At 73.3% G+C, this 54,856-nt stretch carries 61 protein-coding genes (2 of these 61 running past the window's edge); 18 read left to right on the forward strand and 43 right to left on the reverse strand.

The features are described 5' to 3' along the window. The 6 genes from BLQ67_RS02885 to BLQ67_RS02910 form a co-directional block, all read left to right on the forward strand. Positions 1-135: the end of a phosphoenolpyruvate carboxykinase (GTP) gene (locus tag BLQ67_RS02885; protein ID WP_092502277.1), read on the forward strand. Its footprint begins 1,752 nt before the window's first position; the window shows 135 of its 1,887 coding nt (coding positions 1,753-1,887); its start codon lies beyond the left edge, outside the window; the stop codon is at positions 133-135. 248 nt (positions 136-383) lie between these two features. Continuing rightward, positions 384-1,133, forward strand: a complete 750-nt coding sequence (locus BLQ67_RS02890; protein ID WP_092502279.1) for an FMN-binding negative transcriptional regulator — start codon at positions 384-386, stop codon at positions 1,131-1,133. Between the two features lie 11 nt (positions 1,134-1,144). Continuing rightward, a complete protein-coding gene (locus BLQ67_RS02895; protein WP_092502281.1) occupies positions 1,145-1,654 on the forward strand; it encodes a sigma-70 family RNA polymerase sigma factor in 510 nt (169 codons plus the stop codon). Next, positions 1,651-2,409 (forward strand): hypothetical protein, encoded by a 759-nt coding sequence (locus BLQ67_RS02900; protein WP_092502283.1) that lies wholly within the window; start codon positions 1,651-1,653, stop codon positions 2,407-2,409. The genes BLQ67_RS02895 and BLQ67_RS02900 overlap by 4 nt, the downstream gene beginning before the upstream one ends. 101 nt (positions 2,410-2,510) lie before the next feature. Then, on the forward strand, positions 2,511-4,601 hold the full coding sequence (locus BLQ67_RS16940; RefSeq protein WP_092502285.1) for a TPM domain-containing protein: 2,091 nt from the start codon (positions 2,511-2,513) through the stop codon (positions 4,599-4,601). A gap of 68 nt (positions 4,602-4,669) precedes the next feature. Next, the gene (locus BLQ67_RS02910; RefSeq protein ID WP_092502287.1) at positions 4,670-5,455 is read left to right on the forward strand and encodes a PspA/IM30 family protein; all 786 of its coding nucleotides are present in this window, start codon (positions 4,670-4,672) and stop codon (positions 5,453-5,455) included. Between the two features lie 224 nt (positions 5,456-5,679). Here the strand turns inward: BLQ67_RS02910 and BLQ67_RS02915 are convergent, their stop codons facing one another. Then, positions 5,680-6,870 (reverse strand): glycosyltransferase, encoded by a 1,191-nt coding sequence (locus tag BLQ67_RS02915; protein WP_092502289.1) that lies wholly within the window; start codon positions 6,868-6,870, stop codon positions 5,680-5,682. A gap of 80 nt (positions 6,871-6,950) precedes the next feature. Between BLQ67_RS02915 and BLQ67_RS02920 the strand changes: the two genes are divergently transcribed. Continuing rightward, a complete protein-coding gene (locus tag BLQ67_RS02920) occupies positions 6,951-7,409 on the forward strand; it encodes a hypothetical protein (protein WP_092502291.1) in 459 nt (152 codons plus the stop codon). Here BLQ67_RS02920 and BLQ67_RS02925 read toward each other — a convergent pair. The 4 genes from BLQ67_RS02925 to BLQ67_RS02940 form a co-directional block, all read right to left on the reverse strand. Next, positions 7,406-7,795: a VOC family protein gene (locus BLQ67_RS02925; RefSeq protein WP_092502293.1), complete on the reverse strand. Its 390-nt coding sequence runs from the start codon at positions 7,793-7,795 to the stop codon at positions 7,406-7,408. The two genes, BLQ67_RS02920 and BLQ67_RS02925, sit on opposite strands and share 4 nt — an antisense overlap. Next, the gene (locus tag BLQ67_RS02930; RefSeq protein ID WP_092502295.1) at positions 7,792-8,091 is read right to left on the reverse strand and encodes an ArsR/SmtB family transcription factor; all 300 of its coding nucleotides are present in this window, start codon (positions 8,089-8,091) and stop codon (positions 7,792-7,794) included. Before BLQ67_RS02930 ends, BLQ67_RS02925 begins: the two co-directional genes overlap by 4 nt. 70 nt (positions 8,092-8,161) lie before the next feature. After that, a complete protein-coding gene (locus BLQ67_RS02935; RefSeq protein ID WP_092502297.1) occupies positions 8,162-9,586 on the reverse strand; it encodes an amidase in 1,425 nt (474 codons plus the stop codon). A 202-nt stretch (positions 9,587-9,788) separates the two neighbouring features. Continuing rightward, a complete protein-coding gene (locus tag BLQ67_RS02940) occupies positions 9,789-10,187 on the reverse strand; it encodes a hypothetical protein (RefSeq protein WP_092502299.1) in 399 nt (132 codons plus the stop codon). A 153-nt stretch (positions 10,188-10,340) separates the two neighbouring features. Here BLQ67_RS02940 and BLQ67_RS02945 point away from each other — a divergent pair, with 153 nt between their 5' ends. Genes BLQ67_RS02945 through BLQ67_RS02960 form a run of 4 tightly spaced genes read left to right on the forward strand, consistent with a single transcriptional unit; the run spans position 10,341 to position 14,015 of the window. Then, positions 10,341-11,252, forward strand: a complete 912-nt coding sequence (locus BLQ67_RS02945) for an ATP-binding cassette domain-containing protein (protein ID WP_092502301.1) — start codon at positions 10,341-10,343, stop codon at positions 11,250-11,252. Further along, complete coding sequence (locus BLQ67_RS02950; RefSeq protein ID WP_092502303.1) at positions 11,249-12,103, forward strand: ABC transporter permease; 855 nt, start codon at positions 11,249-11,251, stop codon at positions 12,101-12,103. The genes BLQ67_RS02945 and BLQ67_RS02950 overlap by 4 nt, the downstream gene beginning before the upstream one ends. Before the next feature lie 11 nt (positions 12,104-12,114). Further along, on the forward strand, positions 12,115-13,368 hold the full coding sequence (locus tag BLQ67_RS02955; protein ID WP_092502304.1) for a sensor histidine kinase: 1,254 nt from the start codon (positions 12,115-12,117) through the stop codon (positions 13,366-13,368). Beyond that, a complete protein-coding gene (locus tag BLQ67_RS02960; RefSeq protein ID WP_092502306.1) occupies positions 13,365-14,015 on the forward strand; it encodes a response regulator in 651 nt (216 codons plus the stop codon). The genes BLQ67_RS02955 and BLQ67_RS02960 overlap by 4 nt, the downstream gene beginning before the upstream one ends. 96 nt (positions 14,016-14,111) lie before the next feature. Here BLQ67_RS02960 and BLQ67_RS02965 read toward each other — a convergent pair whose 3' ends face one another. The 14 genes from BLQ67_RS02965 to BLQ67_RS03030 all read right to left on the reverse strand — a co-directional run bounded on the left by BLQ67_RS02965 (position 14,112) and on the right by BLQ67_RS03030 (position 26,799). Next, a complete protein-coding gene (locus BLQ67_RS02965) occupies positions 14,112-14,474 on the reverse strand; it encodes a GntR family transcriptional regulator (RefSeq protein WP_092502308.1) in 363 nt (120 codons plus the stop codon). Further along, entirely contained in the window at positions 14,474-15,424 is a 951-nt protein-coding gene (locus BLQ67_RS02970; protein ID WP_092502310.1) for a hypothetical protein, read from the reverse strand. Before BLQ67_RS02970 ends, BLQ67_RS02965 begins: the two co-directional genes overlap by 1 nt. After that, entirely contained in the window at positions 15,421-16,332 is a 912-nt protein-coding gene (locus BLQ67_RS02975; RefSeq protein ID WP_157674636.1) for a hypothetical protein, read from the reverse strand. Before BLQ67_RS02975 ends, BLQ67_RS02970 begins: the two co-directional genes overlap by 4 nt. A 151-nt stretch (positions 16,333-16,483) precedes the next feature. After that, entirely contained in the window at positions 16,484-17,071 is a 588-nt protein-coding gene (locus BLQ67_RS02980; protein WP_092502314.1) for a GNAT family N-acetyltransferase, read from the reverse strand. Positions 17,072-17,073: 2 nt separating this feature from the next. Then, complete coding sequence (locus BLQ67_RS02985) at positions 17,074-17,748, reverse strand: uracil-DNA glycosylase (RefSeq protein WP_092502316.1); 675 nt, start codon at positions 17,746-17,748, stop codon at positions 17,074-17,076. Continuing rightward, the gene (locus BLQ67_RS02990) at positions 17,745-18,449 is read right to left on the reverse strand and encodes a Type 1 glutamine amidotransferase-like domain-containing protein (protein ID WP_157674637.1); all 705 of its coding nucleotides are present in this window, start codon (positions 18,447-18,449) and stop codon (positions 17,745-17,747) included. Before BLQ67_RS02990 ends, BLQ67_RS02985 begins: the two co-directional genes overlap by 4 nt. Before the next feature lie 2 nt (positions 18,450-18,451). Then, positions 18,452-19,798 carry an aspartate aminotransferase family protein gene (locus BLQ67_RS02995; protein ID WP_092502320.1) on the reverse strand — a complete coding sequence of 449 codons (1,347 nt, stop codon included), beginning with the start codon at positions 19,796-19,798 and terminating at the stop codon, positions 18,452-18,454. 95 nt (positions 19,799-19,893) lie between these two features. Beyond that, entirely contained in the window at positions 19,894-21,039 is a 1,146-nt protein-coding gene (locus BLQ67_RS03000) for an ABC transporter substrate-binding protein (RefSeq protein ID WP_092502322.1), read from the reverse strand. 15 nt (positions 21,040-21,054) lie between these two features. Next, positions 21,055-21,810, reverse strand: coding sequence for an ABC transporter permease (locus tag BLQ67_RS03005; protein ID WP_092502324.1), 756 nt, complete (start codon positions 21,808-21,810; stop codon positions 21,055-21,057). Beyond that, the gene (locus BLQ67_RS03010) at positions 21,807-22,613 is read right to left on the reverse strand and encodes an ABC transporter ATP-binding protein (RefSeq protein ID WP_092502326.1); all 807 of its coding nucleotides are present in this window, start codon (positions 22,611-22,613) and stop codon (positions 21,807-21,809) included. Before BLQ67_RS03010 ends, BLQ67_RS03005 begins: the two co-directional genes overlap by 4 nt. Then, a complete protein-coding gene (locus tag BLQ67_RS03015) occupies positions 22,610-23,473 on the reverse strand; it encodes an ABC transporter permease (RefSeq protein WP_231945141.1) in 864 nt (287 codons plus the stop codon). The genes BLQ67_RS03010 and BLQ67_RS03015 overlap by 4 nt, the downstream gene beginning before the upstream one ends. Then, positions 23,470-24,486, reverse strand: a complete 1,017-nt coding sequence (locus BLQ67_RS03020) for a TIGR03842 family LLM class F420-dependent oxidoreductase (protein WP_092502328.1) — start codon at positions 24,484-24,486, stop codon at positions 23,470-23,472. The genes BLQ67_RS03015 and BLQ67_RS03020 overlap by 4 nt, the downstream gene beginning before the upstream one ends. Before the next feature lie 13 nt (positions 24,487-24,499). Next, positions 24,500-25,936, reverse strand: a complete 1,437-nt coding sequence (hydA, locus tag BLQ67_RS03025; protein WP_092502330.1) for a dihydropyrimidinase — start codon at positions 25,934-25,936, stop codon at positions 24,500-24,502. Between the two features lie 14 nt (positions 25,937-25,950). After that, entirely contained in the window at positions 25,951-26,799 is an 849-nt protein-coding gene (locus BLQ67_RS03030) for a nitrilase-related carbon-nitrogen hydrolase (protein ID WP_092502332.1), read from the reverse strand. 426 nt (positions 26,800-27,225) lie between these two features. Between BLQ67_RS03030 and BLQ67_RS03035 the strand changes: the two genes are divergently transcribed. From BLQ67_RS03035 to BLQ67_RS03045, 3 genes are read left to right on the forward strand one after another with little or no spacing between them, the layout of a single operon-like run. Then, positions 27,226-28,200, forward strand: coding sequence for an ABC transporter substrate-binding protein (locus tag BLQ67_RS03035; RefSeq protein ID WP_231945142.1), 975 nt, complete (start codon positions 27,226-27,228; stop codon positions 28,198-28,200). 35 nt (positions 28,201-28,235) lie between these two features. Then, positions 28,236-29,252, forward strand: coding sequence for a putative F420-0 ABC transporter permease subunit (locus tag BLQ67_RS03040; RefSeq protein ID WP_092502336.1), 1,017 nt, complete (start codon positions 28,236-28,238; stop codon positions 29,250-29,252). Next, on the forward strand, positions 29,249-30,025 hold the full coding sequence (locus BLQ67_RS03045; RefSeq protein WP_092502338.1) for an ABC transporter ATP-binding protein: 777 nt from the start codon (positions 29,249-29,251) through the stop codon (positions 30,023-30,025). Before BLQ67_RS03040 ends, BLQ67_RS03045 begins: the two co-directional genes overlap by 4 nt. Before the next feature lie 196 nt (positions 30,026-30,221). On the opposite strand, the gene BLQ67_RS03050 is transcribed toward BLQ67_RS03045, so the two are convergent. The 6 genes from BLQ67_RS03050 to BLQ67_RS03075 form a co-directional block, all read right to left on the reverse strand. Continuing rightward, on the reverse strand, positions 30,222-32,504 hold the full coding sequence (locus BLQ67_RS03050; protein ID WP_092502339.1) for a DUF4129 domain-containing transglutaminase family protein: 2,283 nt from the start codon (positions 32,502-32,504) through the stop codon (positions 30,222-30,224). Continuing rightward, on the reverse strand, positions 32,501-33,571 hold the full coding sequence (locus BLQ67_RS03055; protein WP_197674627.1) for a DUF58 domain-containing protein: 1,071 nt from the start codon (positions 33,569-33,571) through the stop codon (positions 32,501-32,503). The genes BLQ67_RS03050 and BLQ67_RS03055 overlap by 4 nt, the downstream gene beginning before the upstream one ends. After that, positions 33,571-34,500, reverse strand: a complete 930-nt coding sequence (locus BLQ67_RS03060; protein WP_092502341.1) for an AAA family ATPase — start codon at positions 34,498-34,500, stop codon at positions 33,571-33,573. The genes BLQ67_RS03055 and BLQ67_RS03060 overlap by 1 nt, the downstream gene beginning before the upstream one ends. A gap of 37 nt (positions 34,501-34,537) precedes the next feature. Beyond that, positions 34,538-35,380, reverse strand: a complete 843-nt coding sequence (gene cofE, locus BLQ67_RS03065) for a coenzyme F420-0:L-glutamate ligase (protein ID WP_092502343.1) — start codon at positions 35,378-35,380, stop codon at positions 34,538-34,540. Positions 35,381-35,390: 10 nt separating this feature from the next. Next, positions 35,391-35,873, reverse strand: a complete 483-nt coding sequence (gene coaD, locus BLQ67_RS03070; RefSeq protein ID WP_092502345.1) for a pantetheine-phosphate adenylyltransferase — start codon at positions 35,871-35,873, stop codon at positions 35,391-35,393. Between the two features lie 562 nt (positions 35,874-36,435). Further along, positions 36,436-38,637 (reverse strand): ATP-dependent DNA helicase RecG, encoded by a 2,202-nt coding sequence (locus BLQ67_RS03075; protein ID WP_331711986.1) that lies wholly within the window; start codon positions 38,635-38,637, stop codon positions 36,436-36,438. A 141-nt stretch (positions 38,638-38,778) separates the two neighbouring features. Here BLQ67_RS03075 and rsmD point away from each other — a divergent pair, with 141 nt between their 5' ends. Further along, complete coding sequence (gene rsmD / locus BLQ67_RS03080) at positions 38,779-39,345, forward strand: 16S rRNA (guanine(966)-N(2))-methyltransferase RsmD (protein WP_092502349.1); 567 nt, start codon at positions 38,779-38,781, stop codon at positions 39,343-39,345. A 30-nt stretch (positions 39,346-39,375) separates the two neighbouring features. On the opposite strand, the gene BLQ67_RS03085 is transcribed toward rsmD, so the two are convergent. Together BLQ67_RS03085 and thiL are read right to left on the reverse strand one after the other, a co-directional pair. Next, positions 39,376-40,032 (reverse strand): hypothetical protein, encoded by a 657-nt coding sequence (locus BLQ67_RS03085; RefSeq protein WP_092502351.1) that lies wholly within the window; start codon positions 40,030-40,032, stop codon positions 39,376-39,378. Between the two features lie 70 nt (positions 40,033-40,102). After that, positions 40,103-41,095, reverse strand: coding sequence for a thiamine-phosphate kinase (thiL, locus tag BLQ67_RS03090; RefSeq protein WP_092502353.1), 993 nt, complete (start codon positions 41,093-41,095; stop codon positions 40,103-40,105). Positions 41,096-41,118: 23 nt separating this feature from the next. Between thiL and BLQ67_RS03095 the strand changes: the two genes are divergently transcribed. The 3 genes from BLQ67_RS03095 (at position 41,119) to rmuC (ending at position 43,937) form a co-directional block, all read left to right on the forward strand. Continuing rightward, positions 41,119-41,604 carry a DUF3515 domain-containing protein gene (locus tag BLQ67_RS03095; RefSeq protein ID WP_092502355.1) on the forward strand — a complete coding sequence of 162 codons (486 nt, stop codon included), beginning with the start codon at positions 41,119-41,121 and terminating at the stop codon, positions 41,602-41,604. A gap of 69 nt (positions 41,605-41,673) precedes the next feature. Next, positions 41,674-42,294: an exonuclease domain-containing protein gene (locus BLQ67_RS03100; protein WP_092502357.1), complete on the forward strand. Its 621-nt coding sequence runs from the start codon at positions 41,674-41,676 to the stop codon at positions 42,292-42,294. 80 nt (positions 42,295-42,374) lie between these two features. Continuing rightward, positions 42,375-43,937: a DNA recombination protein RmuC gene (gene rmuC, locus BLQ67_RS03105; protein ID WP_092502360.1), complete on the forward strand. Its 1,563-nt coding sequence runs from the start codon at positions 42,375-42,377 to the stop codon at positions 43,935-43,937. A gap of 73 nt (positions 43,938-44,010) precedes the next feature. Here rmuC and BLQ67_RS03110 read toward each other — a convergent pair whose 3' ends face one another. The 16 genes from BLQ67_RS03110 to BLQ67_RS03185 form a co-directional block, all read right to left on the reverse strand. After that, positions 44,011-44,238 (reverse strand): lipoyl domain-containing protein, encoded by a 228-nt coding sequence (locus tag BLQ67_RS03110; protein WP_092502362.1) that lies wholly within the window; start codon positions 44,236-44,238, stop codon positions 44,011-44,013. A gap of 74 nt (positions 44,239-44,312) precedes the next feature. Then, positions 44,313-45,416, reverse strand: coding sequence for an alpha/beta fold hydrolase (locus BLQ67_RS03115; RefSeq protein WP_407922481.1), 1,104 nt, complete (start codon positions 45,414-45,416; stop codon positions 44,313-44,315). After that, positions 45,413-46,042, reverse strand: a complete 630-nt coding sequence (locus BLQ67_RS03120) for a CoA transferase subunit B (RefSeq protein ID WP_172802239.1) — start codon at positions 46,040-46,042, stop codon at positions 45,413-45,415. The genes BLQ67_RS03115 and BLQ67_RS03120 overlap by 4 nt, the downstream gene beginning before the upstream one ends. 2 nt (positions 46,043-46,044) lie before the next feature. Next, the gene (locus BLQ67_RS03125; protein ID WP_092502364.1) at positions 46,045-46,815 is read right to left on the reverse strand and encodes a CoA transferase subunit A; all 771 of its coding nucleotides are present in this window, start codon (positions 46,813-46,815) and stop codon (positions 46,045-46,047) included. Further along, positions 46,812-47,720 carry an alpha/beta fold hydrolase gene (locus tag BLQ67_RS03130; RefSeq protein WP_092502365.1) on the reverse strand — a complete coding sequence of 303 codons (909 nt, stop codon included), beginning with the start codon at positions 47,718-47,720 and terminating at the stop codon, positions 46,812-46,814. The genes BLQ67_RS03125 and BLQ67_RS03130 overlap by 4 nt, the downstream gene beginning before the upstream one ends. Further along, positions 47,705-48,451: a 3-hydroxybutyrate dehydrogenase gene (locus BLQ67_RS03135; protein ID WP_092502367.1), complete on the reverse strand. Its 747-nt coding sequence runs from the start codon at positions 48,449-48,451 to the stop codon at positions 47,705-47,707. The genes BLQ67_RS03130 and BLQ67_RS03135 overlap by 16 nt, the downstream gene beginning before the upstream one ends. Continuing rightward, positions 48,448-49,077, reverse strand: coding sequence for a TetR/AcrR family transcriptional regulator (locus tag BLQ67_RS03140; RefSeq protein ID WP_172802240.1), 630 nt, complete (start codon positions 49,075-49,077; stop codon positions 48,448-48,450). The genes BLQ67_RS03135 and BLQ67_RS03140 overlap by 4 nt, the downstream gene beginning before the upstream one ends. A 134-nt stretch (positions 49,078-49,211) precedes the next feature. Further along, positions 49,212-49,583: a fibronectin type III domain-containing protein gene (locus BLQ67_RS03145; RefSeq protein ID WP_157674638.1), complete on the reverse strand. Its 372-nt coding sequence runs from the start codon at positions 49,581-49,583 to the stop codon at positions 49,212-49,214. A gap of 104 nt (positions 49,584-49,687) precedes the next feature. Next, the gene (locus BLQ67_RS03150) at positions 49,688-50,158 is read right to left on the reverse strand and encodes a hypothetical protein (protein ID WP_092502371.1); all 471 of its coding nucleotides are present in this window, start codon (positions 50,156-50,158) and stop codon (positions 49,688-49,690) included. Continuing rightward, positions 50,155-50,802, reverse strand: coding sequence for an LPXTG cell wall anchor domain-containing protein (locus BLQ67_RS03155; RefSeq protein WP_092502373.1), 648 nt, complete (start codon positions 50,800-50,802; stop codon positions 50,155-50,157). Before BLQ67_RS03155 ends, BLQ67_RS03150 begins: the two co-directional genes overlap by 4 nt. Further along, positions 50,772-51,410, reverse strand: coding sequence for a SipW-dependent-type signal peptide-containing protein (locus BLQ67_RS03160; RefSeq protein WP_092502375.1), 639 nt, complete (start codon positions 51,408-51,410; stop codon positions 50,772-50,774). The genes BLQ67_RS03155 and BLQ67_RS03160 overlap by 31 nt, the downstream gene beginning before the upstream one ends. Before the next feature lie 22 nt (positions 51,411-51,432). Continuing rightward, positions 51,433-52,113, reverse strand: coding sequence for a SipW-dependent-type signal peptide-containing protein (locus BLQ67_RS03165; protein WP_092502377.1), 681 nt, complete (start codon positions 52,111-52,113; stop codon positions 51,433-51,435). 179 nt (positions 52,114-52,292) lie between these two features. Further along, positions 52,293-53,186 (reverse strand): signal peptidase I, encoded by an 894-nt coding sequence (locus tag BLQ67_RS16790; RefSeq protein ID WP_231945143.1) that lies wholly within the window; start codon positions 53,184-53,186, stop codon positions 52,293-52,295. 42 nt (positions 53,187-53,228) lie between these two features. Next, positions 53,229-53,693 (reverse strand): fibronectin type III domain-containing protein, encoded by a 465-nt coding sequence (locus BLQ67_RS03175; protein WP_092502379.1) that lies wholly within the window; start codon positions 53,691-53,693, stop codon positions 53,229-53,231. Next, positions 53,690-54,331 (reverse strand): hypothetical protein, encoded by a 642-nt coding sequence (locus BLQ67_RS03180; protein WP_157674639.1) that lies wholly within the window; start codon positions 54,329-54,331, stop codon positions 53,690-53,692. Before BLQ67_RS03180 ends, BLQ67_RS03175 begins: the two co-directional genes overlap by 4 nt. Next, a protein-coding gene (locus tag BLQ67_RS03185; RefSeq protein ID WP_092502382.1) for a SipW-dependent-type signal peptide-containing protein crosses the window boundary here: on the reverse strand, positions 54,301-54,856 show its 3' portion. 89 nt of this gene lie beyond the right edge of the window; the window shows 556 of its 645 coding nt (coding positions 90-645); the start codon falls outside the window, past its right edge — the gene reads right to left on this strand; its stop codon occupies positions 54,301-54,303. Before BLQ67_RS03185 ends, BLQ67_RS03180 begins: the two co-directional genes overlap by 31 nt.

The raw sequence follows: 54,856 nt of genomic DNA on the forward strand, positions 1-54,856 counted from the left end.
CTGGTCGACGTGGATGCGTTCTTCAGCCAGTTCGAGCGCCTGCCGTTCGGCCTGCGCCGCCAGCTGAACCACGTGCGCTGGCGCCTCGAGCAGCAGACGGCCGCCGAGCCCGACGCCGCGCTCGCCGCCGCGTAGGCGCGAGCGCCCACCAGACCCGGAGCCCCGACCGCGCGACACGGTCGGGGCTCCGTGGTGTGCGGGGCGCATCGCCTGCGCCGCGGCGCGGATCTGTCTTCACCCACCCTCGCTCCTCGCCCTCCCAACCGCTCCTCGAGGTGCGAACGGAGTGAGCCTCGAAAGGAGCACCACCGACGTCCTTCGCCGGGCTCGCTTCGAGGCTCGCTGCGCTCGCACCTCAACGAGCGGTCTTGGATCGTGCAGCCGTGACCGCGACCAGCGACGCCGCGGCGGACCGCCGCCGGTCGGACTTCGGATGCGAGGATCGACGCATGCAGCCGAACCCGCAGTACCGCGTCGACGACCCCGCGTTCGTGCGCACGCTCGTGGGCACGCATCCGTGGGCGACGGTCGTGAGCCACGTCGGCGACGCTCCCGTCGCATCGCACACGCCCCTGCTGCTCGACGAGACGCCCGGCGCGAACGACGGCGACGCCCTCGCGTTCGTGACGCACCTCGGCCGCGCCGACGCGCGACTGCACGGCCTCGTCGGCGGTGCCGCCACCGGCCGCGGCACGATGCTCGTCGTCATCCAGGGCGACCACGACTACGTCTCGCCCTCGTGGTACCTCGGCGCCGACGACGGCCAGGTGCCGACATGGAACTTCGAGGCCGTGCACGCCGTGTGCGACGTCGAGGTCGTGTCGCACGACGAGAACGTCGCGACGCTCGAGCGCCTCGTCGCCCACTTCGAGGGCGACCGCCCCGGCGCGAAGCGGCTCGACGTCGACGACGAGACGAACCTCGGCCTCTCGATGGGCACGACGGGCCTGCGCCTCACCGTGCGGTCGTGGTCGGCGAAGTCGAAGATGTCGCAGAACAAGTCGCCCGAGACGCGCGCGAACGTGATCGCGCACCTGCGCGGCATCCATCCCGGCCTCGCCGACCGCATGCAAGCGTCCCTCGACGCCGATCTCGCGGCGACCCCAACCGATCCGGTCACCTCTGCGTCGTAGGGGGTAGAGGGATGGCTGCGCACTGGGAGACCGTCGTGACCCGACTGGTCGCGGAGCGCGGTGCTGCCCTCACCCGATACGCCGCGCTGCTGTGCGGCGACGACGAGGAGGCGAGGGACCTGGTGCAGGATGCGCTGGCCGCGACGTTCGGTCGACTGCGGAACGGCTTCGAGGTCGAGCAGGCGGAGGCGTACGTGCGGCGTGCGATCGCGAACCGCTTCCTCGACCGCGCGCGCAGGCGGCAGCGGTGGCAGCGCATCCGCCCGCTCGTCGTGCCGCACGAGCGCATCGACTCGGGCTCGACGCTCACGGGCGCGCACCTCGACATGGCGGCGCGGCTCGAGCGGCTGAGCCCGCGCGAGCGCGCCTGCGTCGTGCTGCGCTACTACGAGGACCGGTCGGTCGACGAGACGGCGAAGGAGCTCGGCATCGCGGCGGGCTCGGTGAAGCGGTACGTGAGCGACGCGATGGCGAAGCTGCGCGAGCAGATCGCGACCGAGGACGCGGAGGGGGCGCGGTGAACGACGACGAGCTGCGGCAGCGGCTGCAGGCGATGCCCGAGCCGACGACGACGATCGACGTCGACGCCGTCGTGGCGGATGCGCGCCGGCGCCGCCGCCCGAAGGTGATCGGCACCGGCGTCGCCGTGGGTGCCGCGTGCCTCGCGTTCCTCGCGCCCGTCGTCGTGCCGGGGCTGCTCGGTCCGGACCCCGTGACCGCGACGCTGCAGGAGCAGGGCGTGGCGGAGCAGGGCGACTCGGGCGCGCAGCCCGAGGCGCCCGCGCCCGCGGCGACCGACGAGTCGGCGCCGACCGCGGGCGACGAGCCCGACGCGACGACGTTCACCGACGGCGATGCCGCCGAGAGCGCCGGCGCCGCCGCAGGCGCGTGCGCTGCCGTGCCTGCGGCGCAGGTCGCCGACGGCCTCTCGCTCACGTTCCTCGCGCAGCCCGTCGACGGCGAGGCCACGCTGCTCGTCGCGAACGCGAGCGACGAGACCCTCGTCGTGCGCATCGGCGACGTCGGCATCGCCGCCATCGAGGGCGACGGCGTGCTCGCCTCGGCCGCGATCGACCCCGCCTCCGCGCTCGCGGGATTCCGGGCGCAGCTCGCGCCCGGCGACGTCGAGCGCGTCATCGTCGACGTCGCGACCGACCTCGCGCCGTGCGCGGCGGGCGACTCGGTCGACGGCACGCTCGTGCCCGTCGTCGCGGTCGCGATCGGCGCGAGCGCCGAGGTGCGCGGGCCCGCGCTCGGCGACCCCACCGCATCCTGAGCGTCGTTCGCTCAGAGCACCCCCGCATCCCCGCATTCCCAAGGTTCCCGCGTAGACCCGCCGGGTAGGCTCGCGCCGAAGCGACCACCCGAGGGGGATGGATGCCCACCAGCATCGTCAGAGGCATCGTGGCGGCCGGCATCGCGGCCGCTGCGGGGCTCGGCCTGAGCGCGGGGGCGCTCGTCACCGAGAATCCCGTCGACCTCGGCGGCGAGGTGTTCGTCGACGAGACCGGCCAGTTCGACGTCGCCGAGGTCACGGCGGCGCTGGAGGCGGCGAACGCGGAGTCCGACGTGCAGGTGTACGCCGTCGTCGTGTCGTCGTTCGACGGCCTCGCCCAGGGCGACTGGTCGAACCAGGCTGCCACCGCATCCGGGCTCGGCGCGGACTCGGTGCTGCTGTCGATCGCGATCGACGACGGCCAGTACGGCACGTCGACCGGATCGGGCGTCGACCGCTCGGCCGAGCAGATCGACGACGCCGCCACGAACTTCCTCGCGCCCGCGCTGAACGACGGCGACCTCGAGGGCGGCATCGCCGCGTTCGCCGACCGCATCGCCGAGGATGCACCGCCGCCGAGCCAGGTCGCGCTGCAGACCGGCGGCGCCGTCGTGGGCGGCATCGCCGTGCTCGGCGTCGGCGCGGGAGCGACGGCGCTGCTCGTGCGCCGCAGCCGCAAGAGGAAGGCGGCGCGGGCCGAGGTCGAGCAGCAGCAGCTGAGCCTCGACCAGCTGAAGCAGCGCGCCGACATCGCACTCGTGCAGCTCGACGACACCGTGCAGCAGTCCGAGCAGGAGCTGCAGTTCGCCGAGGCGCAGTTCGGCGACGAGCCCGTCGCGCAGTACGCGCAGGCCGTCGAGCGCGCGAAGGGCGGGCTGCGCGAGGCGTTCCAGCTGCAGCAGCAGCTCGACGACGCCTTCCCCGACACCGACCAGGAGCGGCACGACTGGTCGAGCCGCATCCTGCAGATCGCCGAGGGTGCCACTGCCGAGCTCGGCAGCCAGGCGAAGGGCTTCGAGGAGCTGCGCGACCTCGAGCGCACCGCGCCGCAGGCGCTGGAGGCCGCCGCGAAGGCGCGCACCGAGCTCGACGCACGCATCGCGAACGCCAAGCAGATCCTCGACCGCCTCGACGACCGCTACACGGGCCACTCCATCGCGCCCGTGCAGCAGAACATCGCCGGCGCCGAGCGGCTGCTGCCCGCGATCGACGAGGCCGTCGCGAACGGCCGCGGCGCGCAGGCGGGCCAGGCGGCCGTCGCCGTGCACGCCGCCGAGGCGGCGCTCGCGCAGGCGCGCTCGCTGCTCGCGGGCGTCGAGCGCGCGGGCGACGACCTCGCCGCGACCGAGCAGCAGGTGCGGGCGCTCGTCGACGACACCGTGAACGACGTCGCGGTCGCGAGGTCGCTGCCGCGCGGCGCGACCGACCTCGCCCCGATCATCCAGCTCGCCGAGCAGGCCATCGCCGACGCGCGTCGCACGCCCGTCGACGTCGCCGAGGTGCTGCCGCGCCTGCAGCGCGCCAACGACACCCTCGAGCAGGCCACGGGGCAGTCGCGCGAGGAGTCCGACCGGCACGGCCGGGCAGCCTCGTCGCTGCAGGGCTGGCTCACGTCGGCGCGGCAGAACATCGACGCCGCCGAGCAGTTCCTCTCCACCCGCCGCCTCGCGGTCGGCTCGCACGCGCGCCAGATGCTCGCGCTCGCGCAGGAGGACCTCGCGCAGGCGCTGCGCATGCAGGCGACCGACGTCGCCGCCGCGACCGACGCCGCCCGCCGCGCCTCCGAGCGCGCCGAGCAGGCGATGCGCGACGCCGACGACGACGTGCGCGGCTACGGAGGCGGCGGCATGGCCGGCGGCTTCGGCTCGCGCAACCCCTACTACCGCGGGCGTCGCGGCGACCGCGGCGGCTTCGACGGCGGCGACATCGGCGGCGGCCTCGGCAACGTCGGCGGCGCCGTCATGGGCGGCGTCCTCGGCTCGGTGCTCGGCAACATCCTCATGGGCGGCTCCCACCACGGCGGTGGCGGCGACTGGGGCGCCTCGGCATCGGGCGGCGACGGCGGCGGCTTCTTCGGAGGCTTCGGCGGCGGCGACGGCGGCGGCTTCACGGGCGGCGGGGGCGACTTCGGCGGCTTCTTCGGAGGCGGCGGCGACTTCGGCGGCTTCGACGGCGGCGGCGGCGACTTCTGAGTCGGCGCGCGCCCCGACCCACCTCATCCATCCAGCATCCAGACCACACGGCACTCGAAAGGGAGACCATGTCCAAGCAGTCCATCTTCGGTCGCATCGCCCAGCTCACCCGCGCGAACATCAACGCGCTCCTCGACCAGGCCGAGGACCCCGCGAAGATGCTCGACCAGCTCGTGCGCGACTACACGAACTCCATCGCCGAGGCCGAGCAGGCCATCGCACAGACCATCGGCAACCTGCGCATGCAGGAGCAGGACTACCAGGAGGACGTGCGCGCCTCGCAGGACTGGGGTCGCAAGGCGCTCGCCGCGAGCCAGAAGGCCGACGACCTGCGCCAGCAGGGCTCGCCCGACGCCGACAAGTTCGACAACCTCGCCAAGGTGGCGCTGTCGAAGCAGATGCAGTCGGAGTCGGAGGCGCGCTCGGCCGAGCCGTCGATCCGCCAGCAGACCGAGGTCGTCGACAAGCTGAAGAGCGGCCTCGACACCATGAAGCAGAAGCTCGACGAGCTGAAGTCGAAGCGCTCCGAGCTCATCGCCCGTCAGAAGACCGCGCAGGCGCAGGCGCAGGTGCACGACGCGATCACGTCGATCGACATCATGGACCCGACGAGCGAGATCGGCCGCTTCGAGGAGAAGATCCGCCGCGAGGAGGCGAAGGTGCTCGGCCAGCAGGAGCTCGCCGCCTCGAGCCTCGACGCGCAGTTCGAGGCGCTCGAGAACCACGACCGCGACATCGAGATCGAGGCGCGCCTCGCCGAGCTGAAGGCCGGTCGCCAGCAGGCCGTCACGTCGGGCCAGCAGCAGTCGGCCGTGACCGACGGCACGGTCGACGCGGAGGTCGTCGACCGCTGATCCGCGGCACGGATGCGAGGGGGCGCGCCTGCGGGTGCGCCCCTTCGTCGCCTCCTGGACGCTGCTCCGCGAGACCCTTTCGAGGCTCGCTTCGCTCGCACCTCAAGGGCCGGTGGGGAGGGCGCGCCGCGACGAGGCGTCACCAATGACCGCTCCTTGAGGTGCGAACGGAGTGAGCCTCGAATGGTGCCCACCGATGACTTCGGCGGATGAGCCCCGAGCCCTCAGTCGGCGCCCAGCGCCCGGTAGACCTCGTCGAGCCGCTCCGCCGACGCCTGCCACGTCCTGCGCTCGACCTCGATGCGCGCGGACGCCGACAGCTCCGACAGCGCGACGGGGTCGTCGATGAGCCGCCGGCACGCCGCCGCCCACGCCGCCGGGTCGCGCCCCTCGACGAGCACGCCCGTCGACCCGTGCGCGACCGACTCGGGCAGCCCGCCGACGTCGGCGGCGACGACGGGCGTGCCGCACGCGGCGGCCTCGAGCGCGACGATGCCGAACGTCTCGGCTCGGCTCGGCACGACCACGAGGCTCGCGGCCCCGAGCAGGCGCGCGAGGTCGGGGCGATCGAGCGAGCCGATGCGGCGCACGCGATCCTCGACGCCCAGCTCGACCGCGATCGCCACGAGCTCGTCGACGAACGACTCGTCGCCCGGCGGCGCCTCGCCCGCGATCGCGAGCACGGCGTCGTCGAGGTGCTCGAGCATTCGCACCGCGAGGTCCTGCCCCTTCGTCGACTGCACGCGACCCGCGACGACGACGAGCGCCTCGTGGTCGCGCACGCCGAGCCGCGAGCGCACGTCGTCGCGCACGTCGAACCCGGGCGGCGTGAACGCCTCGACGTCGACGCCGGGCCGCACGAGCCAGATGCGCGACGCGTCGACGTGCAGGCCGTCGATGAGCGTGTCGGCCTCGGCGTTCGACACCGCGACGACCGCATCCGCCTCGAGCCCGAGGTAGCGCTCGGTGAGGCGACGACGCTCGGGCTCCACAGCGCCTCCGGCCGTCTTCTGCACCGCGAGCGTGTGGAACGTCTGCACGAGCGGCACGCCCAGCGCGAGGCTCACGGGCAGCGCCGCGAGGCCCGAGAGCCAGTAGTGGGCGTGGATGACGTCGTACGGCTCGTCGGCGTCGACCGCGACGCGCTGCAGCTGCTCGCCGAACTCGTCGGCGAGGTTCGGCAGGTCGTGCTTGCGCACCGCGCCCCCGCCGGTCTCGAGCGCGAACAGCGTGACGCCGGCCGTGAGCCGCTTCGTCCACCGCGTGCCGGCCGCGCGTGTGAACAGGTCGACGCGATGCCCGCGAGCCGCGAGCGCCTTCGCCGTCTCGAGCACGTACACGTTCATGCCACCGGCGTCACCCGACCCCGGCCGGTCTGCGGGCGACGTGTGCATCGACACCATCGCGATCCGCATGGGCGTCAGCGTAGCCCGTGCTGCACGCGACCCGCACGGATGCTGGGCGCAGCAGCGTGCATCCGAGTACCGTCGCAGCCATGGGACTGCGCTCCATCGGTCATGCCACGGGTCGCGCCGCGCACACGGCGCTCCAGCCGGTGCAGCGCGCGCTGTTCTCGCGCCCCGTCGCCGTGCCCGGGTACCACCTGGCGACGCAGGCGGCGCTCGCGTGGGGTCGCCTGCTCGGTGGCGAGGTGCGGCGCGAGGGCGAGCTGCACGTCGTCTCGGGGCTGCCGACGTGGGCGTTCGGCCGCGGCGGCACGACCGTGGGCGCGACGTTCCTCACGCATGCGAACGTGTCGGCCGACGTGCTCGCGCACGAGGAGGTGCACCGGCAGCAGTGGCTGCGGTACGGCCTCGCGTTCATCCCCATGTACTACGCCGCCGGCATCGACGCGCTCACGAACCGGTACGAGATCGAGGCGGGCCTCGAGCTCGGCGGCTACCTGCCGAAGCAGCGCGCGCCGCGTCCGCGCCGCAAGCCCACCGCCTCCTAGGCCTTCGGCTGCTGCAGCTGCACGAGGTTGCCGCACGTGTCGTCGAAGACGGCGATGAGCGCCATGCCGACGTCGGTCGGCGGCTGCGTGAAGACGACGCCCGCGGCCTCGAGGCGCGCGTGCTCGGCGGCGAGGTCGTCGACCTGCAGCACGAGCAGCGGGATGCCGTCCTCGCGCAGCGCGTCGCGGTACGGCGCGACCGCGGGGTGGCCGCTGGGCTCGAGCAGCAGCTCGATGCCGCCCTCGTCGCCCGGCTCGACGAGCGTGAGCCACGCGTCGGCGCCCAGCGGCACGTCGTGCTTCACGGCGAAGCCGAGCGTCTCGGTGTAGAACGTGCGGGCGGCGGCCTGGTCGTCGACGAAGACGCTCGTCAGTCGGATCCTCATGGTGCGGTCCTCTCGGAGTCGGTGGATGCGGGGATGCGCCACCGCTCGACGATCTCGGCGAGCGGAGCGGGGTCGAACGTGTGCACCTTCGTGCGGCCGCGACGCTCGGCGCGCACGAGGCCGGCCTCCTCGAGCACAGCGAGGTGCTGCGAGATCGCCTGCCGCGACGACGTGAGGCCGTGCCGCATCGCGAGCGCGCCGCACAGCTCGAAGAGCGTCTGCTCGTCGCGCTCGCTCAGCAGGTCGAGCAGCAGACGCCGGGTCTCGTCGTCGATCGCGCGGTAGACGTCGGGCACGGGATCGACGATATGCAAGCGTTGGGTTGCATGTCAAGGGCAAGCGACGAGTTGCATGTCTTCGACGCTCCTACGCCGCGAAGCGCCTCCGGCCGACGTGCTCCCATGGGATGCGGCGCTCGAGCTGGCGGCCGATGGCGAGCAGCGTCGCCTCCTCGCCAGGGCGCCCGATGAGGTGCGCGCCCATCGGCAGCCCCTCGGCGGTCTCGTGCACCGGCAGCGTGATGGCCGGCAGGCCCGAGACGTTCACGAACGACGTGTGCGGCGTGTGGCGCACCTGCTGGCGGAACGACTCCTCGGGGTCGTCGCCGTACCAGTCGAGCGGGCGGGCGGGCAGCGCCGTCGTGGGCGTGAGCACGGCGTCGTACGGCGCGAACGCCGTGACGACGGTGCGCTCGTAGGCGGTGAACAGGGCCACGCCCTGCGTGACCTGTCCGGGCGTGAGCGCGCGCCCCGCATCCGCGAGCCACGCCGTGAGCGGCTCGACCCGCTCGCGCTGCGCGTCGGTGAACGGGATGCCGGCGGCGCCGAACTGCCAGAGCGTGCGGAACGTGTCGGCGTAGCCGGGCAAGGCCGGCATCGCGAGGTCGTCGACGTCGTGGCCGAGCGCCGAGAGCTCGCGCACGGCGACGGCGACGGCGTCGCGCGCGTCCTGCGAGATCGCGACGTCGACGGCGTCGTCCCACGGCGTGCCCTCGAGCACGGCGATGCGGAACCGGCCCTCGCCGCGCGTCGCGGCCGCGAGCAGCGAGCCGCCGTCGAGCTCGGGCGAGCGCAGCGTCGTGCGGTGCGGCACGACGCCGTTGACGCGGCCGAGCATGGCCTCCATCAGCAGCGCGGCGTCGCGCACCGTGCGCGCGATGGGGCCGGCGACCGACAGGCCGCCGATCTGCCCGAGGCCCGAGTGGGCCGGCACGCGACCGCGCGACGGCTTGAGGCCCACGAGGCCGCAGACGGAGGCGGGGATGCGGATGGAGCCGCCGCCGTCGCTGCCGGGCGCAAACGGCAGCAGACCCGCGGCGACTGCGGCGGCCGCACCGCCCGACGAGCCGCCCGCACCGAGGTCGGGGCGGCCGGGCAGCGTCGTGTGGCCCGTGAGGGCGCTCGACGTGTGCCCCGAGAAGCCGAACTCCGGCGTCGCCGTCTTGCCGAGGCTCACGCCGCCCGCGGCGTCGAGCACGTCGACGATCGGATCGGAGACCGAGGGCACGAAGCCCTCGCGTGCGCGCGAGCCGAACTGCGTCGGCACGCCGGCGCGCTGCACGAGGTCCTTGTCGGCGAACGGCAGGCCGAGGATGACGGGCGTGCGGTCGTCGGCGGCGTCGATCGCATCGGCGCGGGCGAGCGCGGCATCGACGGTGACCGTGACGAAGGCGTTGGACGCGTCGCGCTCGATGCGGGCGAGGTAGTGCTCGGCGACCTCTCGGGCGGAGACGCGCCTGCGATGCAGGGCGTCCCAGAGGTCGAGGGCCGTGAGCTCGTGCAGCGCCGTCACCGTTCGAGCCTAACGACCCGTCGGCGACGCTCCCCCACCAGCTGGTCGAGGAGCGCGCGAGCGCAGCGAGCACGCGTCACGAGACCACGCGACGTGCGCGCTCGACGCGACCATGCGCATGGCTGGCCAGGAGCCGCGGTCGCGTGGTCTCGTGACGCGTGCTCGCCCAGGGGCTCGCGCGCTCCTCGACCAGCTGCGGGACCTACGAGTACCGACCCGCCCTGCGCTGCTGCCGCATCCGCTCGGTGCGCTCGCGCATCTGGTCGCGGGAGACGTAGTTCGTGAGCTCCTTGAAGGGGTCGCGGCCGACGAAGCGCGGCACCTCCGCGCGCAGCGCGGCGACGGCCTTCGCGAGCTCGAAGTACTCGCCGATGCGCGTGCCGTGGCCCGGGTCGATGTGCCGCAGCCGCGCCTCGAATCGCTCGGTGCCCTGCACGACGATGCGCCGCACGGTGCCGCGACTCACGCCCGCGACCGACACGAGCCACAAGCCCTCGCCGAGCGCCGTCACGATGGCCTGCGTGCCCGCCGCCTGCGCAGCCGCGACGGCCTTCGCCTCGGCCTCGATGCGGGCCGCCTTCCACTCGTCGTACGTCGCCATGGCGCGAGCATGGCACCGAGCACCGACACGACCCGCGCCTCCCCCGGGATGCCCCGGTACCGGCGCGCGTCCACCCGGGGTACCACGGCATCCGCGGCAGGTTCCTCCCCTGCGACGACGCGGCGACCCGCCCCGCACGGGCACGGTGGATGCATGATCGTTGCAGAGCACCTCACCAAGCGCTACGGCGCGAAGGTCGCGGTCGACGACGTCGGCTTCGAGGTCCGCCCGGGCCTCGTCACCGGCTTCCTCGGCCCCAACGGTGCGGGCAAGTCCACCACGATGCGCATGATCGTCGGACTCGACCGCCCCGACGCCGGATCCGTCACCGTCTCCGGCGTGCCCTACCGCGAGCTGCGCTCGCCGCTCACCGAGGTCGGCGCGCTGCTCGACGCCAAGGCGTGGCACCCCGGCCGCACCGCGGAGCGGCACCTGCTGGGCCTCGCCGCCACGCACGGCATCGGCAAGGACCGCGTGCGGGAGGTGCTCGAGATCACCGGTCTCGAGTCCGTCGCCCGCAAGCGCGTCGGCGGCTTCTCGCTCGGCATGGGCCAGCGGCTCGGCATCGCGTCGGCGCTGCTCGGCGACCCGCACACGCTCATCCTCGACGAGCCCGTCAACGGCCTCGACCCCGAGGGCGTCGCCTGGGTGCGCCGCCTGCTGCGCGGCCTCGCCGCCGAGGGTCGGGCCGTGCTGCTGTCGTCGCACCTCATGAGCGAGATGGCGCAGGTCGCCGACCGCGTCGTCGTGCTCGGCAAGGGCCGCGTGCTCGCCGACCAGTCGATCGACGAGATGCTCGGCGTGCAGGGCGGGCCCGTCGTGCTCGTGCGCGGCACCGGCGTCGACCGCCTGGCGCACCTGCTCGCATCCGACGACGTCACCACGACGCAGATCGCCCCCGACGCCGTCGAGGTGTCGGGCGTGCCCGCGCCGCGCATCGCCGAGGTCGCAGTGGGCGCCGGCATCGGCATCGAGGAGCTCGCGCCCCGCAAGGCGACGCTCGAGGAGCGCTACATGGCGCTCACGAGCGACGCCGTCGAGTACAGGACGGAGGCGGTCCGATGAGCACCGCAGCAGCCACGACCGACGCGCCCGACGTGCGTCGCGCCACCTACCGCGAGACCCCGCACCACGTGTCGTTCGGCGGCGTGCTGCGCTCGGAGTGGATCAAGCTCACGAGCGTGCGCTCCATCGGATGGGCGATCGCGATCGCCGTCGTCATCACCGCGGGCCTCGGCGCCCTCGCGACGCTCGCGACCCTCGCGACGGCGCCCGAGGACATGCCGCTCGAGGCGCTGTTCGCGCAGGTGCCCATCGCATCCCTCGGATCGTCGGGCCTGCTGGTGTCGCAGCTCGTGTTCGCGATCATCGGCGTCATCGCCATCACGGGCGAGTACGGCTCGGGCCAGATCCGCTCGTCGTTCACGGCCGTGCCGTCGCGCCTGCCCGTGCTGGGCGCGAAGGCGCTCGTGCTGGGCCTCATCGCGTTCGTCGCGAGCGGCCTCGCCCTCGCCGTCGGCATGGCCTCGACGATCGGTGTCGCCGCATCCTTCGGCGTCGCGATCGATGACATGGGCATCGACGCGTCCGTCGGCTACGCCGTGCTCGGCGGCGCCGTGTACCTCGCGCTGCTCACGGTGTTCTCCCTCGCGGTCGGCGCCCTCGTGCGCTCGGGCGCCGGCGGCATCGCGATCGCGCTCGGCGTGCTGCTCGTGCTGCCCGTCGTCATGGGTCTCATCCCGTTCGAGTGGGTGCAGGATGCGTCGCCGTACCTGCTGTCGAACGGCGGCATGCAGCTGTCGCTGCCGGGCCTCGAGCCCACGAGCGACTTCTGGCGCGGGCTCGCCGTGACGGCCGCGTGGCCGGCCGTCGCGCTCGTCGGCGCAGCGGCCGCACTCGTCAGGCGCGACGCGTAGGGTCGAGCCTCGTGACGACCGCGCACGGCACCCCCGACGTCCGCGTCGGGGGTGCCGTCGCGCTGCCGCGTCCGCCCGGCGTGCTGCGCCGGTTCACGGCCAGGCATCCTCGGCTCGTCGACTGGACGCTCGCGATCGGCACGCAGCTGCCGGTGCTCGTCATCGGCGTCATCCTCGCCGCGTTCGACGCGACGCAGCGCGTCGACGGCCTGCTCATGGCCGGCGTCGCGCTCGTCGCGGGCGCCGCGCTGCTGTGGCGTCGGCGCTGGCCGCTGCTGCCGACGCTCGTCTGCGCGGCGCTGCTCACCATCCCATCCGAGCTCGCCGCCGGCGGCTGGCTCGCGATCTACGTCGCCCTCTACTCGGTCGGCGCGTACGGCAAGCCGCTGCACGTGTGGATCGGCGTCGCCGCGGCCACGGCGGGCTCGCTCGTCGGCACCCTCGTCGTCCCCTCGCTCGAGCCGCTGTCGATCGGCCCGGTCGTCTCGATCAACCTCGTCGGGCTCGCCTCCTACGTCGTCGCCGTGCTGCTCGGCACGTCGGTGCGCGGCCGGCGCGCGTACGTCGCGGCGCTCATCGCCCGCGCCGACGACCTCGCCCGCGAGCGCGAGAAGCAGGCGCAGCTCGCCGTTGCCGCCGAGCGCTCCCGCATCGCGCGCGAGATGCACGACGTCGTGAGCCACGGCCTCACCGTCATGGTCACGCTCGCCGAGGGCTCCGCGGCGCAGGCGGCGCGCGACCCCGAGCGCGCCGCCGACACCATGCGCCGCGTCGCCGACACCGGCCGCGACTCCCTCGCCGAGATGCGCAGGCTGCTCGGCGTGCTGCGCGAGCCCGGCGACGCCGCCGACCGCGCGCCGCAGCCCGCCGCCGGCGACCTGCACGCGCTCGTCGCCTCGTTCCGCGACGTCGGGATGCCCGTGCGGCTCACGACGTCGGGCGCGGCGATCGCCGACCAGACCCTCGCGCTCACGGTGCACCGCATCGTGCAGGAGGCGCTGACGAACGCGATGCGGCACGCGTCGGATGCCGCGCGCGTCGAGGTCGACGTGCGGCACGGCTCGGGCGTCGTGCGCGTGGAGGTCGTCGACGACGGCACCGGGGCGCCCGCCGCCACGACGGGCGCGGGCCGCGGCCTCGTGGGCATGCGCGAGCGCGTCGCCCTCTTCGCCGGCGACGTCGTCGCCGGCCCGCGCGAGCCGACGGGTTGGCGCGTCGTCGCCACCCTCCACGAGACCCCCACCGCCGAGCAGGAGCCCGCATGACCATCCGCATCGCCCTCGTCGACGACCAGGAGCTCGTGCGCCTCGGCTTCCGCATGGTGCTCGAGGCCGAGCCCGACGTCGAGGTCGTCGGCGAGGCCGGCGACGGCGCCGCCGGAGCCGCGCTCGCGGCGCGCGGCGACGTCGACGTCGTGCTCATGGACGTGCGCATGCCCGGCGTCGACGGCATCGCCGCGACCGAGCGCATCACGGCCGCCGCGACGCATCCGAAGGTGCTCGTGCTCACGACGTTCGACCTCGACGAGTACGCCTACGCCGCCCTGCGCGCCGGGGCGAGCGGCTTCCTGCTGAAGGATGCGCGCCCCGCCGAGCTCGTCGCCGCCATCCGCGCCGTGCACGCGGGCGATGCCGCGCTCGCGCCCACGGTCACGCGGCGCATGCTGGACCACTTCGCGACGTCCGCGCCCGTCGAGACCGACGCATCCGCCCTCGAGGTGCTCACGCCGCGCGAGCGCGAGTTCCTCGTGGCGATCGCGGAGGGCCTCACGAACGACGAGCTCGCGCGCCGCTTCGTGCTGTCGGAGTCGACCGTGAAGACCCACGTCGGCCGCCTGCTGCGCAAGCTCGACGCCCGCGACCGCGTGCAGCTCGTGATCCTCGCCTACGACCTCGGTCTCGTGGGCCGCTGACGCCCTGGGGTCGCTTGCGTGTTGCAGGCGATTCCGCCTTTCGAGGGAAGATTCCCCTCAAGACCCGGAATCGCCTGCGAAACGCGACCAGGGGCGTCAGGGGCGCGGCGGCTCGGCGCCCGCGACCATGCGGGCGAGGTCGGCGCGCGAGACGCCGAGGCGCGCACCCTCGGCGCGCAGCTCGTCCACGAGCTCGTGCAGGCGCACGCCCACGGGGCGGGCGTCGGTGCGGATGCGCGCACCGGCCCCGCGGCGCAGCTCGACGAGGCCGAGGTCGCGCAGCGACTGGTAGCCGCGCAGCACCGTGTGCATGTTGACGTCGAGCGCGTCGGCGAGCTCGCGCGCGGGCGGCAGTCGCTCCCCCTGCCGCAGCTCGCCGGCCTCGAACGCCGCACGCACCTGCCGGGCGATCTGCTCGTGCAGCGGCTCCGCGCGCGCGGGGTCGACGACGAAGCGCATCAGCCGCGCGGGCGCTGCGCGCGCAGCGACTCGAGCACGGCCGCCGCGAGGTCGGGCCGGTCGGCGGTGACGACGACCATCGACCCGTCGGTGCGCGTGACGATGAGCGCCGCGCCCGAGCGGTGGATGATCGTCGTGAGCTCGCGGTCGGCCGTGCTGCCGACCTGGCCCCACTCCGTCTCGTCGATGAGCGCGGCGGTCGCCGAGGCGATGCGGTCGAGCGGCACGGTGACGAGCGGGATGCCGAGGATGCGCGAGCGGATGCGCAGCCCGCGACGGTCGGCGGTGATGCGGACGGTGAACGACATCGCTGAGAGCAGCGCGAGCGCCGCGAGCGGGAGCAGCCACACCCAGACGCCCGACTCGAAGCCCACCGCGACGAAGAAGATCGCCGCGAGGCCGCTCAGCACGAGCAGCAGCACGGTGTAGGTGGTGTGCGTGACCGTCTCGCTCCACGCGCTGCGCGTCGTCGGCGACGCGGCGGGCGGCGCCGGGCGCACGAGCGGCCACACGACGCCGAAGCGCAGACCACCGACCCACCACGCGAGCCAGAGCCCCGTGAACGTCGCCACGACGATCACGACGATCGCGGCGGACGACCATGCCACTGCGTCGCGATCCATCGTGGACACGGCGGCGCCGACCGCCCAGGCCGCGGCGCAGAGCGTCGAGGCCGCGTGGCGACTCCAGCGCGCGATCGGCGGGAACGCACGCACGGCGAGGAGCATCCACACGACGAGGGTGAGCGACCAGCTCGGCAGCACGCTGACGCTGACGTCGACGCCGACGCCGACGCGCAGCGGCGCGACGAGCACGACGACGAACGCCACGACCGCAGGCAGCATGGCGACGAGGATGAGGAAGACGCGGCGCCGCCAGGACGTCGCCCCGTGCACGTGCACGGTCGGCAGCGCCAGCGTCGGCGCAGCGGTCGGGTTCGGCACGGTCACGACGCGACTCCGCTCGCGCGCAGCGCCGCGAACGTCGCGACCGCCTCGTCGGGGCGGTCGACGTTCACGACGACCTGCGTGCCGTCGCGTCGGGTCACGAGCACCGCACCGCCCTCGGCGCGCAGCACCGACGTGACGCCGCCGTCGACGACGCATCCCGTGCCGCCCCACTTCCTCGGGCGCACGGTGCCGGCCTCGACGTCGTCGATGTCGGCGAGCGGCACGCGCACGAGCGCACCGGGCAGCAGCAGCGTGCGCACCGCGAGGCCCGTGCGGTCGAGCGTGACGCGCAGCATCCACGGCACCGCGCCGGTGAACCACACGGCGGCGGCGAGCAGGTACCACCAGCCCATGGGCCCGGTCGTCACGGCCGTGAAGGCTCCGATCGCGGCGAAGCCGACGCAGCCCAGGGCGATGAGCACGGCCCTCGTGGGATCGGCGGAGGTCTCCGAGAACGCGACGGCACCCGCGACGTCGAGGTCGCGCTCGACGCGGTCGCGCGGGGCGACGGTGCGGCGCACGGGTCGACGCAGCGCGAGCACGACGGCACCGGCGAGCGCTGCGAGCACGAGCGCCGGCAGCGGCAGCTGCAGCCCGAGCACGAGCATCGCCCACGCGAGCGCCGCGGCGACGGCCTCGAGCCGGGCGGCGATGCGCGCGAGCGGCAGGATGGCGCGGGCGAGCAGCGTGAGCCAGATCGCGCACATCGCGGCACCCGTCCATCCCGAGAGCGACCCGGGCTCGCGGCCGGGGTCGACGACGCCCGCGAGGTCGGCGACGAGCAGCACGAGCGCAGGTGCCCCGATGAGCAGGGCGACGAGGATGCGCCGCCACCACGGTGCGAGCGCCGACGGCACGAGCTCGAGCGGTCGGTCATCCGCTGCGGACTCCGGGCGGGACACATGCACCTCCAGCACTTGTTCTAGTCGACGCTAGAACAACTGCAGCGCATCCGCCACCCCCGCATCCGCCCCGGATGCGTTTCGCAGGCGATTCCGCCTCTCGAGGGAGCATTCCCCTCAAGACCCGGAATCGCCTGCAAAACGCAATCCCCAGGTGTCAGCGGCGGCGCTTCTTCAGTCGCCTCGTCATCGTGATCGTGCCGAGCCAGCGGTCGAACTTGAAGCCGACCTTGCCCATCCGGCCCGTCTCGCGGAAGCCGAGGCGCTCGTGCAGCGCGACCGACGCCTCCGCCTTCTCGTCGGCGATGACGGCGATCATCTCCTTGCAGCCGGCGTCGGTCGCGGCGTCGACGAGCGCGACGAGCAGCGCCTTGCCGAGGCCTCGGCCGGTGGATGCGGGCGCGAGGAAGATCGAGTGCTCCACGATCGTGCGGTACGCGCTGCGCGGCTTCCACGGCTCGGCGAGCGCGTAGCCGAGCACCGTCTTCGTGCCCGACTCGGCGACGAGGAACGGCAGCCGCAGCCGCTCGAGCCCGTCGAACGTGCGCCGCCACTCCAGCAGCGTCTTGGGCCGATCCTCGAGCGTCACCGACGAGTTGAGCACGTAGTGCGCGTGGATCGCGCGCACGGCGGCGATGTCGCGCACGGTCGCGGGGCGGATGACGAAGGAGAACTCGGGCTCGGCCCGCACGGGCCGCAGGTGGCGCGGCAGCGAGCGACGCTTGTCGTACTCCTCGGGCAGCATGCCTACTCCAGTCGCCAGTCGATCGGTGGGGCGCCCTGCTGCTGCAGCAGCTCGTTCACGCGCGAGAAGGGGCGCGAGCCGAAGAAGCCGCGGGATGCGGACAGCGGCGACGGATGCGGGCTCGCGACGATGGGCGTGCCGGCGAGCAGCGGCGTGAGCTGCTGCGCCTTCGCACCCCACAGCACGGCGACGAGCGGCTCGGGTCGACGCGCGAGGGCTGTGATCGCGGCCTCGGTCACGTCCTCCCAGCCCCAGCCCTTGTGGGCGTCGCTCGTGCCAGCAGCGGTCGTGAGCACGCGGTTGAGCAGCAGCACGCCCTGGTCGGCCCAGCGGCTGAGGTCGCCGTGGGATGCGGGTGCGATGCCGAGGTCGGCCTCGAGCTCCTTGTACATGTTCTGCAGCGATCGCGGCACGGGCCGCACGGCGGGGTCGACCGAGAACGACAGGCCGACGGCGTGGCCGGGCGTCGGGTACGGGTCCTGGCCGACGATGAGCACGCGCACGTCGGCGATGGGCCGCTCGAACGCGCGCAGCACGCGCGCGCCCTCGGGCACGTAGCGGCGCCCCTCGGCGATCTCGCCACGCAGCCGCTCCCCCAGCTGGCGGATCGTCGGCTCCACCGGCGCGAGCGCTTCGGCCCATCCGGGGTCGACGAGCTGCGCCAGCGCCGCGGTCATCGGCCGCCCAGCACCGCGACCTGCACGTGGGGGCCGTCCTTCGTGCACACGAACACGTTGCCCTGGCCCGCGGCGGCGAGGCCCTGCTCGCCGACGACGAGCGACGTGCGCTCGTCGATGGCGACGGTGCGCTCGACGAGGTCGGCGTCGACGATCGCGATGGCGCGCGGCAGGGTGCCGTACTGGGTGGCGTGCACGTCGACGACGACGTCGACGAGGCCGACGCCCTCGGCGAGCGTCACGTCGTCGAGCCCCTCGGAGGCCTCCTCGCGCGTCACCTCGACGCCGCCGATGCGCCAGCCGCCGAGCAGGGCGACGTCGCCGGCGATCATCGCGCCTGCCGAGAACCCGGCGTAGGGCGTGCCGTCGGCGACGAGCTCGCGGATGGCCTGCGCCGCCGGCATGACGGCCGCGTGGTAGCCGGGCGTGAGCCCGCCGCCCACGAAGATGCCGTCGGCGCCGGCGAGGTCGGAGGCGTCGAGCTGCCGGTCGGCGGCGAGCTGCACGAACCGCACCTCGCAGTCGTGCTTGCCGAGGTCGTCGCGGTAGTCGGCGTGCCACGCCTCGCCCTCTGCGACGGTCGGCGCCCACAGCACGACGGCGATGGTCGGGCGGCCGTCGGCGCGCTCGCGCGCCTCGTCGACGAAGCGGCCGGTCCAGGCCGACTCGTCCTCCGCCCATCCGCCGCCGATGAGGTGCACGCTCACAGGCTCGCTCCGACCTCGGCGAACGCCTCGTCGTAGATCGCGAGCGCCTGCTGCGCCTCGTCGTCGGTGACGACGCACGGAGGCACGACGTGGATGCGGTTGTCGGCCGCGAACGGCAGCAGACCGCGCTGCAGCAGCGCACCCTTGAGCGCGCCGATCACGGGGGCGCCGACCGGCTCCCGCGTGCCGGGATCGGTCACGAGGTCGAGCGCCCAGAAGACGCCGACGCCGCGCACCTCGCCGATCAGCGGGTGCTTGGCGGCGAGCTCGGCGAGCCCGGGGCCGAGCACGTCGGCGCCGATGCGGCGCGCGTTGTCGACGATGCCCTCCGACGCCATGGCGTCGAGCGTCGCGACGACCGAGGCGGCCGCGAGCGGGTGACCCGAGTAGGTGAGGCCGCCGGGGAACACGCGGCCCGAGAACGTCTCGTGGATCTCGGGGCTCACGATGACGCCGCCGATGGGCACGTAGCCCGAGTTCACGCCCTTCGCGAAGGTGATGAGGTCGGCGCGCACGTCGTGGTCGTCGTGCGCGAACCAGGCGCCGGTGCGGCCGAAGCCGGCCATGACCTCGTCGAGGATGAGCATGCAGCCGAAGCGGTCGGCGAGCTCGCGCAGGCCCGCGAGGTAGCCGGGCGGCGGCACGATGACGCCTGCGGTGCCGGGGATCGACTCGACGAGGATCGCGGCGACCGACTCCGGCCCCTCGGCCTCGATGACGCGCCGCATGTGCTGCAGGGCGCGCTCGCACTCCTGCTCCACCGACTGCGACCAGAACTCGCTGCGGTACGGGAAGGGTCCGAACGCGTGCACGTGGCCGCGCGCGTACTCGTTGGGCACGCGGCGCCAGTCGCCCGTCGCGACCACGGCCGCGCCGGTGTTGCCGTGGTAGGAGCGGTAGTGCGAGACGACCTTGTCGCGGCCCGTGTGCAGGCGTGCCATGCGGATGGCGTTCTCGTTGGCATCGGCGCCACCGTTCGTGAAGAACACGCTCTGGAAGCCGGGCGCGTGCGCCAGGATGGCCGCGGCGGCCTCGCCGCGCACGAGGTTCGTCGTGGCGGGCGCGACGGTCGTGAGGATGTCGGCCTGGGCCTTGATGCCGGCGACGACCTTCGGATGCTGATGCCCGATGTTCGTGTTCACGAGCTGGCTCGAGAAGTCGAGGTACTCGCGCCCGTCGTGGTCCCAGACCGTCGTGCCGAGGCCTCCCGCGATCGCGAAGGGATTCGTCTGCCCCTGCACCGACCACGAGTGGAAGACGTGGGCGTCGAGCGCGCGGGCGCGGTCGCCTGCGGCGGGGTCGGATGCGTGCTCGACGTGGTCGTTCAGCACGGTCTCGCTCATGGGAGGCTCCTTCGGCAGTGCAGGAGAGGCGGAGCGAAGTGCTCCGCCTCTCCCACGCTAGGGCACCGCAGGGCGCGGTGCGGGTGCGATGCGGCCTACTGGCCGCCCTCCGTCAGCTCGACCTCGATCGGCGCGTAGTCGGTGCCGTGCACGTCGACGCCCGCCTCCTCGAGGTTCGCGAGCGCCTGCTCGACGTACGTCATGTCGTAGGCGGTGTCCGGCGGATCCTGCGTGATGACCGTCGAGCCGTCCTGGTTGGGCGTCGACAGCGAGATCTCGACCGTCTGGTCCCACGCATCCTGGTCGATCATGCCGATGCCGTCGGGCGACGGCCAGATGAGCGCGTTGACCTCGTTCACCATCCACAGCTGGTGGCTCGCGCCGAGCTGGCTGCCGGCGTCGACGACGATCTGCGCCGCCTCCTCGGGGTTGTCGCGCGCGAACGCCCAGCCCTGCAGCGACGCCTCGAGGAACGCGACGGTCGTCTCCTGGAACGACTCGTCCTGCAGCGCCTCCGTGTTGGCCCAGATCGCGTCCTGCAGCATGGCGACGCCGACCTCGTTCCAGTCGATGACCGTGAAGTCGTCGGCCGTGTACAGCTCGCCCGTCTCGGGGTCCACCGTCTCGAGCAGCTGCGCGTACTCGTTGTACGACATGGCCTGCGCCGCGTCGATGTCGCCGGCGAGCAGGCCCGACATGTCGAACGCCTGCTGCACGAGCGTCACGTCGCTCATGGGGTCGAGGCCCGCCTCGCCCATGCCTGCGAAGAGCTCGAACTCGTTGCCGAAGCCCCACGAGCCCACGTTCTCGCCCGCGAGGTCCGCGGGTCCCTCGATGCCGGAGTCGGCGAACGACACCTGGAGCGTGCCGGAGCGCTGGAAGATCTGGCCCACGTTCGTGATGCCCGCGCCTGCCTCGATCGAGGCGAGCGCCTTCGGCACCCACGCGATCGCGAAGTCGGCCTGGCCGTCGGCGAGCACCGTCTGCGGCACGATGTCGGCGCCGCCCTCGACGATCGTCACGTCGAGGCCGGCGTCCTCGTAGAACCCCTGCTCGACGGCGGCGTAGTAGCCGGCGAACTGGCCCTGCGCGAACCACTGCAGCTGCAGGGTCACGGGCGTGAGCCCGTCCGCGCCCTCCTCGGGAGCGTCGCCGCCCCCTGCCGAGCAGGCGCCGAGCGCGAGGGCCGCCGCGGATGCGGCGGCCAGGACGCCGAGCGCCCTCCTGTGTGTGCGGTGCATCGTGAATCCCCTCTCTCAGGTGCTGGACGCTCGAGCTCGGGAGCGCTCGAGCGCCAAGGTGGCGACGTAGAAGATCAGGCCGAGCACGACGGCGGCGAGCACGTAGCTCCACGCGCGGGCGTACCCGGATTGGGCGGCGGCGGATGCGATGCGCGAGCCGAGGCCGTTCTGCAGGCCGCCGAAGTACTCGGCGACGACGGCCGAGATGACGGCGAGCGACGAGGCGACGTTGAGGCCCGTGAACACGTACGGCAGCGCGCCGGGCAGCGTGAGGTGCCACGTGACCTGCCACCCGGAGGCCCCGTTGGCGCGCATGAGGTCGCGGTGCACGGGGTCGGCGCTGCGCAGGCCGCGCAGCGCGTTCACGAACACGGGCACGAACGCGGCGATGCCGACGACGACCTGCCTGGGCGTCTCGCTCGCAGCGCCGAACATCGTGCCGAGCACGGGCGCGAGCGCCACGATGGGCACGACGGCGATCGCGGCGACGAGCGGCTCGACGATCGACTGCAGCCAGCGGATGCGCGACGCGAGCGCCGCCAAGACGATCGCGAGGATCGCGCCGCCGACGAGGCCGACGAGCGCGTTCGTGCCGGTCGCGAGCGCCGCGGCGACGAGGCCGGGCAGGATGATCGCCACCTGCGCGCCGATCGCCGACGGGGCGGGCAGCAGGTACGGCGGGATGTCGAGCAGCGCGACGGCCGCCTCCCACACGACGAGCAGCAGGACTCCCAACGCGATCGGCGCCAGCACCCGTGCTGCCGTGCTCATCGCGTCTCCACCCCGCGGGCGGACGATCCATCCGGAGCCGAGTCGCCGTGGAGCGCCTCGCGCACGGCCGTGACGGAGGCGAAGAACGCGTCGGCCTCGCGGATGTCGGTCTCGGCATCCATCCCGTGCCGCTGCACGTCGACGATCTGCGTGATGCGGCCCGGCCTGGGCGACATCACGACGACGCGGTCGGAGAGGTAGACGGCCTCGGGGATCGAGTGCGTCACGAACACGACGGCGGCGCCGGTCTCGGCGACGATGCGGCGCAGCTCGCCCTGCAGGCGCTCGCGCGTCATCTCGTCGAGGGCGCCGAACGGCTCGTCCATGAGCAGCAGGCGCGGATGCTCGGCGAGCGAGCGCGCGATGGCGACGCGCTGCTGCATGCCGCCGGAGAGCTGGTCGGGATGCTGGTCGGCGAAGTCGGCGAGCCCCACGAGGTCGAGCAGCTCGGTCGAGCGGGCACGGCGGGCAGCGGCGGCGACGCCGTGCAGCTGCAGCGGCAGCTCGACGTTCTGCCGCACGGTGCGCCACGGCAGCAGGCCCGCCTGCTGGAAGGCGATGCCGTACGCGTGGTCGAGCCGAGCGGCCCTCGCCGTCTGCCCGAAGACCGACACGTCGCCGGCCGTGGGCTCGTCGAGGTCGGCGATGAGCCGCAGCAGCGTCGACTTGCCGCAGCCCGACGGGCCGATGAGCGACACGAACTCGCCGTCGGCGACCTCGAGGTCGACGGCGTCGAGCGCGCGCAGCTCGCCCTTCCTCGTCGCGAACACCTTGGTGGCGCCGCGCACCTCGACCGCGGTCATGCTGCCTCCAGCCGTCGGTAGCGCGAGAGCGCGAGCCCCGCGAGGGCGACGAGGCCCGCGACCGCGAGCCCCATGATCACGGCGCCGAAGATCGGCGACCAGCCGCGCGCCGGATCCGACGAGCCCGCCTGCGCGTACTCGACGATGAGGCGGCCGATGCCGCCGCGCGAGCCGGTCGACACCTCGGCGACGACGGCGCCGACGATCGCGGCGGCTGCCCCGAGCCGAAGCGCGTTGAGCGCGTACGGCACCGCAGCCGGCAGCCGCAGGAAGCGGATGGTCGACCACCACGAGGCGCCCTGCGACCGCAGCAGGTCGACCTGCGCCGCCGTCGGCGACTGCAGGCCGCGCAGCGCGCCCACGGCCACGGGGAAGAACGCGAGGTACGACGCGATCACGGCGACGCTCATCCACCGCTCCCACCCGTCGATGCGGCCGCCCCACGACACGACGATGGGCGCGAGCGCGATGAGCGGCACGGTCTGGCTGAGGATGAGCCACGGCAGCATCGCCGCCTGCGCGATCGGCAGCGCCTGCATGAGCAGCGCGAGGCCGAAGCCGACGAGCGCGCCCACGAGCAGGCCGACGAGCGCTGTCGCGGCCGTCGTGAGGCACGCCGCGAGCACCGCCTGCACGACCAGCTCGTCGGAGCCGTTGCGCACGGGCGCGAACGCCCGGCCGAGCATGTCCCACACGTGCGGCATCGCGAGGTCGGTCGTGCGCGGCAGCACCGACACGTCGCCCACGCGCCACCCCTCGGCGGGACCGAGCGCCTTGTACGCCTCCCACAGCACCGCGAGCGCCAGCGCGCCGACGAGCCCCAGCAGCAGGGAGCGGGCGAACCGGCGCGCGCGGATCACGACTTGGCCGTCACGTGCTCGGTGAGGGCGGGGATGATGCGCTCGCCGTAGAGGCGCAGCGTCTCCTCCTTGTCGTCGTGCATGACGTACGCCGCGAACTGGTCGACGCCGATGTCCGACAGCGCCTTGAGCTTCGCGATGTGGTCGTCGACGGTGCCGAGGATGCAGAAGCGGTCGACGATCTCGTCGGGCACGAAGTCGACGTGGTCGTTCTCGGCGCGGCCGTGGCTGTTGTAGTCGTAGCCCGTGCGGCCCGCGATGTAGTCGGTGAGCGCCTGCGGCACGGCGCCGGAGTCGCCGTAGCGGGCCACGATGTCGGCCACGTGATTGCCGACCATGCCGCCGAACCATCGCGACTGGTCGCGCTGGTCCACCAGGTCGTCGCCGACGAACGCCGGGGCCGCGACGCAGATCGTGATGTCGTCGGGGTTCCGGCCCACGTTCACGGCGGCATCTCGCACGGCCTGGATCATCCACCTCGCGATGTCGACGTCGGCGAGCTGCAGGATGAACCCGTCGGCCACCTCGCCCGTGAGCTGCAGCGCCTTCGGCCCGTACGCCGCGACCCACACCTCGAGCTCCGAGCCCTTCGACCACGGGAACTGCAGGCGCGAGCCGTTGTACTCGACGGCGCGCGACGAGCCGAGCTCGCGGATGACGTGCACGGCATCGCGCAACGTGGCGAGGGTCGTCGGGGCGCCGTTCGTGACGCGCACCGCCGAGTCGCCACGGCCGATGCCGACGACCGTGCGGTTGCCGTACATCTCGTTGAGGGTCGCGAACACGCTCGCCGTCACGGTCCAGTCGCGCGTCGCGGGATTCGTGACGAACGGTCCGACCGTGACCTTGCGGGTCGCGCCGAGGATGGCGGAGTGGATGACGTACGGCTCCTGCCACAGCAGGTGGCTGTCGAACGTCCACACGTGGCTGAACCCGTGCGCCTCGGCGAGCTGCGACAGCTGCACGACGCGCGCCGAGGGCGGGTTGGTCTGGAAGACGGCTCCGAAGTCCATGGCTCCCCCTCCCCTACGCCAGGTACTGCGACAGGCCGCGCTTCACGAAGCGCCCGTCGCCCTTGGATCCGAGGTACTCGCCACCGTCGACGATGACCTTGCCGCGCGCCATGACGGTGTCGACGTGGCCGTCGATCTCGAACCCCTCCCACGCGGAGTGATCCATGTTCATGTGGTGCGTCTCGTCGACGCCGATCGACGTGTGCCCGTTCGGGTCGTAGAGCACGATGTCGGCGTCGGCGCCGGGCTGGATGACGCCCTTCCTCCCGTACATGCCGAACATGCGCGCCGGCGTCGTCGACGTGAGCTCCACCCAGCGCTCGAGGGTGATGCGGCCCGTCACGACGCCCTGGTACATGAGATCCATGCGGTGCTCGATCGAGCCGATGCCGTTCGGGATGGCGCGGAAGTCGGTGAGGCCGAGCTCCTTCTGGTCCTTCATGCAGAACGGGCAGTGGTCGGTCGACACCATCTGGATGTCGTTCGTGCGCAGCGCCTGCCACATGTGGTCCTGGTGGCCCTCCTCGCGGCTGCGCAGCGGCGTCGAGCACACCCACTTCGCGCCCTCGAAGTCGCCCCACTCGCTGCCGCGCGCGCCCAGCTGCTCCTCGAGCGAGAGGTACAGGTACTGCGGGCACGTCTCGCCGAAGACCTGCTGGCCCTGGTCGCGCGCCCACGCGAGCTGCTGCACCGCCTGCTTCGCGCTCACGTGCACGACGTAGAGCGGTGCGCGCGTGTAGTTCGCGAGCATGATCGCCCGGTGCGTCGCCTCCTCCTCCATCTGCCACGCGCGGGCGATGCCGTGGAAGTACGGCGCCGTCTTGCCCTGCGCGACCAGCTGCTCGGCGATGACGTCGATCGCTGGGCCGTTCTCGGCGTGCATCATCGTCATGAGCCCGGTCTCGGCCGACACCTGCATGGCCTTGAGGATCTGCGCGTCGTCGGAGTAGAAGACGCCCGGGTAGGCCATGAAGAGCTTGAAGCTCGAGATGCCCTCGTCGACCAGCCCGCGCATCGCCTGCAGCGAGTCGTCGTCGACGCCGCCGACGATCTGGTGGAAGCCGTAGTCGACGGCGCACTCGCCCGCCGCGAGCTCGTGCCACGCGGCGAGGCCGTCCTGCAGGCGCTCGCCCGTCTTCTGCACCGCGAAGTCGACGATGGTCGTCGTGCCGCCCCACGCCGCGGCGCGCGTGCCGGTCTCGAACGTGTCCGACGCGAACGTGCCGCCGAACGGCAGCTGCATGTGCGTGTGCGCGTCGATGCCGCCCGGGATGACGTACCTGCCGGTCGCGTCGATCACGCGATCGACGGATGCGGCCAGGTCGTGCCCGAGCAGCGTGGAGCCGGGCGCGAGCACGGCCCGGATGGTCTCGCCGTCGACGAGCACGTCGGCGGGCGCACGGCCCGTCGACGAGACGACGGTGCCGCCGGTGATGAGCGTCGTTGCCATCGTGTCCCTCTCCCCTACGGCTGCGCGATCCGCGTGTACGAGTCGGGGCGGCGATCCCGGTAGAACTGCCAGTCGTCGCGCATCTGCTGCACCATGTCGAGGTCGAGGTCGCGCACGAGCAGCTCCTCGTGCTCGCCCGAGCCGCGCTCGCCCACGAAGTTGCCGCGCGGGTCGATGACCTGGCTCGTGCCGTAGAAGTCGACGGCGAGGTCGCCGTACTCGTTGTCCTCGCGGCCGACGCGGTTGGGCTGCAGCACGAAGTAGCCGTTCGCGACCGCGGCGGCGGGGCCCTCGACCTCCCAGAGGCGGTTCGAGAGACCGGGCTTCGTCGCGTTGGGGTTGAACACCATGTGGGCGCCGTTCAGGCCCAGCTCGCGCCACCCTTCCGGGAAGTGCCGGTCGTAGCAGATGTACGTGCCGACCTTGCCGACGGCGGTGTCGAAGACGGGATACCCCTGGTTGCCGGGGCGGAAGTAGAACTTCTCCCAGAACCGGTCGAGATGCGGCAGGTGGTGCTTGCGATACGTACCGAGGATCGAGCCGTCGGCATCGACCACGACGGTCGTGTTGTAGTACACGCCCGTCTGCTCCTCCTCGTAGATCGGCAGGATCGTCACCATGCCGAGCTCCTTCGCGATCGCGGCGAAGCGCTGCACGATCGGGCCGTCGACCGGCTCGGCGTAGCGGTAGTACTTCTGGTCCTGCGTGATGCCGAAGTAGGGGCCGTAGAAGAGCTCCTGGAAGCAGATCACGTCCGCACCCTGCTCGGCCGCCTCGCGTTGGAACGCCTCGTGGCGATCCAGCATGGACTCCTTGTCGCCCGTCCACGTCGTCTGGGTGATGGCTGCTCTGACCGTGGTCACGTGATCCTCCGCTCCCTTGCGTTGACTCTGAGGGTCGCGCGTTTCGCACGCGTTTCGCCAGGGTCACGATCCGGATCGTGACGGATTCGTGCCCCGCGCTGCGGGATCCGCAGCATCCGTGCGCGGGCTGGAGGCGACGGCTCCCCAGCAGAGGGGTGCGCTCCAATGACCGGCCCTTGAGGTGCGAGCGAAGCGAGCCTCGAAAGGGTCACGCAGATCGGGTCGGCTCCTTTCGAGGCTCACTCCGTTCGCACCTCAAGGAGCGGTTGGAGAGGCACGCTCGGTAACGCCAGCGAACTGCGGTGAGAGCAGTGGGGAGGGCACGGTGCGCTCCACGAACGCGACTAGGCTGATCCATGCGCCGGGCACCATCTCCGCGCGCGAACCCGATTCCCAGTTCGCGCCAGCATGCCCGGAAGGTCCCCGATGCGCCGCTCCATCCCCGCCGTCGCCCTCGTCGCCGCCCTCGCCCTCGCAGGGTGCTCGTCGGCCGACGCCCCCGCATCCTCGTCGTCGCCCGCGCCGACCGCATCCGCCGACGCCGGCGTCACCGTGTCGAACTGCGGCTTCGACGCCACGTTCGAGACGCCGCCCGAGCGCATCGTCACGATCAAGTCGACGACGACCGAGGCGCTCATCGCGCTCGGCCTCGGCGACCGCATCGTGGGCACCGCCTTCCAGGACGGCCCGCTGCCCGACGGCCTCACCGTCGACGAGCCGCTGCCCGTCATCGACGAGCGGATGCCCGGCGCCGAGTCGGTGCTCGAGCTCGAGCCCGACCTCATCTTCTCGGGCTGGGAGTCGGCGTTCGCCGCCGACGCCGTGGGCACGCGCGACGAGCTCGCCGAGCTCGGCGTCGGCACCTACGTGTGGCCCACGGCGTGCATGAGCGCCGACGCGCCCACCGAGGTGACGTTCGACTCGATCGCCGCCGAGGTCGAGCAGCTCGCCGACATCTTCGACGCCGACGCGTCGGGCGTCGTCGCCGACCAGCAGGAGATGCTCGACGGCATCGTCGCCGACGACCGCGGCCTCTCGGCCCTGTGGTGGTCGTCGGGTACCGAGACGCCCTACGTGGGCGCCGGCCAGGGCGCGCCCGAGCTCATCCTCGAGACCGCTGGCCTCACGAACATCGCTTCCGACCTCGAGGGCGGCTGGGCGCCGTACGGCTGGGAGTCGGTGCTCGCCGCCGACCCCGACGTGCTCGTGATCGTCGACAGCGACTGGAACACCGCCGAGCACAAGATCGAGTACCTCGAGGCTGACCCGACGCTCTCGCAGCTCACGGCCGTGCAGCAGCACCGCTACGTCATCGTGCCGTTCGCGGCGTCGGAGGCCGGCGTGCGCACCGCCGAGGCTGCGCAGTCGGTGGCGCTGCAGGTCTCCGAGATCGAGCTCTGACGCGCTGACGCTCTGACGGCGGTTCTCGGGTGCGGATGACGGCGAGGCGCCGACGCGTCGCGATCGGCGCGATCGTGCTCGGCGTCGCGACGCCCGTGCTCGCCACGTTCGCGGTCGTCTTCGGCGCCGCCGACCTGTCGTTCGGCGACGTGTGGGCCACGATCGGTGCGCACCTCGGCATCGGCCAGCCGGTGCTCACGCCCATCGAGGACGGCATCGTGTGGCAGCGGCGCGTGCCGCGCGTGCTGGTCGCCATCGCCTGCGGCGCGGGCCTCGCGGTGTGCGGCGCCGTCATGCAGTCGGTCACGCGCAACCCGCTCGCCGACCCGTACCTCCTCGGCCTGTCGTCGGGCGCATCCCTCGGCGCCGTGTGCGCGCTGCTGCTCGGCATCGCCGTGCCGCTGCCCATCGCGGCGTTCGCGGGCGCGGCGCTCGCCCTCGCGATGACGGTCGGGCTCGCGACCGCCATCGGGCAGGTGACGCCGACGCGCACGGTGCTCGCGGGCCTCGCAGTGTCGTCGATGCTCGGCGCCGTCACGAGCCTCATCATCTTCTGGACCGTGACCGGCGACTCGTATCGCGAGATCCTCGGCTGGCTCATGGGCACGCTCGCCGCCGCCCGCTGGCCGGCCGTGTGGCTCACGTGGGCGGGCCTCGTCGTGATCGTGGTGCCGATCGTGCTCGTCGCCAGGCGTCTGGATGCGTTCGCGTTCGGCGACCGGCACGCGGCGTCGCTCGGCATCCACCCGGGTCGCACGCGTCTGCTGCTGCTCGGCGCGACGGCGCTGCTCACCGGCATCCTCGTGTCGGTGTCGGGATCGATCGGCTTCGTGGGGCTCATCGTGCCGCACGCCGTGCGGCTGCTGACGGGGCCGGGCCATCGGGCGCTGCTGCCGCTCGCGGCGCTCGCGGGCGGCATCGTGCTGCTCGTCGCCGACACGATCGCGCGCACGGCGTTCGAGCCGCGCGAGCTGCCCGTCGGCATCGTCACGGCGCTCGTCGGCGCGCCCGCGTTCGCGCTCATCCTGCTGCGGCAGCGGAGGTCGGCATGAGCGGCGGTCTCGCGACGCAGGGGCTCGTCGTCGAGGTCGACGGCACGCGCATCCTGCATGGGATCGACCTCGCGGTGCCCTCGACGGGGCTCACGGCGCTCGTCGGGCCGAACGGGTCGGGCAAGTCGACGCTGCTCCGGCAGCTGACCGGCGTCGAGTCGCCCACCGCCGGCGCCGTGCTGCTCGACGGCGGCGACCTGCACGCGCTCGGTCGCCGCGAGCGTGCCCGCCGCATCGCCGTCGTCGAGCAGGAGGCGGCGAGCGAGCTCGCGCTCACGTGCCTCGAGGTCGCGCTGCTGGGGCGCATGCCGCACCAGGGCCTCCTCGGGTCGACGAGCCGCGAGGATCGACGCGTGGCCGAGGATGCGCTCGAGCGCGCGGGGGCGTCGGCGTGGGCGGATCGGTCGTTCGCGTCGCTGTCGGGCGGCGAGCGGCAGCGGGTGCGGCTCGCGGCAGCGCTCGCGCAGGAGCCGAGCATCCTCGTGCTCGACGAGCCGACGAACCACCTCGACGTGCGCGCGTCGCTCGAGACGATCGCGCTGCTGCGGTCGCTGGCCGACGACGGCGTCACGGTGATCGCGGCGCTGCACGACCTGACGCTCGCCGGCTGGGCCGACCACGTGGCGCTGCTCGCCGACGGCCGCCTCGCGGCGGCGGGTCCGGTGGCGGAGGTGCTGACGGCCGAGCGCATCGCCGCCGTCTACGACGTGCGCGCCCACGTGGGCCCCGACCCCCTGACGGGCAGGCTCGCGGTGACGGTGGCCCTCCCCTAGCGTCCCCAGCAGCTGGTCGAGGAGGCCGCAGCCGCAGGCTGCAGCCGTCACGAGACCACGCGACGTGCCCGCCCGACGCGACCACGAGCGTGGCCGGGCAGGAGCCGCGCTCGCGTGGTCTCGTGACGCGGGCTCGCCCAGGGGCTCGCGCGCTCCTCGACCAGCTGGCGGGACGGCACCGCCGCAGTCGGCTCGGTCAGACCAAGGCGTCGTCGTCGGACCTGTCCCGGCGCCAGACGCGGATGAGGCTCGGCGGGGCGAGGGCTCGCAGCAGGCGCTCGCTGCGCGGGATCGTGCGGCGGATGCCCACGATCACCGCGCGCGCATCCTTGCCGTGCGCCGTCGACGGCTCGCCCGCGAACCGCTCGCGCTCCGCCGCGTCGCGCAGCCGCTCGAGCGCATGCCGCTCCCGGTCGCGCAGCGGCAGCGCCGCGACGGCCGCCGCGATCTCGCCCGGCGTGCGCGACGTCGGCACGCGGTGCCCTGCATCCGCGAGCGTCGCCTGCACCTCCCACAGCGCACCGCCGGCGCCCTCGGCGATGCGTCGCCGGCGCAGCACCTCGCGCACCGTCGCCGGCGTCACGAGCACGAGCAGCAGCGCCAGCACGACGAGCGCGGGCCGCAGCGCGCGATCCCAGCGGATCGACTCCCCGGGCGCCGGCGGTCCCGTCGCGGTCGGCACGGCCCCCGGGTCGGCCGACGTCGACGGGCTCGGCGACGCCGACGGGCTCGCGCTCGGCGACGGCGCCACCGCTGTCGGCGACGGCAGCGTCGGCTGCTCCGTCGCGCCCGCGTCGTCGTCGTCCTCCGCCGACGCGACCGTGCCGCCCGAGGCGATGCCCGGCGTCGTGTCGAACGGCACCCAGCCGTAGCCGTCGAACCACAGCTCCGCCCACGCGTGCATGTCGTTCGTCGACACCGTGTACGTGCCGTCGGCCTGCGGATCCGTGCCCGGCAGGAACCCCACCGAGATGCGGGCGGGGATGCCGGCAGCGCGCGAGAGGATCGCGGTCGCCGACGCGTAGTGCACGCAGTAGCCCGAGCGCGCATCCATGAACCGTTCGAGCGCCGACCACTGGCCGCCGCTCGTCGTGCCGAAGCCCTGCAACGGCACCGTCTCGGAGTAGTCCCACGACCCGTCGGTCATGTACGCCTCGATCTGCTGCGCGCGCTCGAGCGGCGCGGCGTCGGCGTCGACGATCTCGCCGGCGAGGTCCGCGAAGAACGCGGCGTCGTCGGGCACCTCGAGCGCCTCCTGCGCACCCGTCGAGTCGGGCGACTCGCCCTCGGGGATGGGCGTGGGGCGCACGCTCGCGACCGTGTAGGTCTGGTCGTTGAGCGACACGAGCCGCTCGGGGTCGGTGAAGCCGATCGACTGCGACGCCGGATCCCACCGCCACGTGCCCGAGAAGTCGGCCGTCGACGTCGCCTGCACCGGGATGGGCACGTTGCCGATGAACGCGCGCCCGAGGGTGAACTGCGTCGTGATGGCGTCGCCCGACGCCGTCGCACCCATGTCCTCGAACGACGTCGTGAGGTCGCCGCGCTCCTCGACGAAGCCGTCGGGACCGATGCCCTGCAGCGACGTGAGGCGCGTGAGCATGGGCAGGCCGTCGCTCGGGGTGTAGTCGAAGATGCGCACGGGCGATCCGCGCCGCAGGTCCTCGGCGAGGTCGATGCCCGTCGACAGCTGCGGCGGGCCCGACGCGATGCCGCCGCTCGCGGGCCCCTGCATCCATCGCGGCCACGCGATGTCGGCCTCGCGCGGTGCGGGCATGACCGCGGGCGCGACGATGGCCGCGAGCACCACGACGACGCCCGCGGCGAGCGCGCGCCGCCGCGACGGCTCGCGGCGACCGAGCACGAGGAACGCCGTCATCGCGATCGCCGCCGGCACGAGCCGGATGGGGTCGAGCTCGATGCGGTACGCCATCGTCATGATCGCCGGCAGCAGCAGCGGCGTCGCCGCGAGGGCGGGCACGCCGAGCGCGAGCAGGCCGTCGACGAGGACCCACAGCAGCAGCGCCGCCAGCAGCAGCACGCCCACGACGTCGGGCGTCATCGGCACGGGCGGCCCGGGCGTGAACAGCAGCTGCGTCACGCCCTCGACGATGGATGCGCCGGACGCGGCGAGCGAGGCGCGCGTGGGGATGAGGCCGGCGATGGCCTCCTGCGGCGCCGTCGCGAGCGTGAGCCACGGCACGGCGACGAGCACGGCCGCGAGCGGCGCGAAGATGCCGGCGCCCAGCAGCCGCGCGATGGTCGTGACGCCGACGAGCGCGAGCACGAACGCCACGACGACCGTCTGCCAGCCGCCGTCGAGCAGGTCGAGCCACGGCACGAGCGACAGGCAGATGCCGCCGGCCACGAGCAGCGCTCGCATGCCGATGCCCGCGACCTCGCTGCGATGCTGCGGCGCGCGGCGCTCCTCGACGGGCGCCTGCTCGACGGGCGCGACGAGCTCGGGTGCGCGGGTCATGCGGGCCGCCGAGCGTCGTACGGGTGCCCGCCGTTCCAGCGCACGTGGCGCACCATCCGCCCCACGGTGCGGGGGTCGTCGGTCACCGACCACACGGTCGAGCCGGGGTCGAGGTCGGCGAGGATGCGCTGCATCGGCGGGCTGCCGAGCCCTGCCACGACGATCGTCGGACCCTGCGTGCCCCGGTCGACGCCCATGCGCGCGACCTCGAGGCGCGCGCACGCATCCAGCAGCGCCGTGCGCGACGCGAGCAGGCCGTCGCCGAGCTGCGCGACGCCCGTCTCCTGCACCTCGACCTGCAGGCCCTGCGACGCGACCGCCATGCACAGCGACGCGAAGGCGCGCACGCCCTCGTCGAACTCGTCGTCGTCGCGCCAGCCGTCGGCGAGCGTGTCGAGCACGATGACGACGCGCGGCGTCGCCGGCGGCTGCTCCTGGCGCACCATGAGGTCGCCGTGCCTGGCGGTCTGCCGCCAGTGGATGCGCCGCACGGGGTCGCCCGGTCGGTAGTCGCGCACGAGCTGGTCGACGAGGTCGCCCTGCCCGACCCTGCTCACGGCGGCGTCGATGCCGTGGCCGAGCACCGCCGACGCCTGCAGCGGCGTGACACGCGGGCCGACGACGAGCTCGCCGAGCGTCTCGAGCCGGCGCGTCGACAGCCATGCGCCCAGCGGATCCTTGCGTCGCGCGCGCACGGGCCCGAGGCGGTGCACGCCGCGATGCGGGGCGTAGACGCGCAGGTGCGTCGCCGACGACTCGAGCCGATCCCACGAGAACGTCACGGGGTCGAGCGACGTCTGCGGCCGCCACCAGCCGCCCGCGTACGCATCCGGCAGCCGCACGGGCACGTCGAGGTCGACGCCCTCGACGGCGACGGTCGGCGGACGCCACACGACCTCGGTGCCGGCCGGCGCGAGGAGGAGCAGCAGCAGGCCGGCGACGACGATGCCGCCCGCGAGCACCGCGGGCACGAGGAACGCGCCCTGCAGCGTCCAGTACGCGGCCACGCCGAGGCCGATCGCGGCGCACGCGAGCGCGACCCCGCGCACCGTGAGCCGCAGCCGCATCAGCGCGCCCTGGGCGCCGGCGTCGTGTCGAGCACGCGATCCACGACCTGCAAGGCGTCGTCGATCGTCGCCGCCTGGTCGTGCAGCAGGATGCGGTGCGGCAGCACGCGCCGCGCCAGCAGCTTCACGTCGTCGGGCGAGAGCCAGTCGCGGCCCTCGAGGTGCGCGCGCGCCTTCGCCGCGCGCAGCAGCTGCAGCGTCGCGCGCGGGCTCGCGCCGATGCGCACGTCGGGCCGGTCGCGCGTCGCGCGCACGAGGCGCACGGCGTACTGCTCGACGAGCTCGTGCGCGCGCACGGCGTGCGCCGCGTCGATCTCGCCCTGGAACGCCTCGCTCGACACGACCGTGTGCAGGTCGGTGAGCGGCGTGTGGGTCTTGCGCGCCTGCACCATGCGCAGCTCGGCATCCGCATCCGGGTACCCGATCTGCAGGCGCACCATGAAGCGGTCGCGCTGCGCCTCGGGCAGCGCGTACGTGCCGTCCATGTCGATGGGGTTCTGCGTCGCGATCACCATGAAGGGGCGCGGCAGCTGGTGCGTGACGCCGTCGACGGTGACCTGGCCCTCCTCCATGCACTCGAGCAGCGCCGACTGCGTCTTGGGGCTCGCGCGGTTGATCTCGTCGGCGATGACGATGTTCGAGAACACCGGGCCGGGCGTGAACTCGAAGCGGCCCTGGCGCTGGTCGTAGATCGAGACGCCGGTGATGTCGCTCGGCAGCAGGTCGGGCGTGAACTGGATGCGGTGCACGCTGCCGCCGATCGCGGCGGCGAACGCGCGTGCGAGCTGCGTCTTGCCGACGCCCGGCACGTCCTCCAGCAGGATGTGGCCCTCGGCCAGGAGCACCGTCAGCACGGTGCGGATCTCGTCGGGCTTGCCGTCGATGACGGTGCCGACGGCACCCTCGATGGCCTCTGCGAGCTCGGTCATCCCACCCCCTATGGTCCGGGCAGTCTCGCACGTCGCCCTATGCGGGCCTGGGGTCTTCCTGAGCGTGCGACGGCGTGTCGCTGCTGTGCTCCGTCGGCGCCGCGACTCGGGCTGCCGTGAGCCCCGCCGCGTAGCCCTCGGCGAAGCCCTCCGCGTGTGCCTCCGCCGACCCGAGTCGGAACATGTCGCTGTCGGCATCCCGCACGAGCGCGCGGGCGCCGGGCTCGTCGAGGCCCAGCACGTGGCGGCCCAGGCCGCGCACGATCGTCACCGGGCGACCGCTCGTCTTGCCCGCCACGAGCTCGGCGGTCGACGCGATCTCGTCGGCGACCGCGGCCGCGCTCACGACGAGCGGACGCCCATGCGTGTCGACGCTGCCGGCGAGCGGCTCGATGACGCGGATGCCCGCCGCACCGATCGCCACGTCGGTCTGCCCGGCGCGCCACGGCCGACCGAACGTGTCGCTCACCACGACGCCGATCGCCACCTCGAAGCGGTCGCGCAACGCCGTCGCGAGCGCGAGCGCCGACGCGTCCGGGTCGACCGGCAGCAGCAGGATCGTGCCCTCTGGCGTGTTCGACGCATCCACGCCCGCCGCCGCCATCACGAAGCCGTTGCGGTCCTGCACGATGCGCGTGACGCCGCCGGGATGCGCGCGGCTCGCGACCACCCGCACCGTCTCGTCGGTGATCGCCTGCTCGCGGTCGGCTGCGTGCCGCATCCGCCCCTCGGCCTTCGACACGATCTTGCTCGTGACGACGACGACGTCGCCCTCGGCAGGCGCATGCGGGGCGATGGCGTCGCCCACGATGCGCGCGAGGTCGTCGCCCGCGACGATCTCGCCGATGCCGTCGACCGACCAGGCCTCCAGCCGGCTCATCGGCCGCGCGTCACTTGCGCTGCAGGAACGTGGCCACGGCCCGCGGCACGTACGGGCTCACGTCGCCACCCAGCTCGGCCACCTGGCGCACGAGGCTCGACGACACGTGCGCGTTCTCGGGGTTCGGCAGCAGGAACAGCGTCTCGATGCCCGCGAGGTCGCGGTTCACGATCGACATGGGCGTCTCGTACGCCAGGTCGATCTGCGAGCGGATGCCCTTCACGAGCACGTCTGCCCCCACCTGCTGGCAGTAGTCGACGAGGAGGCCCATCGACCACGTCGCGACGGTGAACTGTCCCTCGACGCGCGCCTCCTCGAGCGACCGTTCGATGAGCAGCTGCCGATCCGGCGCGGGCAGGAACGCGTTCTTGTCGGGATTGTGCACCACGAGCACGTGCACCTCGTCGAAGATGCGCGCAGCGCGAGAGATGACATCCAGGTGACCCAGGGTGACGGGGTCGTAGGAGCCGGGCACGACGGCGATGCGGGGCATGGGAAGAGTGTATCGAGGGTGACGTGTCGGTCATGTTTCGGGGGCGTGCGGTGTGTCCGTCCGTGTCGTGGATGGTGGGGGTGTCTCACCGAGGATCCGTCGCAGGGCCATGGATGCGGTGCGCGCGTTCGCTGATCGGCTGGAGCCGGTGCCGCGCGGCAGGTTCGTGGCCCGCGCCCTCCGGCCGGCCCGACGCCGGCAGGTGATCCCGTTGCGAGGTGGACTTCTCGTTGTCAGGTGCGCTTCTCGAGTTGAGGTGCGCCTCTAGCCGCACCCCAACGGGAGAAGCGCACCTCGCAACGGGAACCGCACCCCAACGCGAGAAGCGCACCTCGCAACGGGATCCCCCGTCCCCAGCTGCGGCGCTCGCCGCAAGCGACGGCTGCCGCGTGACCATGTCGTCCCTGTGCTCTTCCTCGTCGCGAGGAACACATCTCGCCGGCGGCCGCGCGCCGTCAAGACAGCCGCCCGCTCCCGAGGTACCCCTCTCGCCGCCCGGTACCGCAATCGCCGTGCCTGCCCGCGCGATGCGTACCTCGCAACGATCGACTGCGCCGCTCCCCTACGCCGACGTCAACGCCGCACGCGCGTCGGGGTCGAGGCGCCGATGCACCGCGAGCCGCAGCGCGCCGTGCCGCTCGAGGCGCGGGTCGGCGGCGAGCACCGCGAGCGCTGCATCCCGCGCCTGCTCGATGATCGCCCGGTCGCGCGTGACGCGCAGCAGCCGCAGGCTCGACCGCCCGCCCGACTGCGTCGTGCCCAGCACGTCGCCCTCGCGGCGGTGCTCGAGGTCGACCTCGGCGAGCGCGAACCCGTCGAGCGTCGCGGCGACCGCATCCACCCGCTCGCGGGCGAGGGTGCCGTCCTCGGCCGTCGTGCGCAGCAGGCACAGCCCCGCGTGCGCACCACGTCCGACGCGGCCGCGCAGCTGGTGCAGCTGCGAGACGCCGAAGCGGTCGGCGTCGTTCACGACCATCGTGGTGGCGTTCGGCACGTCGACGCCGACCTCGATGACGGTCGTCGCCACGATCACGTCGACGTCGCCCGCGACGACGGCGCGCATGACGGCGTCCTTCTCGTCCGACGCCATCGCGCCCGTGAGCGACTCGATGCGCGCGCCACGCAGCCGGTGGTGCGTGCGCAGCCGGCGCGTCCACGTCTCGACGTCGGCGAGCACCTTCGGCCCGCCCTCGTCGGACTCGTCCTCCGACGGCATGCCGCGCTCGACGTCGCCCGGCGCGATCGCCGGGCACACGACGAACGCCTGCCTGCCCGCATCCACCTCGTCGGCCACCCGATCCCACACGCGGTTCGCGACGGCCGGCGACGCCTCGGGCCCCACGACGTGGGTCTGGATGGGCGAGCGGCCGGGCGGCAGGGTGCGGATGGTCGACACGTCGAGGTCGCCGAACGCCGTCATGGCGATCGTGCGCGGGATGGGCGTCGCCGTGAGCACGAGCGTGTGCGGCGCGACGCCCTTCTGCCGCAGCGTCTCGCGCTGCTCGACGCCGAAGCGGTGCTGCTCGTCGATGACGACGAGGCCCAGGTCGGCGAACGTGACGCGGTCGGCGAGCAGCGCGTGCGTGCCGACCACGATGCGCGACTGCCCGGCCGCGATCGCGAGCAGCGCGCGCTTCTGGTCGGACGTCGACATCTGCCCCGTGAGCAGCACGGGATGCAGCTCGGCGGCGAGGTCGGGCCCGAGCGTCGCGACGATCGAGCGCAGGTGCTGGCTCGCGAGCACCTCCGTCGGCGCGAGCAGCGCCGACTGCCCGCCCGACTCGGCGACGGCGAGCATGGCGCGGATCGCCACGAGGGTCTTGCCCGAGCCGACCTCGCCCTGCACGAGCCGGTGCATCGACGTGCGGTCGGCGAGGTCGGCCTGCACCTCGTCGCCGACCGTGCGCTGGTCGGGCGTGAGCTCGTACGGCAGGGATGCGTCGAGCCTCGCGAGCAGCGCACCCGCAGGCCTCGGGGTCGACGGCAGCGACTGCATCCACGCCCGCGTCGCCAGCAGGTACGTCTCGAGCAGGAACGCCTCGTGCCACCGCAGCGTGTGCATGGCGACGCGGCCGGCCTCCTCGGACTCGGGCGCGTGGATGCGGTCGAGCGCCGTGCGCAGCGGCAGCAGTCGGTGCTCGCGGCGCACGTCGTCGGGCAGCGGGTCGGCGACGGGGCCGAGGTCGGCGAGCACCTGCTGGATGAGGGCGCGCAGATCCTTGGTGGGCAACGTCGCCGTGGCCGGGTAGACGGGGATGACCTCGGCAGCCCACGCCGTGGGGTCGGCCCCCTCCTCCTCGAACGTCTCGTACTCGGGATGCGTCAGCTGCCGCTGGTCGCGGAACACGCTCACGGTGCCCGAGAACATGCCCGTGACGCCGCGGTGCAGCTCGTTCGTGATCCACGGCGAGTTGAAGAAGGTGAGGTGCAAGGTGTCGGTGCCGTCGGAGATCGCGACGCTCGTGATCTTCAGCGGGCGGCCGCGGCGATCGCGCTTGCCGGTCTCGCGCGTCTCGATCGAGCGCACCTCGGCGACGACGGTGACGTGGTCGCCGACCTGCAGCTCGGAGAGGTCGGTCAGCTCGCCGCGCGTGACGTAGCGTCGCGGCACGTGCATGACGAGGTCGCCGACGCGCTCGTAGCCGAACGCGCGCTTGAGCCGATCCGCGGTCTTCTGCCCGACGGCGTTGCGCAGCGACCGCTCGAGCCCGTCGGGCACGGCGCCGTCGGCGACGCCAGCGTCGTCGGCGGGGCGGTCGGTCACGGCAGCCAGCGTAGGCGACGCGTGCGACGCGCTCGGCCCGTCATCCGTCGAATCCGCACGCGACAGGCACCTCGTGCGCATCCTGCACCGCCGGCCGCTGTGGCGTGCGATTCGACGGGCGGCGTGCGCGAGGATGGACGCGTGACGCGCATCATCGCCGGAGTGGCCGGGTCGTTGACCCTCAAGGTGCCCGACGCGGGCACGCGTCCGACGTCGGATCGGGTGCGCGAGTCGATCTTCTCGGCGCTCGACGCCCGCGGCCTCTGCGACGGCGCGCACGTGCTCGACCTCTTCGCCGGCTCCGGCGCGCTCGGGCTCGAGGCGGCCAGCCGGGGCGCGGCATCCGTCGTGCTCGTCGACTCGGCGAAGCAGGCGGCGAAGGTCGCGCAGCGCAACGCGGATGCCGTCGCGAAGGCCGGCGCCGAGCGTGCGCTCGTCGTGGCGCAGACGGCGCTCGCCTACCTCGGCCAGACCACCCGCACGTTCGACCTCGTCTTCATCGACCCGCCCTACGACCTGCCGCCCGCGCAGGTGTCGGCGGTGCTGCAGGCGCTGGTGCCGACGCTCGTCGACGATGCGGTCGTCGTGCTCGAGCAGGCGACCCGCACGGGCGAGCCCGAGCTGCCGAGCGACCTCGAGCTCGAGCGCACGAAGAGGCACGGCGACACGGCGGTGCACTGGCTCGGGCGGCGTCCCGCCGTGGGCTGACCTTCCGGGCCCTGCGTTCCGAGGGACGCGTCACGCCTTCGAGAGCCCCGTCCAGTCGATGTCGTCGGAGGGACGCGGAGGTCGCGGATGCGCCTCGGGGTCGAACGCGTGCAGCCGGTCTCGGATGCGCGCGGCGAAGGCGAGCGCACGGCTGGGCGTCTGCCTGAGCTGCGGCGGCTCGTCGCGGAAGGCCGTCGGGATGAGCCGCACGACCGGATCGCCGGAGACGACCGGGTCGAGGTCCACGTACGCGCCGCCCTCGCGCACCACCGCATCCGCGACGTGCGCCCACGAGCAGCGCACGACCTCGACCGGCTGCCCGCGCCGTACGTCCCAGAGCGCGTACCCGACGGGGTCGTCGACGAGCACGAGGTACGACGTGAACCAGCCGCGCGTGCCGAGCCACCAGGTCGCCTGCCGCTCCTGCACGGCCATGAGCATCGCGGTCTCGTCGACGTCGATCGTCGCCTCGACCGCCTGGAGCCGCGCACGCAGTCGACGCGGCCGCTGTCGGGCCATGAGCACGAGGCCGGGCGCGGCGATGATCGGCCAGATGACGAGGTACGACGAGCGCCACTCGGGGGCCAGCACCCAGATCGCGACGTATGCGCCCATGACCGCGAGCACGATCGCCGTGCCGATCGCGAGCGCGATGCGGCGTCGGCGGCGCCAGGTCGTCGCATCCATGCTCTGAGCCGACCACAGGCCTGCCCGCGGCGAAAGGCCTTGCGCGATGCGACGCCTCGTCGCCACCGCGTCAGGCGAACGGATCCCAGCCGCGCGCCTCGAGCGGCTCGCCGTCGAGCGTCACGCCGTCGCCCGCCTCGACGACGCCGATCTCGAGCACGCCGTCGGGCAGCGCGGCGGATGCCGGCAGCGTCGCGAGCAGCGCGTGGTCCTCGCCGCCGTGCAGCACGCGGTCGAGCGGCGCAGGGAACGACCGCAGCGGCGCCGCGCGCAACGCGAGCCGCACGCCGGATGCCGACGCGATGCGGGAGGCGTCGAGCGCGAGCGCGTCGGAGACGTCGAGCATCGCCGTCGCGCCCGCATCCGCGAGCACCGGACCCATCGCGACCGGCGGCAGGGGCGCGAGCTGCGCCATCACCGCACGAGGGTGCTCGATGCGCAGCCGCTGCGCCTCGTCCGCCGACTCGACGCCGTCGACGATCGCCTCCGCGAACAGCAGCGCCACGCCCTCGCCCGCCGAGCCGAGGTCGCCGGCCACGACGACGCGGTCGCCGACCTGCGCGCCCGAGCGCAGCACGGGCGAGCGGCCATCGAGCGACCCGAAGGCCGTCACGGCGATGACGGTGCGCTCGGAGGTCGTGAGGTCGCCGCCCACGACGCCGCAGCCGGGCGCGAGGGATGCGACGGCCGCGGCGAGCGCATCCGCGAACGCCTCGAGCTCGGCGACGGGCGTCGAGCCGGGCACCGCGAGCGCGACGACGAGCGCGGTCGGGCGCGCGCCCATCGCGGCGACGTCGGCGAGGTTCGTCGCCGCCGCCTTCGCGCCGAGGTCGGCCCACGTCGACCATGCCGCGCGGAAGTCCGGCCCCTCGAGCATCGTGTCGGTCGTCACGACGAACGAGCCGTCCGCGCGCACGACCGCGGCGTCGTCGCCCGGCCCCACGAGGGTGTCGTCGCCGCGCGGCAGGCGCGGGATGATGCGGGCCAGCGCGCCGCGCTCCCCCACCTGCGCGACCGTCGCATCCGCATCCGCAGCGGGCGTCGGAGCGTCGGTCGCAGGCACGCCACGACGATAGCCTGGAGGCGATGCGCCGCCTCACGACCGCCCTCGCCCTCGCCGGGCTCGCGGCGGCGACGCTCACGGCGTGCGCCTCCACCGTGTCGCTGAGCGCGGCGCCCGACGCCACGAATCCGCAGTGCGCCTCCGTGATCGTCGCGCTGCCCGACGTGCTCGCCGAGGGCCAGGTGGGCGGCCCGCTCGCCGAGCGCCCGACCGACGCGCAGGCGACGGCCGCGTGGGGCGACCCGACCGCCGTCACGCTGCGCTGCGGCGTGCCCGTGCCCGACCCGTCGACCGCGACGTGCCTCACCATCTCGGGCGTCGACTGGATCGACGTCACCGAGGAGGGCTCGACGGCCCAGACGTACGTCACCTACGGCCGCGACCCCGCCGTCGAGGTCGTGCTCGACCCCGAGGTCATCTCGGGCGGCACCGTGCTGGGCGAGCTCGGCTCGATGGTCGACCGCACCGACGAGGTCGGCGCGTGCATCTCGCCGGCCGACGCGCCGTGACCCGGCGCGCATCCCGACCCGCCGCCGCTCCTCCCCGCCGCTGTCTGCGGTCGCTGGGAGGCTGACGCCATGGCGATCGACTTCACCGCGATCGACTTCGAGACCGCGAACGGCTCGCCCGCATCAGCCTGCTCCGTCGGGCTCGTGAAGGTGCGCGACTCGCGCATCGTCGATCGCGCCTCCTGGCTCATCCGGCCCCCGATCGGGCACGACGAGTTCTCGCACTGGAACGTGCGCATCCACGGCATCCGCGAGGTCGACGTCGCGCACGCGCCGCGATGGGTCGACCAGCACGACCGCCTGCTCGACTTCGTCGGCGACGACGTGCTCGTGGCGCACAACGTGGGGTTCGACAAGGGCGTGCTCAAGGCGGCGTCGCTCGCGAGCGGCCTCGTGGTGCCCGAGACGCGGTGGACGTGCTCGCTGCGCATCGCGCGCAAGACGTACCACCTCGACTCGTATCGCCTGCCCGTCGCGGCGATGGCGGCGGGGTTCGAGGACTTCGCGCACCACGATGCGGCGGCGGATGCCGAGGCGTGCGCCACGATCGTCACGCACGCGGCCGGGCGCCACGGCGCGAGCGACCTCGAGCACCTCGCGCGCATCTGCGCGACCCGCATCGAGCACCTCGGCCCCGACGACGACCGCCGCCTCGCGCGCGAGCCCGCCGAGGCGTGGTGGAGGCCATAGGGGGCTGACGGCCCGGCGCGTCGCCCGCCGCGACGGCGCGGCAGCGACCCCGTGTCGGTGGTGCTCGCCACACTGGAGCCATGGACCTCGGCATCGCCCTCGCACTGCTCGTCGCCCTCCTCGTCGGAGCCGCGGCGGGCTGGTTCGCGTCCGTCCTCGTCGCTCGCGCCAAGGCGGGCGAGGCGACCCTCGCCGCGCAGCAGGCCGAGCAGGCGCAGGCGCTCGCCGACCAGCAGTCCTCGCAGCAGGAGGCGTTCGCGCGCCAGCAGGAGCTGCACGAGCGCGAGCGCGTCGACGCCGAGCTCGCGGGCCTGCACTCGGCGCACGAGTCGCTCGCGGCGCAGCACCGCGACGCCATCGACGCGCGCGACGCCGCCCAGCGCGAGCGCGCGAGCCTCTCGGCCACGGTCGAGGCGCTGCGCGAGCGGCTCGAGGTCGCGAAGTCCGCCGCCGACGAGTCGACCGAGCGCGAGCGCCGGGAGTCGCGCGTCGCCGAGCAGATCGCTCCCATGAAGGAGGCGGTGACGAAGCTGCAGACGCAGCTCGTCGAGCTCGAGCGCCAGCGCAGCGAGCAGCACGGCTCGATCGCGCAGCAGCTGCAGCAGTCGCTGCAGTCCGAGGAGCGCCTGCGCGCCACCGCCGACTCGCTCGCGAGCGCCCTGTCGTCGAACTCGACCCGTGGCGTGTGGGGCGAGACGCAGCTGCGTCGCGTCGTCGAGGCCGCCGGCCTGCTCGAGCGCGTCGACTTCGACACGCAGACGTCGTTCACGACCGACGACCGCCGTCAGCGTCCCGACATGGTCGTGCACCTGCCCGGCGGCAAGCACCTCGCGCTCGACGCCAAGGTGCCGTTCCGCGCCTACCTCGAGGCGTCGCGCATCCCCCTCACGGCCTCCGACGAGGAGCTCGCGCGCCGTGCGTCGCTCATGCAGGAGCACGTGAAGGCGCTGCGCGCGCACGTCGACCAGCTCTCGAGCAAGCAGTACTGGGCGGGCATCGCCAACAGCCCCGAGTTCGTCGTGGCGTTCATCCCCTCGGAGTCGCTCGTCTCGGCGGCGCTCGAGGCCGACCCCGGCATCATGGACTACGCCTTCGGCAAGCGCGTCGCGCTCTCGAGCCCCGTGTCGCTGTGGTCGCTGCTGAAGTCGGTCGCGATCACGTGGAGCCAGGCTGCCGTCGCCGAGGATGCCGCCCGCGTGCACGAGCTGAGCCAGGAGCTCTACGACCGCATCGCCACGATGGCGGGCCACGTCGAGAAGGTGCGCTCGTCGCTCGAGTCGTCGGTGAAGCACTTCAACGCGTTCTCGTCGTCGCTCGAGTCCCGCGTGCTCGTGTCGGCGCGCAAGCTCGCCCGCCTCGACGCGCCGAAGCAGATCGTCGAGCCCAGCGAGATCGACCACGCCCCGAAGCCGCTCACCGCGGCAGAGTTCACCGACCTGGCGATCGAGGCGCCCACCACGTCGACCGAGGAGGTCGTCGACGGCGAGCTCGTGGATGCGGAGGCCGGCACGGATGCCGACGCACCCGCCGAGCAGGAGACGCCGCGCACGCACGCCGACCTCGCGATCGACGAGCTGCTGCGCGACGAGTCGACGCGCTCCGCAGCCCGCGACGACGACGCCTCGGAGTCGCGCGCCGGCTGAGTGCCCGTCGCGCCGGAACCGCGAACGCCGCCCCACCGAGCAGGTGGGGCGGCGTTCGTCGTGACGGCTGACCTCAGTCGATGCGGCCGATCGCCTGGCCCTCGCGCACGGGCTGCCCCGCCGCGATCGTGCGCCGCAGCACGCCGGTGGCGGGTGCGAGCACCTCGATCTCGGCCTTCGAGTTCTCGACCTCTGCGACCGGGTGGCCCTCGGCCACGTGCTCGCCGTCGGGCACGTGCCACATGACGAGGCTGCCCTCCGTCTCGTCGCCGAGGAGTCCCCGAGTGATGACCACGTCCATGCCCGCTCCGTTCGTTCGTCGCTCGCAGCCTGGCAGCGCCCGATCGATGACTCCTGTGAGGGACTCGTCGCGCGTCAGCCAGCCGCTCGGGCGCGCATCGCCTCCACGATGCCTGCGAACTCCTCGACGCGCTCGAGGTGCGGGGCGTGGCCCACGCCCTCCCACGCGTGCTCCTCGACCCAGCCGCCCGCATCCGCGTACCGGCCGAGCACGGCGCGGGTCTGCGCGACCATCGGCTGCGGCGGGGCGTCGTCGTCGCCGGGCCAGCCGGGCACGACGCCCGCCTTGCCCAGCATGTTGAGGTCGAAGTACGACGCGTCGCCCACGATGGCGTCGAGCTCGCCGTGCACCCACGCGATGGGCGGATGCGCTGCCCCGTCGACGATGCCCGTGAGGTCGCTCACCGTGGGCGCCATCGTGTTGAGCACGCCGACGCCGCCGGGTGCGAAGCCCGGCCACGCCTCCGACGAGGTCGCGTCGCCCGGGTACGAGCCGGGTGCCGTCGACGTCGTGAGCATGGACGCGACCCACAGGTCCTCGAGGTCGCTCGCGTAGCCGGGCGCCACGTAGGCGGCGCGGAACACCGACCGCGGGCTCGTCGGAGCCTCGGTGGAGACGTCGCCCGCGGCCAGGCGCGCGACGAAGTCGGGGTTGGCTCCCCCGCCGCCCGTGCCCGGCGCATCCGGATGCACGAGCGAGCCGTCGAGGCGCGTGCCGCCGAAGCCGTAGGGCGAGACGGGCGACTCGAGCACGAGGCCCGCGACGAGGTCGGGGCGGTCGAGCAGCAGGCGCATGACGACGCCACCGCCCATGCTCCAGCCGACGAGCACCGCGCGCCCGATGCCGAGCGCGTCGAGCACCGAGGCGACGTCGTCGGCGTAGTCGCCGAGGCCGCGCGTCGCGTCGACCGGCAGCGTCTCGGAGTCGCCGAAGCCGCGCAGGTCGATCGCGACCGACGGGCCCGACAGGGCGAGCATCGTCTGCTGGTACAGGTGCGCCGACGACACGTTGCCGTGCACGAGCACGACCGGCAGCCCGGAGCCCGAACCGGCCGACAGCACGTTCGCCTGCAAGCGCGGCGTCGCCACGATCTGCGACGAGACGCCAGGCAGCAGCCACGGCCGAGCAGCGGCCGCCACGACCGACTCCCCCGCCGCTGCGGCACCCGAGTCGCTCACGCGAGGATCTCGGGCTCGGTCGCGGCGCGCACCTCGTCGAGCGTCACGCCGGGCGCGAGCTCCACGAGCCGCAGCCCCTCGGGCGTGACGTCGAGCACGGCGAGGTCGGTGATGATGCGGTCGACGACGCCGCGACCGGTGAGCGGCAGCGAGCACTCGGACACGATCTTCGCCGAGCCGTCCTTCGCGACGTGCTCCATGAGCACGATGACGCGCTTCGCGCCGTGCACGAGGTCCATGGCGCCGCCCGGCCCCTTCACCATCTTGCCGGGGATCATCCAGTTCGCCAGGTCGCCCGTGACCGACACCTGCATGGCGCCGAGGATGGCGGCGTCGATCTTGCCGCCGCGGATCATGCCGAACGACGTCGCCGAGTCGAAGAACGCCGTGCCCGGCAGCGTCGTGACGGTCTCCTTGCCGGCGTTGATGAGGTCGGGGTCGAGCGCATCCTCCGTCGGGTACGGGCCGACGCCGAGGATGCCGTTCTCGCTCTGCAGCACGACGGTGCGGCCCTCGGGCACGTAGTTGGGCACGAGCGTCGGCAGGCCGATGCCGAGGTTCACGTAGGCGCCGTCGTCGAGCTCCTGCGCGGCGCGGGCGGCCATCTCGTTGCGGGTGAGGGCCATGGTCATGCCTCCTGCACGGTGCGTCGCTCGACGCGCTTCTCGATGTCGGTGCCCACCTCGACCACGCGGTGCACGTAGACGCCGGGGAGGTGGATGCAGTCGGGGTCGAGCTCGCCGGGCTCGACGAGCCGCTCGACCTGCGCGATGCACACGCGACCGGCCATGGCGGCGAGCGGCGAGAAGTTGCGCGCCGACTTGTTGAAGATGAGGTTGCCGTGGCGGTCGCCGACCTCGGCGTGCACGAGCGCGAAGTCGGTGCGGATGGCCTCCTCGAGCACGAAGTCGCGCAGCTCGCCGTCGACGTCGAACTGCTGCACCTGCTTGGGCTCCGAGGCGACGGCGATCGTGCCGTCGGGGTGGTAGCGGCGTGGCAGGCCGCCCTCGGCGACCTGCGTGCCGACGCCCGTCTGCGTGAAGAACGCGGCGATGCCCGAGCCGCCGGCGCGCAGCCGCTCGGCGAGCGTGCCCTGCGGCGTGAGCTCGAGCTCGAGCTCGCCCGTGAGGTAGCGGCGCTCGAACTCCTTGTTCTCGCCGACGTACGACGACGTCATCTTGTCGATCTGGCCGGCGCGCAGCAGCAGCCCGAGCCCCCAGTCGTCGACGCCGCAGTTGTTCGACGCCACCTTCAGGCCTGTCACGCCGCTGTCGACGAGCGCCGAGATCAGCGCCATCGGGTTGCCGCACAGGCCGAACCCGCCGACGGCGAGCGTGGCGCCGTCGCCCACGTCGGCGACCGCCTCCGCCGCCGTCGCGACCGTCTTGTCGATGCTCATCGCATCCCCTCTCCAGCCGCCTCGTGCGCGGCCTGCTCGATGGTCTCGGCGACGGCGTCGATGCCGGCGCCGAGCAGGATCGTGTAGTGGTTCGTGCCCGGCACCTCGCGCGCCTGCACGGCCGGCACGCGGGCGAGCAGGTCGTCGAGGCGGCCGCCGTAGAGCCCGGGAGGCTCGGCGAGCAGCCCGAGCGGGCTCGTGAGCAGGCGGATGGGCGCCTGCACGGCATCGAGGGCGACGAGCGCGCCGTCGGCGTCGCCGAGCGCCAGCATCGCGACGCCCACGGCCTCGGGCAGCGCCGACGGCCGCAGCGCGCCGTCGACCGACGCGAGGTCGTAGTCGACGTACTCCTCGGCGAGCGGCGACCAGTCGGTGAAGGCCGGGTGCCGCTGCCAGAACGCTCGGTACGCCTCGTGCGACGGGAAGGTCATCGACAGGCGCTCGACGGCCGGACCGAGCAGCGCCTGCGGGTCGCCGACGGGCGCGAGCGGCAGGCCGCCGTCGACGAGCACGAGCGACGCGACGAGGTCGGGGCGGGATGCCGCGAGGCGCGCGGCGACGAAGCCGCCCATCGAGTGGCCGACGACGATGGCGTCGGCGATGCCGAGGGCGTCGAGCGCCGTCGCGACGTCGAGCGCGAGCGCGTCGAGGTCGTACGGGCCGGGCAGCGCGCGCGAGCGCCCGCGGCCGCGCAGGTCGAACGCGACGAGGCGCGCGTCGAGCCGCTCGGCGAGGCCGTGGAACGAGCGATGGTTGGCCGTGATGCCGTGCAGGCCCACGACCGCGCGGCCCGCAGCCGACGCCCGCCACTCGGTGCCGACGAGCTCGCCGCCCGCCACGGGCACCGCGAGGGCGCGCTCGGTCGCCGCAGCCGTCGCCGCCTCGCCCGTCATCGCGCGCTCCATCCACCATCCATCGTGTACGAGGCACCCGTCACCATGCCGGCGTGCGGCCCGGCGAGCCACGTCGCGAGCGACGCGACCTCGGCGGGCTCGACCATGCGCTTGATCGCCATCTCGGTGAGCATGATCTTCTCGACGACCTCGGACTCGGGGATGCCGTGCGTCCTCGCCTGGTCGGCGATCTGCCGCTCGACGAGCGCCGTGCGCACGTAGCCCGGGTCGATGCAGTTGCTCGTGACGCCGTGCGGCGCCCCCTCGAGCGCCGTGACCTTCGACAGCCCCTCGAGCCCGTGCTTCGCAGCGACGTACGCCGACTTGAACGCGGAGGCGCGGATGCCGTGCACGCTCGAGAGGTTGATGACGCGGCCGAAGCCGCGCTCGACCATGCCGGGCATGACGGCGCGCACGAGCAGGAACGGCGCCTCGAGCATGAGCTGCAGGATGCGGCGGAAGTCGGAGGGGTCGAAGTCGACGATGGGGCTGACGCGCTGGATGCCGGCGTTGTTCACGAGGATGTCGGCGTCGAGCCGCAGCGTCTCGAGCGCGGCGACGTCGGAGAGGTCGACGTGCCACGGCTCGCCGCCCACCTCGGCGGCGGTGCGCGCGGCGGCGTCGGCGTCGAGATCGGCGACGATCACGTGCGCGCCGGCGTCGGCGAACGCGTGCGCGATCGCGGCGCCGATGCCGCTCGCGCCGCCGGTGACGAGCGCCCTGCGCCCTTCGAGCTCGGTCATGCTTCCTCCTTCGCGGCGAGCGCCCCGCGGATGAGGCGCATCATCTGGTCGAACACGGCGTCGGGCACGCGCGGTGCCTCCTCGCCGTCCTGGTGTGGCCACAGCACCCAGCGCATGCCCACGAGCTCGCCGATGCCCATGAGCGCCCATGCGGCGACCTCGGGGTCGACGTCGCCGATCTGCCCGGCGACCTTCGCGCGCGTGAGCCCGTCGACGTAGCCCTCGACGATGCGCTCGTAGTGGCGGCGCATGGCGCCGGGCGCGACCTGCTCGGCCTCGCGCACCACGCGATAGAGCGCGGGATGCTCGGCCGTGAACGCGAAGAACGCGCGGAAGCCCTCGGCCTCCGCCTCCGCCCGGGTCGTGCCGCGCGCGGCGCCCTCGGTCATGGCGTGGCGCACGCGCTGGTTGAGGTCGTCGACGAGCGCCTCGAAGAGGTCGAGCTTCGACGCGAAGTACAGGTAGAAGGTGCCCTGGCCGACGCCGGCGCGCTCGGTGATGCGCGACACGGAGGCCTGCAGGTAGCCCTGCTCGCTGAAGACCTCCTCGGCGGCGGCGAAGATGCGCCGCTTCGTCTCGGCGCCCCTCGCGGTCCTCGGCTCGTTCACGACGCCTGATGCGCGCATGGGTCGCCTCTCGTCGTCGAGCGGATCACACCGGGCGTCTGGTGGCGTCTCGCCGACCTGACGCCTGGTTCAGGTCTTCCGACGAGGATGCCGCATGACGCAGGCAGGCGTCAACGCGCGACGACGGCGTGCGGTCAGGCGCGCCACGCGCAGGTCGCACCGAGCGCGTAGACGACCGCATCGCCGACGATGGTCGTCGAGCCCCAGCCGTTGGCGTACATCGCCGTGACGTCGAACGTGTAGGCGGTGCCGCCGCCGAGCAGCGCGAGCGACGAGTACGAGAGCCCTTGCGCGGGCGTGCGGGTCGCGGTCTGCACGATGGCACCGGTCGTGTCGCGCACGTGGACGAGGTAGCTCGTCGGCGCGGGGCTCACGCTCACCGGCGCGGTCCACGTGAAGGTGATGGCCAGCAGTCCGCCCGCGCAGGTGCCGGGCACCGCAGGCGCGACGCGGGCCGCGGTCACCGACGCCTGTGCGTACTCGGGATCCGACCACGCTGCGCTCACCGGCTCGACGGCGATCGCGACGGCACCCGCGACCACCGCAGAGGCGGCGACGATCGCGAGTCGAACCCGTCGGGATCGAGTGGACGGACGTCGGAGCATGCGCCTCAGGGATTCCAGGTGCACGACGCCATGCCGCCACCCGCGTTGGTCGTGAACGTGCCTGAGATCGCCGTGGAGCGCCAGGTTCCGGCGACGGCCTGCAGCCGGAACTCGTACTGCGTGTTCGCGAGGTAGCCGGCGAGGATCGACGAGACGATGTGCGACGTGTCGGTGGCGGGCAGCGTCGTCTCCGACCCGACCAGGACGTTGTTGCGGTAGATGCCGAAGACGTAGCCGGAGCGCGTCGCGGTGCCCGCGCCGTGCGCCCACGCGTACGTGACCGTGGTGCTCAGGCCTCCGACGACGCACTGCGCGCCCTTCGTCGGCGCCCCCACCGTCGCCGCCGTCGCGCTGGCCGTCGCGTACTCGGGATCGCTCCAGGCCGCCTCGACGGACTCCGTCGACGCGACGACGGGCAGCGCCACGACTGCGGCGAGCGCGACGATCACGGCGCCGAGGCGCATGCCGCCGATCACGACGCCACCTCCTCGCGGCGACGCCGGCGCGCGACGACGGCGACGAGCACGCCCGACGCGACGGCAGCACCCGCGAGCGCGAAGCCGAGGCCGGGCACCCCGAGGCCCGTGCGCGGCAGCTCGACGTCGCCGCCGCTCGCCACGTCGTCGCCCATCCCGAGCGCGCGGAAGACCAGGTTCGCGGCGTGGTCGCCGATGCCGATCACGAGCCGCACCTCGATGCGGTACCACCGCGACTCCCCCGCGGGCTGCTCGGCGAGCGTCAGCGCGCCGTCGGCGAGCGTCGCATCCGAGAGCAGCGTCGCGCCGGTCGCGCACCCGTCGGCCGTCCAGGCGACGGCGCACCAGCGCACCGTCGCAGCGAAGGCGTCGTCGGTGGCGTCGACCTCGAGGCGCACGGTGATGTCGCCGTCGGCGCGGTTGGCGCTCACGCCCACGTCCCACGCCGTGGGCACGCCGGGCACCATCGCACGCATCGCATCGCGGTCCTGGATCGAGACGAGGCGCAGCACGTCGCCCTGGATCGTCGTCTGCGACGGCGCGGCATGCGCGACGGGTGCGACGCCGACGATCATCGCGGCGGCGACGCCGACCGTGACGAGCGCGCGGCGGATCATGCGGATGAGGTCCCGGTCCAGGCCCACGTGACGTTGGTCGTGAGCCCCTGCACGGTCGAGGGGGCCGTCGAGAGCATCGAGATGCGGATGCAGTAGGTCAGCGGATTCGCGCCGAGGGTCGAGAGGGTCTGCGTGTTCGCAGGCACCGCGGTCGTGAGCGGCGTGTTCGTCGCGACGATCTGCGTGCCGGTGCTGTTGGTGAAGACGTTCGCATCGCACGTCGTGCCGAGCGGCACCGAGCGCACCGAGTACGTGAGCTGCGCGGCGAGCGTCGCGTCGGAGGGCGCCGACGACGTCGACATCACGAGCGAGCCGCCGATGTTGGTGAGTGCGGTCGTGCGCACGAGCACGGTCGTGTAGCTGCTCGTGCTCGGCGACATCGCCGACGTGACAGGCGAGAACACGAGCGTCGGGCCGGGGCTCGTCGCGTGCTCGGCGTAGCCCGTGCCGTTGATGTTGCCCTCGATGCCGAATCGGCTCGCGGTCACGGTCGCGGTCGCGTACTCCGAGTCGTTCCAGGCCGCGAGCGTCGCGGTGGTGCCGATGCCGAGCACGAGGCCGCCCGCGAGCACGGCGCGCAGCCGCACGAGCCAACGGCTCGTGCGGCTACGACGCTGTGCTGCGTGCCTGCCCATGTCGGATCGGAGACGAGGTCGACTAGATCGTCGACGTCGCCGTGAACTGCCAGACCGCGGTCGTCGCACCGCCCTGGGTCAGACCGGTGCCCGCCGTGACCACGAAGCAGAGCTGCGTCGCCGTGCCGGCTGCCGTCACCGGCGAGCCGTTGGGCAGGTTCGGCGTCGCGCCCGCGACGTTCGCGTTCGAGGCGAGCGTCGTGGCCGTGCCCATCACGACAGGGGTGCCGGTCGTGACGGTCGAGTCGCACGCCGCCGTGGCCCCGATGGCGTAGACCGTGTACGACAGGTTCGCCGAGTTCGTGCCCGGCGCCGTGTCGGTGGACGTGACGGCGACGAGGTCGAGCGTCGCGGCGCTCGTGGTGTTCGCCGCGAGGCGCACCCAGAACGGCGAGTACACGACCTGACCGGGCGAGAGGTTGTTGAAGGGCGCCGTGAAGTTCAGCGCAGCCGCGCCGCCCGACGACGTGTGGTCGGCGAAGCCGGCGGTCGCCGACGTCGTCGATCCCTGCATGTTGAACGTGCCGGCCGTGAAGGTGCCGGTCGCGTACTCGTTGTCCGTCCAGGCGGCGAGCGTGATGGCGGCACCGATGCCGAGCACGAGGCCGCCGGCGAGGACGGCGCGGATCTTGCGACTCCGCGAACGGCGGCGGTCGATCGTGGTGGGGGCCGCGACCTCCGCGGCGCTGTCGTGGGCATGCATGAGCGGACTCCGAACCGGACAAGAGACATGAGGACGTTTCAAGTGTCCTTGCTTGTCCCCCAAGTGTCAACGGCGCATGCCGCAATGCCCATGCGATTCGCAGGTTCGCGCGCACGTTCGATGCGCCGAGGCGCATCGGATGTGGGCTCAGCCGCGTGGACTGCCGCGGGGAGGGGACGTCAGTCGGCGTGCTGCGACGCCGCGACGGTCTGCGCTCGTTGATCGCGCGGCCAGAACGCCCACGTCACGAGCACGGTCGCGCCCAGCGTGATGCCGCCGAGCACGAAGGGGTTCTGGAACTGCACGATGACGTTCGCGAGCCCCGGGATCGACCACATGACGAGCCGCACGGTGGTCTCGACGTACGCCTCGGGGTCGGGCTGGTCGTTGTCGTCGCCCTGCATGCGGAAGATCACGGTGTCCTCCGACGCATCCACGATCTCGATCACACGGTGCGTCACGGGCAGCTGGTCGGACTCCGAGCGGTCGACCGTCACGACGTCGCCCACGGCGATCTCGGACGCCGGGATCTCGCGCACGAACGCGATGGATCCCGCCGGGATCGTCGGCGACATCGACCCGGTCGCGAACATGACGATCGAGATCTTGAAGAGGAACGAGGTGGCGACGAGCAGGATGCACGCGAGGCCCGCGAGCGCGAGCACGTCGAGCAGGATGCGGCCCACGACGCCGCGAGCCCGGCGCCCGATGCCGCGCCCTCGGGCGCGAGGCACGTACTCGGGCGCGGCGGCGTCGACGATCGCGTCGACGGGGCTCTGCGGCTCGGCGGGCGGCGCCCCGGCCGCGACCACGGGTGCCGCGACCGCAGCGGACGCTCGCGCCGGTGCGACGTCGCTCGCGGACTCGGTCGACGAGCTCGTCGCATCGGGAGCCGTGGCCGCCTCGAGGCCCGCGACGGCGTCGAGCCCGTCGTCGACGACGCGCGACGCCGATGCATGGCGTCCGCGTCCCGCGGCATGCTGCGGCGGCTGCTGCTCGTCGCTCACGGCAGACGTCGCGGCACCCTCGGCGTCGATCGCCGATCCGCTCGCGTCTCCCGCATGCCGCCTCACGCTACTCGTGCCTCCCTGGACCGACCGGCGTCGCGCACGTCGTCACCACGTGCATGACGCGATGGTCGCGTTCGTCGTGCCCATCGTGAAGCGGCCGACGATGATGGCCGACGACCACGTGCCGCTGGTCGCATTCACCCGGATCTCGTAGGTCGTGTTGGCGTTGAGGCCCGTGCCAGCGCTGACGGTCACGAACGTTCGGTCTGCGGCGATCGTGGCCGACTGCTGCGGCGTCGTCGCGCCGACGGCGTAGAGACCGACGAAGTAGCCGCTTCGCGTCAGTCCGGTCGCGGCCTGCGACCAGTTGAAGACGGCCTGCGTGTTGTTGGTCTGCCGCACGCACGTCGTGCCGACGGGTGCCGTGACGGTCCCGGCCGTCGCCGACGCCGTGGCGAGCTCCGGGTCGCTCCACGCAGCCGCGACGGGGTGGGCGGCGACGACGAGACCGAGCGCGGCGACGCCCCCGAGCACCGCGAGGCGGAGGCGGCCCAGCCGCGACCCGATCACGCGTCCACCTCGCGGCGACGTCGCGCGAGCGCCGCGAGCAGGATGCCGCCGCCCACGGCCATGATCGCGAGGCCAATGCCGAGGCCGGGCACGTCGAGGCCCGTGGGCGGCAGGCCGACGTCGCCGCCGCTCGCGACGTCGTCGCCGAGGCCCGTGGCGCGGAAGACGAGGTCGGCGCGGTGGTCGCCGAGGTCGATGTCGAGCACCACCGCGATGCGGTACCAGCGCTGCTCCCCCGACGGCTGCTCGCCGAGCACGACGACGCCGTCGTCGAGCGGTGCCTCGGCGAGGATGGCCTCGCCGGTGGCGCATCCATCGGCATCCCATGCGACGGCGCACGACGCGATGACGGTCGAGAACGCCTCGTCGGTCGCGTCGACCTCGAGCTGCAGCGCGATGTCGCCGTCGGCCCGCGAGGCGCTCACGCCCACGTCCCACGAGACGGGCACGCCCGGCACCATCGCCGCCATGGCCTCGACGTCCTGCACCGACTCGAGGCGCAGCACGTCGCCCTGGATGATCGTGCGCGCGGGAGCGGCGTGGGCGGCCGCGGGCACCCCGAGCGAGAGCGCGAGCGCGAGGGCGGCCGCGGTCGCGGCGCGCGGCATCACGCCGACGAGGTGCCGAGCCACTGCCACGTGACGTTCGTCGTGAGTCCCTGCACGCTGCTCGGCGCCGTCGAAGGCATCGAGAGCCGCACGCAGTACGTGACCGTGTTGCCGGCCGCGGCCGTGAGGGACTGCGTGTTGGCGGGCACGGCGGTCGTGAGGGTCGTGCCGTTGGGCACGATGATGTTCGCCGCGGTCGACGCCGCGTCGAAGACGGCCTGGTTGCAGGTCGTGCCGGCGGTGACGACGCGCACCGCGTACTGCAGCTGGGCGGCGAGCGTCGCGTCGGAGGGTGCCGACGACGTCGACATGACGAGGGATCCGCCGATGTTCGTCGTCGCGGTCGTGCGGATGACGAGCGACGAGAACGAGACGGTGTTCGGCGACATCTGCGACGTGACGGGGCTGAACGTCAGCGTGGGCCCGGGGCTCGTCGCGTGGTCGGTGAAGCCCGTGGCGTTGATGTTGCCCTCGATGCCGAAGCGGCTCGCGGTCACCGTGGCGGTCGCGTACTCCGAGTCGTTCCAGGCCGCGAGCGTCGCGGTGGTGCCGATG

Source organism: Agrococcus jejuensis (assembly GCF_900099705.1).
Classification (GTDB): Bacteria; Actinomycetota; Actinomycetes; order Actinomycetales; family Microbacteriaceae; genus Agrococcus; species Agrococcus jejuensis.

Excerpts from the sequence above, each read along its gene's own strand:
- BLQ67_RS02895 (WP_092502281.1), top strand. The coding sequence starts at position 1,145 with ATGGCTGCGCACTGGGAGACCGTCGTGACCCGACTGGTCGCGGAGCGC.
- BLQ67_RS16940 (WP_092502285.1), top strand. The coding sequence starts at position 2,511 with ATGCCCACCAGCATCGTCAGAGGCATCGTGGCGGCCGGCATCGCGGCC.
- BLQ67_RS02910 (WP_092502287.1), top strand. The coding sequence starts at position 4,670 with ATGTCCAAGCAGTCCATCTTCGGTCGCATCGCCCAGCTCACCCGCGCG.
- BLQ67_RS02915 (WP_092502289.1), bottom strand. The coding sequence starts at position 6,870 with ATGCGGATCGCGATGGTGTCGATGCACACGTCGCCCGCAGACCGGCCG.
- BLQ67_RS02920 (WP_092502291.1), top strand. The coding sequence starts at position 6,951 with ATGGGACTGCGCTCCATCGGTCATGCCACGGGTCGCGCCGCGCACACG.
- BLQ67_RS02925 (WP_092502293.1), bottom strand. The coding sequence starts at position 7,795 with ATGAGGATCCGACTGACGAGCGTCTTCGTCGACGACCAGGCCGCCGCC.
- BLQ67_RS02940 (WP_092502299.1), bottom strand. The coding sequence starts at position 10,187 with ATGGCGACGTACGACGAGTGGAAGGCGGCCCGCATCGAGGCCGAGGCG.
- BLQ67_RS02945 (WP_092502301.1), top strand. The coding sequence starts at position 10,341 with ATGATCGTTGCAGAGCACCTCACCAAGCGCTACGGCGCGAAGGTCGCG.
- BLQ67_RS02950 (WP_092502303.1), top strand. The coding sequence starts at position 11,249 with ATGAGCACCGCAGCAGCCACGACCGACGCGCCCGACGTGCGTCGCGCC.
- BLQ67_RS02960 (WP_092502306.1), top strand. The coding sequence starts at position 13,365 with ATGACCATCCGCATCGCCCTCGTCGACGACCAGGAGCTCGTGCGCCTC.
- BLQ67_RS02965 (WP_092502308.1), bottom strand. The coding sequence starts at position 14,474 with ATGCGCTTCGTCGTCGACCCCGCGCGCGCGGAGCCGCTGCACGAGCAG.
- BLQ67_RS02980 (WP_092502314.1), bottom strand. The coding sequence starts at position 17,071 with ATGCTGCCCGAGGAGTACGACAAGCGTCGCTCGCTGCCGCGCCACCTG.
- BLQ67_RS02985 (WP_092502316.1), bottom strand. The coding sequence starts at position 17,748 with ATGACCGCGGCGCTGGCGCAGCTCGTCGACCCCGGATGGGCCGAAGCG.
- BLQ67_RS02995 (WP_092502320.1), bottom strand. The coding sequence starts at position 19,798 with ATGAGCGAGACCGTGCTGAACGACCACGTCGAGCACGCATCCGACCCC.
- BLQ67_RS03000 (WP_092502322.1), bottom strand. The coding sequence starts at position 21,039 with ATGCACCGCACACACAGGAGGGCGCTCGGCGTCCTGGCCGCCGCATCC.
- BLQ67_RS03005 (WP_092502324.1), bottom strand. The coding sequence starts at position 21,810 with ATGAGCACGGCAGCACGGGTGCTGGCGCCGATCGCGTTGGGAGTCCTG.
- BLQ67_RS03010 (WP_092502326.1), bottom strand. The coding sequence starts at position 22,613 with ATGACCGCGGTCGAGGTGCGCGGCGCCACCAAGGTGTTCGCGACGAGG.
- BLQ67_RS03020 (WP_092502328.1), bottom strand. The coding sequence starts at position 24,486 with ATGGACTTCGGAGCCGTCTTCCAGACCAACCCGCCCTCGGCGCGCGTC.
- hydA (WP_092502330.1), bottom strand. The coding sequence starts at position 25,936 with ATGGCAACGACGCTCATCACCGGCGGCACCGTCGTCTCGTCGACGGGC.
- BLQ67_RS03035 (WP_231945142.1), top strand. The coding sequence starts at position 27,226 with ATGCGCCGCTCCATCCCCGCCGTCGCCCTCGTCGCCGCCCTCGCCCTC.
- BLQ67_RS03040 (WP_092502336.1), top strand. The coding sequence starts at position 28,236 with ATGACGGCGAGGCGCCGACGCGTCGCGATCGGCGCGATCGTGCTCGGC.
- BLQ67_RS03045 (WP_092502338.1), top strand. The coding sequence starts at position 29,249 with ATGAGCGGCGGTCTCGCGACGCAGGGGCTCGTCGTCGAGGTCGACGGC.
- BLQ67_RS03050 (WP_092502339.1), bottom strand. The coding sequence starts at position 32,504 with ATGACCCGCGCACCCGAGCTCGTCGCGCCCGTCGAGCAGGCGCCCGTC.
- BLQ67_RS03055 (WP_197674627.1), bottom strand. The coding sequence starts at position 33,571 with ATGCGGCTGCGGCTCACGGTGCGCGGGGTCGCGCTCGCGTGCGCCGCG.
- BLQ67_RS03060 (WP_092502341.1), bottom strand. The coding sequence starts at position 34,500 with ATGACCGAGCTCGCAGAGGCCATCGAGGGTGCCGTCGGCACCGTCATC.
- cofE (WP_092502343.1), bottom strand. The coding sequence starts at position 35,380 with ATGAGCCGGCTGGAGGCCTGGTCGGTCGACGGCATCGGCGAGATCGTC.
- coaD (WP_092502345.1), bottom strand. The coding sequence starts at position 35,873 with ATGCCCCGCATCGCCGTCGTGCCCGGCTCCTACGACCCCGTCACCCTG.
- BLQ67_RS03085 (WP_092502351.1), bottom strand. The coding sequence starts at position 40,032 with ATGGATGCGACGACCTGGCGCCGCCGACGCCGCATCGCGCTCGCGATC.
- BLQ67_RS03095 (WP_092502355.1), top strand. The coding sequence starts at position 41,119 with ATGCGCCGCCTCACGACCGCCCTCGCCCTCGCCGGGCTCGCGGCGGCG.
- BLQ67_RS03100 (WP_092502357.1), top strand. The coding sequence starts at position 41,674 with ATGGCGATCGACTTCACCGCGATCGACTTCGAGACCGCGAACGGCTCG.
- rmuC (WP_092502360.1), top strand. The coding sequence starts at position 42,375 with ATGGACCTCGGCATCGCCCTCGCACTGCTCGTCGCCCTCCTCGTCGGA.
- BLQ67_RS03110 (WP_092502362.1), bottom strand. The coding sequence starts at position 44,238 with ATGGACGTGGTCATCACTCGGGGACTCCTCGGCGACGAGACGGAGGGC.
- BLQ67_RS03120 (WP_172802239.1), bottom strand. The coding sequence starts at position 46,042 with ATGGCCCTCACCCGCAACGAGATGGCCGCCCGCGCCGCGCAGGAGCTC.
- BLQ67_RS03125 (WP_092502364.1), bottom strand. The coding sequence starts at position 46,815 with ATGAGCATCGACAAGACGGTCGCGACGGCGGCGGAGGCGGTCGCCGAC.
- BLQ67_RS03130 (WP_092502365.1), bottom strand. The coding sequence starts at position 47,720 with ATGGAGCGCGCGATGACGGGCGAGGCGGCGACGGCTGCGGCGACCGAG.
- BLQ67_RS03135 (WP_092502367.1), bottom strand. The coding sequence starts at position 48,451 with ATGACCGAGCTCGAAGGGCGCAGGGCGCTCGTCACCGGCGGCGCGAGC.
- BLQ67_RS03140 (WP_172802240.1), bottom strand. The coding sequence starts at position 49,077 with ATGCGCGCATCAGGCGTCGTGAACGAGCCGAGGACCGCGAGGGGCGCC.
- BLQ67_RS03160 (WP_092502375.1), bottom strand. The coding sequence starts at position 51,410 with ATGGGCAGGCACGCAGCACAGCGTCGTAGCCGCACGAGCCGTTGGCTC.
- BLQ67_RS03165 (WP_092502377.1), bottom strand. The coding sequence starts at position 52,113 with ATGCATGCCCACGACAGCGCCGCGGAGGTCGCGGCCCCCACCACGATC.